The 57,671-nt window shown below is 58.6% G+C and carries 46 protein-coding genes (2 of these 46 running past the window's edge); 19 read left to right on the top strand and 27 right to left on the bottom strand.

Translation table 11 applies throughout. The features are described 5' to 3' along the window. The 6 genes from RBR41_RS05485 to RBR41_RS05460 all read left to right on the top strand — a co-directional run. Positions 1 to 53, top strand: partial view of a hypothetical protein gene (locus RBR41_RS05485; RefSeq protein ID WP_320351580.1) — the end only. It extends 253 nt beyond the left edge of the window; 53 of the gene's 306 nt are visible here — the last part of the coding sequence; the start codon falls outside the window, past its left edge; its stop codon occupies positions 51 to 53. 167 nt (positions 54 to 220) lie between these two features. Further along, a complete protein-coding gene (locus tag RBR41_RS05480; protein ID WP_320351579.1) occupies positions 221 to 895 on the top strand; it encodes a site-2 protease family protein in 675 nt (224 codons plus the stop codon). A 20-nt stretch (positions 896 to 915) separates the two neighbouring features. After that, positions 916 to 1,905 carry a tryptophan--tRNA ligase gene (trpS, locus tag RBR41_RS05475; RefSeq protein WP_320351578.1) on the top strand — a complete coding sequence of 330 codons (990 nt, stop codon included), beginning with the start codon at positions 916 to 918 and terminating at the stop codon, positions 1,903 to 1,905. Continuing rightward, positions 1,906 to 2,343 carry a Holliday junction resolvase RuvX gene (gene ruvX / locus RBR41_RS05470; RefSeq protein ID WP_320351577.1) on the top strand — a complete coding sequence of 146 codons (438 nt, stop codon included), beginning with the start codon at positions 1,906 to 1,908 and terminating at the stop codon, positions 2,341 to 2,343. Further along, positions 2,340 to 3,386: an endolytic transglycosylase MltG gene (gene mltG, locus RBR41_RS05465; protein ID WP_320351576.1), complete on the top strand. Its 1,047-nt coding sequence runs from the start codon at positions 2,340 to 2,342 to the stop codon at positions 3,384 to 3,386. Before ruvX ends, mltG begins: the two co-directional genes overlap by 4 nt. A gap of 9 nt (positions 3,387 to 3,395) precedes the next feature. Continuing rightward, complete coding sequence (locus tag RBR41_RS05460; RefSeq protein ID WP_179980360.1) at positions 3,396 to 3,632, top strand: hypothetical protein; 237 nt, start codon at positions 3,396 to 3,398, stop codon at positions 3,630 to 3,632. A gap of 95 nt (positions 3,633 to 3,727) precedes the next feature. On the opposite strand, the gene RBR41_RS05455 is transcribed toward RBR41_RS05460, so the two are convergent. Beyond that, entirely contained in the window at positions 3,728 to 3,952 is a 225-nt protein-coding gene (locus RBR41_RS05455) for a hypothetical protein (RefSeq protein ID WP_320351575.1), read from the bottom strand. Positions 3,953 to 4,059: 107 nt separating this feature from the next. On the opposite strand from RBR41_RS05455, the gene RBR41_RS05450 reads away from it, so the two are divergent. Beyond that, a complete protein-coding gene (locus tag RBR41_RS05450) occupies positions 4,060 to 5,850 on the top strand; it encodes a cobyrinate a,c-diamide synthase (RefSeq protein WP_320351574.1) in 1,791 nt (596 codons plus the stop codon). Between the two features lie 66 nt (positions 5,851 to 5,916). Further along, positions 5,917 to 6,597: a precorrin-8X methylmutase gene (locus tag RBR41_RS05445; RefSeq protein WP_320351573.1), complete on the top strand. Its 681-nt coding sequence runs from the start codon at positions 5,917 to 5,919 to the stop codon at positions 6,595 to 6,597. A gap of 1,475 nt (positions 6,598 to 8,072) precedes the next feature. On the opposite strand, the gene RBR41_RS05440 is transcribed toward RBR41_RS05445, so the two are convergent. Next, positions 8,073 to 9,107, bottom strand: a complete 1,035-nt coding sequence (locus RBR41_RS05440; protein WP_320351572.1) for a hypothetical protein — start codon at positions 9,105 to 9,107, stop codon at positions 8,073 to 8,075. 154 nt (positions 9,108 to 9,261) lie between these two features. Between RBR41_RS05440 and RBR41_RS05435 the strand changes: the two genes are divergently transcribed. The 6 genes from RBR41_RS05435 to RBR41_RS05410 all read left to right on the top strand — a co-directional run bounded on the left by RBR41_RS05435 (position 9,262) and on the right by RBR41_RS05410 (position 19,864). Further along, complete coding sequence (locus RBR41_RS05435) at positions 9,262 to 10,278, top strand: NAD-dependent epimerase (protein ID WP_320351571.1); 1,017 nt, start codon at positions 9,262 to 9,264, stop codon at positions 10,276 to 10,278. Beyond that, complete coding sequence (locus RBR41_RS05430; protein ID WP_320351570.1) at positions 10,275 to 12,533, top strand: peptidase U32 family protein; 2,259 nt, start codon at positions 10,275 to 10,277, stop codon at positions 12,531 to 12,533. Before RBR41_RS05435 ends, RBR41_RS05430 begins: the two co-directional genes overlap by 4 nt. Before the next feature lie 255 nt (positions 12,534 to 12,788). After that, on the top strand, positions 12,789 to 14,033 hold the full coding sequence (locus RBR41_RS05425) for a hypothetical protein (protein WP_320351569.1): 1,245 nt from the start codon (positions 12,789 to 12,791) through the stop codon (positions 14,031 to 14,033). Between the two features lie 13 nt (positions 14,034 to 14,046). Then, complete coding sequence (locus RBR41_RS05420) at positions 14,047 to 17,571, top strand: UvrD-helicase domain-containing protein (RefSeq protein ID WP_320351568.1); 3,525 nt, start codon at positions 14,047 to 14,049, stop codon at positions 17,569 to 17,571. A 752-nt stretch (positions 17,572 to 18,323) separates the two neighbouring features. Further along, positions 18,324 to 18,821, top strand: coding sequence for a C40 family peptidase (locus RBR41_RS05415; protein WP_320351567.1), 498 nt, complete (start codon positions 18,324 to 18,326; stop codon positions 18,819 to 18,821). Positions 18,822 to 19,276: 455 nt separating this feature from the next. Then, positions 19,277 to 19,864: a MerR family transcriptional regulator gene (locus RBR41_RS05410; protein ID WP_320351566.1), complete on the top strand. Its 588-nt coding sequence runs from the start codon at positions 19,277 to 19,279 to the stop codon at positions 19,862 to 19,864. Positions 19,865 to 20,069: 205 nt separating this feature from the next. Here RBR41_RS05410 and RBR41_RS05405 read toward each other — a convergent pair whose 3' ends face one another. The 3 genes from RBR41_RS05405 to RBR41_RS05395 form a co-directional block, all read right to left on the bottom strand. Continuing rightward, positions 20,070 to 20,543: a GNAT family N-acetyltransferase gene (locus RBR41_RS05405; protein ID WP_320351565.1), complete on the bottom strand. Its 474-nt coding sequence runs from the start codon at positions 20,541 to 20,543 to the stop codon at positions 20,070 to 20,072. A gap of 311 nt (positions 20,544 to 20,854) precedes the next feature. Continuing rightward, entirely contained in the window at positions 20,855 to 21,685 is an 831-nt protein-coding gene (locus RBR41_RS05400; RefSeq protein ID WP_320351564.1) for a DsbA family protein, read from the bottom strand. Positions 21,686 to 21,714: 29 nt separating this feature from the next. Further along, the gene (locus RBR41_RS05395) at positions 21,715 to 22,113 is read right to left on the bottom strand and encodes a sigma-54-dependent transcriptional regulator (RefSeq protein ID WP_320351563.1); all 399 of its coding nucleotides are present in this window, start codon (positions 22,111 to 22,113) and stop codon (positions 21,715 to 21,717) included. 300 nt (positions 22,114 to 22,413) lie between these two features. Between RBR41_RS05395 and RBR41_RS05390 the strand changes: the two genes are divergently transcribed. Continuing rightward, positions 22,414 to 23,199, top strand: a complete 786-nt coding sequence (locus RBR41_RS05390) for a ParA family protein (RefSeq protein ID WP_179980373.1) — start codon at positions 22,414 to 22,416, stop codon at positions 23,197 to 23,199. A 211-nt stretch (positions 23,200 to 23,410) separates the two neighbouring features. Here the strand turns inward: RBR41_RS05390 and RBR41_RS05385 are convergent, their stop codons facing one another. Beyond that, positions 23,411 to 23,815 carry a hypothetical protein gene (locus RBR41_RS05385; RefSeq protein WP_320351562.1) on the bottom strand — a complete coding sequence of 135 codons (405 nt, stop codon included), beginning with the start codon at positions 23,813 to 23,815 and terminating at the stop codon, positions 23,411 to 23,413. Between the two features lie 747 nt (positions 23,816 to 24,562). Here RBR41_RS05385 and RBR41_RS05380 point away from each other — a divergent pair. Further along, a complete protein-coding gene (locus RBR41_RS05380) occupies positions 24,563 to 25,513 on the top strand; it encodes a ParB/RepB/Spo0J family partition protein (RefSeq protein WP_320351561.1) in 951 nt (316 codons plus the stop codon). Between the two features lie 448 nt (positions 25,514 to 25,961). Here RBR41_RS05380 and RBR41_RS05375 read toward each other — a convergent pair whose 3' ends face one another. The 12 genes from RBR41_RS05375 to RBR41_RS05320 form a co-directional block, all read right to left on the bottom strand. Beyond that, positions 25,962 to 27,554, bottom strand: a complete 1,593-nt coding sequence (locus tag RBR41_RS05375) for a transcription antitermination factor NusB (RefSeq protein WP_320351560.1) — start codon at positions 27,552 to 27,554, stop codon at positions 25,962 to 25,964. A gap of 184 nt (positions 27,555 to 27,738) precedes the next feature. Further along, the gene (locus tag RBR41_RS05370; RefSeq protein ID WP_320351559.1) at positions 27,739 to 28,575 is read right to left on the bottom strand and encodes a DUF116 domain-containing protein; all 837 of its coding nucleotides are present in this window, start codon (positions 28,573 to 28,575) and stop codon (positions 27,739 to 27,741) included. Between the two features lie 347 nt (positions 28,576 to 28,922). Continuing rightward, the gene (fmt, locus tag RBR41_RS05365) at positions 28,923 to 29,936 is read right to left on the bottom strand and encodes a methionyl-tRNA formyltransferase (RefSeq protein WP_320351558.1); all 1,014 of its coding nucleotides are present in this window, start codon (positions 29,934 to 29,936) and stop codon (positions 28,923 to 28,925) included. Then, a complete protein-coding gene (def, locus tag RBR41_RS05360) occupies positions 29,909 to 30,427 on the bottom strand; it encodes a peptide deformylase (RefSeq protein WP_320351557.1) in 519 nt (172 codons plus the stop codon). Before def ends, fmt begins: the two co-directional genes overlap by 28 nt. A gap of 43 nt (positions 30,428 to 30,470) precedes the next feature. Next, a complete protein-coding gene (gene aspS, locus RBR41_RS05355) occupies positions 30,471 to 32,345 on the bottom strand; it encodes an aspartate--tRNA ligase (protein ID WP_320351716.1) in 1,875 nt (624 codons plus the stop codon). A 19-nt stretch (positions 32,346 to 32,364) separates the two neighbouring features. Further along, entirely contained in the window at positions 32,365 to 33,615 is a 1,251-nt protein-coding gene (hisS, locus tag RBR41_RS05350; RefSeq protein ID WP_320351556.1) for a histidine--tRNA ligase, read from the bottom strand. Positions 33,616 to 33,676: 61 nt separating this feature from the next. Beyond that, the gene (purF, locus tag RBR41_RS05345) at positions 33,677 to 35,080 is read right to left on the bottom strand and encodes an amidophosphoribosyltransferase (RefSeq protein WP_320351555.1); all 1,404 of its coding nucleotides are present in this window, start codon (positions 35,078 to 35,080) and stop codon (positions 33,677 to 33,679) included. Positions 35,081 to 35,085: 5 nt separating this feature from the next. After that, positions 35,086 to 35,883, bottom strand: a complete 798-nt coding sequence (locus tag RBR41_RS05340) for a hypothetical protein (protein WP_320351554.1) — start codon at positions 35,881 to 35,883, stop codon at positions 35,086 to 35,088. Between the two features lie 134 nt (positions 35,884 to 36,017). After that, positions 36,018 to 38,585 carry a DNA gyrase subunit A gene (gyrA, locus tag RBR41_RS05335; protein ID WP_320351715.1) on the bottom strand — a complete coding sequence of 856 codons (2,568 nt, stop codon included), beginning with the start codon at positions 38,583 to 38,585 and terminating at the stop codon, positions 36,018 to 36,020. Positions 38,586 to 38,822: 237 nt separating this feature from the next. Beyond that, positions 38,823 to 41,228, bottom strand: coding sequence for a DNA topoisomerase (ATP-hydrolyzing) subunit B (gene gyrB, locus RBR41_RS05330; protein ID WP_320351553.1), 2,406 nt, complete (start codon positions 41,226 to 41,228; stop codon positions 38,823 to 38,825). Beyond that, positions 41,228 to 42,382 (bottom strand): DNA polymerase III subunit beta, encoded by a 1,155-nt coding sequence (gene dnaN, locus RBR41_RS05325; protein ID WP_320351552.1) that lies wholly within the window; start codon positions 42,380 to 42,382, stop codon positions 41,228 to 41,230. Before dnaN ends, gyrB begins: the two co-directional genes overlap by 1 nt. Positions 42,383 to 42,531: 149 nt before the next feature. Beyond that, positions 42,532 to 43,920, bottom strand: coding sequence for a DnaA ATPase domain-containing protein (locus RBR41_RS05320; protein ID WP_320351551.1), 1,389 nt, complete (start codon positions 43,918 to 43,920; stop codon positions 42,532 to 42,534). Between the two features lie 340 nt (positions 43,921 to 44,260). Here RBR41_RS05320 and RBR41_RS05315 point away from each other — a divergent pair, with 340 nt between their 5' ends. Further along, positions 44,261 to 45,988, top strand: a complete 1,728-nt coding sequence (locus RBR41_RS05315; RefSeq protein ID WP_320351550.1) for a peptidoglycan DD-metalloendopeptidase family protein — start codon at positions 44,261 to 44,263, stop codon at positions 45,986 to 45,988. 27 nt (positions 45,989 to 46,015) lie between these two features. Then, positions 46,016 to 46,240 carry a hypothetical protein gene (locus RBR41_RS05310; RefSeq protein WP_320351549.1) on the top strand — a complete coding sequence of 75 codons (225 nt, stop codon included), beginning with the start codon at positions 46,016 to 46,018 and terminating at the stop codon, positions 46,238 to 46,240. Positions 46,241 to 46,869: 629 nt separating this feature from the next. On the opposite strand, the gene larB is transcribed toward RBR41_RS05310, so the two are convergent. Next, entirely contained in the window at positions 46,870 to 47,643 is a 774-nt protein-coding gene (gene larB / locus RBR41_RS05305) for a nickel pincer cofactor biosynthesis protein LarB (protein WP_320351548.1), read from the bottom strand. Between the two features lie 420 nt (positions 47,644 to 48,063). Between larB and RBR41_RS05300 the strand changes: the two genes are divergently transcribed. Beyond that, on the top strand, positions 48,064 to 49,611 hold the full coding sequence (locus RBR41_RS05300; protein ID WP_320351547.1) for a sigma-54 dependent transcriptional regulator: 1,548 nt from the start codon (positions 48,064 to 48,066) through the stop codon (positions 49,609 to 49,611). A gap of 361 nt (positions 49,612 to 49,972) precedes the next feature. Here the strand turns inward: RBR41_RS05300 and RBR41_RS05295 are convergent, their stop codons facing one another. The 8 genes from RBR41_RS05295 to RBR41_RS05260 form a co-directional block, all read right to left on the bottom strand. Beyond that, positions 49,973 to 50,830 carry an NAD(P)-dependent oxidoreductase gene (locus tag RBR41_RS05295; RefSeq protein WP_320351546.1) on the bottom strand — a complete coding sequence of 286 codons (858 nt, stop codon included), beginning with the start codon at positions 50,828 to 50,830 and terminating at the stop codon, positions 49,973 to 49,975. Positions 50,831 to 50,912: 82 nt separating this feature from the next. Beyond that, complete coding sequence (locus tag RBR41_RS05290; protein WP_320351545.1) at positions 50,913 to 52,373, bottom strand: NAD-dependent succinate-semialdehyde dehydrogenase; 1,461 nt, start codon at positions 52,371 to 52,373, stop codon at positions 50,913 to 50,915. 485 nt (positions 52,374 to 52,858) lie between these two features. Then, positions 52,859 to 53,632 carry an ABC transporter ATP-binding protein gene (locus RBR41_RS05285; protein WP_320351544.1) on the bottom strand — a complete coding sequence of 258 codons (774 nt, stop codon included), beginning with the start codon at positions 53,630 to 53,632 and terminating at the stop codon, positions 52,859 to 52,861. Positions 53,633 to 53,641: 9 nt separating this feature from the next. Further along, positions 53,642 to 54,412: an ABC transporter ATP-binding protein gene (locus RBR41_RS05280; RefSeq protein ID WP_320351543.1), complete on the bottom strand. Its 771-nt coding sequence runs from the start codon at positions 54,410 to 54,412 to the stop codon at positions 53,642 to 53,644. Further along, positions 54,409 to 55,188, bottom strand: a complete 780-nt coding sequence (locus RBR41_RS05275; RefSeq protein ID WP_320351542.1) for an ABC transporter permease — start codon at positions 55,186 to 55,188, stop codon at positions 54,409 to 54,411. The genes RBR41_RS05280 and RBR41_RS05275 overlap by 4 nt, the downstream gene beginning before the upstream one ends. Further along, the gene (locus tag RBR41_RS05270) at positions 55,185 to 56,030 is read right to left on the bottom strand and encodes an ABC transporter permease (RefSeq protein WP_320351541.1); all 846 of its coding nucleotides are present in this window, start codon (positions 56,028 to 56,030) and stop codon (positions 55,185 to 55,187) included. The genes RBR41_RS05275 and RBR41_RS05270 overlap by 4 nt, the downstream gene beginning before the upstream one ends. 95 nt (positions 56,031 to 56,125) lie before the next feature. Next, positions 56,126 to 57,196, bottom strand: coding sequence for an ABC transporter substrate-binding protein (locus tag RBR41_RS05265; RefSeq protein ID WP_320351540.1), 1,071 nt, complete (start codon positions 57,194 to 57,196; stop codon positions 56,126 to 56,128). 58 nt (positions 57,197 to 57,254) lie between these two features. Beyond that, positions 57,255 to 57,671, bottom strand: partial view of an SDR family NAD(P)-dependent oxidoreductase gene (locus RBR41_RS05260; protein ID WP_320351539.1) — the 3' portion only. The gene runs 351 nt beyond the window's last position; only the last 417 of its 768 coding nucleotides appear in the window; its start codon lies beyond the right edge, outside the window; its stop codon occupies positions 57,255 to 57,257.

Here is a 57,671-nt window from a genome sequence, read left to right as displayed (position 1 = left end):
ATATCTGGCCCGGCGACGAGGTGCTTGTCCGCAAGGTGGCTTCTTCGGGATAGCCCGCTCTTGCTGCGACTGCTCACGCAGCCGCCAGAGCACAATAAGAGCACTGTAACTTTTACATTGCTCTAAACCCCGCCTGGCGCAAACTTCTGGGCAGGCCGCACTCTTACCGGCGCAGGCAAAAGCTGTTGCCCCGCCGCAGGGAAAATGGTACCCGCCAACAATGTTCAATCTAGATATATCCCAAGCCCTGAGCACGCTGTCCATCGCGGCGGTACCCGCTCTTCTGGGCATTATTCTGCACGAAGTGGCCCACGGATGGGTGGCCTCGCGCTGTGGCGACCCCACGGCCCGCATGATGGGACGCCTGACCCTCAACCCCCTTCCGCACATCGACCCCACGGGACTGCTGGTCTTCGGCCTCACGAGCCTTTCCGGCTCCTTTGTCTTTGGCTGGGCCAAACCCGTGCCCGTCAATCCGCGCTATTTTCGCAATCCCGCCAAGGACATGATGCTGGTTGCCCTGGCCGGCCCGCTGACCAACTTTATCCTGGCGGGCATATTCGGCGTTCTGCTATGGCTGACCCTGAACGTTTTTCCGCCGGTGGAGTGGCAACACAGCAGCCTCTACATCTTTGCGCTCAAGTCCATGCAGGCAGGGGTCATCATCAATTTCGGCCTGGGCTGGCTTAATCTGCTGCCCATTCCTCCGCTGGACGGCAGCAAGGTTGTGGCCTATTTTCTTCCTTTAAACGCGGCGCTGCGCTATCTGAGCATCGAGCGCTTTGGTTTTCTCATTCTTTTGGGCCTGCTGTTCACCGGCCTGCTGGGCACGGTGCTGGGCCCGCTGGTGGGCGGCAGCGCCCGTGGTCTGCTGACCCTGCTTGGCATTCTGTAATTTCATAAGGACTGTCTCACATGAGCAAAGAACTGCGCACTGTTTCCGGCATGCGGCCCACCGGCCCCCTGCACCTTGGCCACTACTTCGGCGTGTTGAAGAACTGGGTGGAACTGCAATACACTGAAGAAGCTTATTTTTTTGTGGCCGACTGGCACGCCCTCACCAGCGATTACGCCGACCCGTCCAATATCCGCACGAACATCCGCGAGATGGTCAAGGACTGGGTGGGCGCTGGCCTTGATCCCGAAAAATGCGTTATCTTCCGTCAGTCCGAAGTGAAGGAACACGCGGAGCTCTCCCTGCTGCTCTCCATGTTCACGCCGGTGTCGTGGCTTGAGCGCAACCCCACCTACAAGGAACAGCAGCAGCAGATCAGCAACAAGGACCTCGGCAACGCGGGCTTTTTGTGCTATCCTGTGCTCATGGCGGCCGACATTCTCATGTACCGCCCCCACGGCGTGCCCGTGGGCGAAGACCAGTTGCCCCATATGGAAATGACGCGCGAGATTGCCCGCCGCTTCAACTATCTCTACGGCGGCGAGCTTCTGCCCGAACCCAAGGCCATGCTGACCCCCGCTGCCAAATGCCCCGGTCTTGACGGCCGCAAGATGTCCAAAAGCTACAACAACGGCATCTTCCTGTCCGACCGCATGGCGGACATTCAGGAAAAAGTGCGCGGCATGTTCACTGACCAGGCCCGCCTGCGCAAATCCGATCCGGGCAACCCCGATGTCTGTAACCTCTTCCCCTACCATGTGCTGCTGAGCAGCCCGGAGGAACAGGCCGACATTCGCAAGGGCTGCACAGGGGCCACCCTGGGCTGTGTGGACTGCAAAAAGATTTTTCTCAAGAACCTTGAAACCTTCCTCACGCCCCTTCAGGAACGCCGCTCCGTTCTGGACGCCAACCCGGCGCGGGTGGACGAGATCCTCGCGCACGGCAATGAACGCGCCCGCGCCTTTGCAAGCCAGACCATGGCCCTTGTGCGCGAGAAAATGGGGCTGTAATTGAAGTTTGTGAGTGTGGACTACGGCCTGGCCCGCACGGGCCTGGCCGTGTCAGACCCTGACGGGCGCATGGCTTTTCCCCTGGCAACCCTGCGCCTGCAAGACTATGCCGACCGCAAGCTGTTTCTGGCCGCCCTGGCGGAAAAAATCATTGAAACCGGGGCACAAGGCGTGGTGATGGGGCTTCCCCTCACACAGGATGGGGAAGAAAGCCTGATCACCCGGCAGGTACGCAACGTAACCCAGCGCCTCAAGCGCCGCGTACCCCTGCCGTTCTTTTATATGCTTGAGGAGTTGAGCTCGGAAGAAGCCTGGGCGGATCTGCGCGAGGCTGGCCTGAAAATGCGCAAGCGCAAGGCCGTTCTCGACCAGCAGGCCGCCGTGCGTATTCTCTCGTCCTTTCTTTCCCTTGCCCCGCAAGAGCGGAGTCCCGCATGAAAACATTTCTTCGCCTGCTTGGACTGCTGTTGCTGCTGGCCCTTGCTGGCGGCGGCTGGCTTGCCTACGAGGCCCATACCTTTCTGAACACCGCCCCCCAAAGCGAAGGGCAGGAAGTGCTTTTTGACGTGACGCCCGGCGCGCATTTCGCCCAGGTGGCCACGGCCCTTGAGCAAAAGGGCGTTATTACCGATGCCCGCAAGTTCCGCCTGCTGGCCCGCTACAAGGAGTGGGACAGCCGCCTCCAGGCTGGCCGTTTTGCCCTCAATTCCGGCTGGACGCCAGAAAAGGTGCTGGACATGCTGGTCAATGGCCAGCCCGTGCTTTTTCGCATAACCGTGCCCGAGGGCCTCACCTGGTGGCAGACGGGCAAACTGCTGGAAGAAGCCGGCCTCGTGCGCTTTGACGACTTTCGCAAAGTGATCATGGACCCGGACTTTCTGCGCCACTACGGCATCCCCTTTGCCACGGCCGAGGGCTTTCTCATGCCCGACACCTATCTGCTGAAAAAAGGGGATGAGCCGGATATGGCCCAGACCCGCAGCGTGACAGGACGGCTGGTGGACAACTTCTGGCGCAAGGCCGCTCCCGTATGGCCCAACGGAACCAAGCCCCCCGTGGACCAACTGAAAACCTGGATGATCCTTGCCTCGGTGGTTGAAAAAGAAACCGCCATTGAAGCCGAGCGCCCCCGCGTGGCTGGCGTGTACAAGAACCGCCTCGCCCGTGACATGATCCTTCAGGCCGACCCCACCGTCATCTACGGCCTTGGCCCCAATTTTGACGGCAACCTGCGCCGCGCCCACCTGGATGATCCCAACAATCTGTACAATACCTACCAACGGCCCGGCCTGCCGCCGGGGCCCATCTGCTCCTTCGGCATGGCCGCCCTCAAGGCCGCCATCAAGCCGGAACAGCACGATTTTCTTTATTTTGTGGCTGTCACCGATGGCGGTGAACACGTTTTTTCAACCAACCTTGCGGACCATAACAAGGCCGTGCGCCAGTACCTGCAAAACCGGCGCAAAGGCCAGAACCGCTGAGGAGGCCTCGTGAAATACCTCATAGTTGAAGACTTTTCCGGTCAGGCCGTGCCCTTTATCTTTCCCCGGCGGGTGGACCATGTGGACATGCGCGAACAACTGCCTTACGGACAGGTGCTCTCCGCAGGATTTCTCGAACTGGGGCCGCAAGGCTTCATCTGCTCCGGCGGCCATGCCGAGCTTGGCCTCAAGGCCCGACCCCAGGAAGACGCCGCCATCATAGCCGAAGCCCTGCGACAACGCTGAAAGCTGGAAGTTAGGGGAGGAGAGGAAAGGCTTTGTGGGGGAGGGACCCTTTTGCAAAAGGGTCTCCTCCCCCACACCCCCTCCCCCTAAAACTCTTAGTGCTGGTTCAGCCGGGCATGGGTGATTTTTGCTTTTGATGGAATTTTTAATAAAATTTCGGTGTGTTGCTCCTTCGAGGGCAAATAAACGCTGAGAATTGCTTTCTCAACGACCAAAACGCGCCCGTCACGGCGCTGGCTGGCGCAAAGAGATAGCCTTTTCGCCGCCACAGCGGGCGTCTGCTCGTGCAGTCGCCGGAGATTCGCGCCTGCCCGCCTCATTGCGCCTGCTCTGCCCTTCGTGCCCTCCTTGCGACCCCTCGCAGGAGTAACGTCAACCACAGCGCCAGTGGCCGCACTCCAGATCTGGCACGCATCCCCGAGGCTTCATGCATAACGCACAGCAGCGCATACCTGGCATCGTCATTGGCGGTACGGGCAGCAATACGGGCAAGACCACAGTCACTCTGGCCCTTCTGTGCGCCCTGGCCTCTCGCGGTCTTGCCGTACGCGCCGCCAAAACCGGGCCTGATTACATAGACGCCGCCTTTCACGCCGCTATAACGGGTCAGCCCGCCGCCAATCTGGATGCCTGGATGTGCCGTCAGGCTCCCGCGACCCCCGCCGAAAAACCCTTCACAGGCGGCAAAGGTCTGCCCAAGGGCCTGCAAACCGTATTCGAGCGCATGGCGGCAAGTCCCTCCGGCACAGACCGCGCCCCTGACCTGCTGCTGGTTGAAGGCGCCATGGGTCTGTACGACGGCGGGCACGCCGGGGCTGGCAGCACAGCCCATCTGGCGGCACTGCTAGATTTGCCCATCCTTCTGGTGTGCAGCGCTGCCGGACTTGGACAGTCCGTGGCCGCCCTGGTGGAAGGCTATCTGCGTCATAAACCCCAATGGCTCAACGCCAAAAGCACGCCACCGCGCTTTCTGGGCATTGTCTGCACCCATATAGGCAGCCAGCGCCATGCCCAAATCATTGCCGACGCCCTGAAACCGCTGGAAAAATCAGACAACGTCCCGCTGTTGGGCCTGCTGCCCCGCCAAGGCGCGCCCGAACTGCAATCACGACACCTCGGCCTTGTGGAGGCCCGCGAAGCCCTGCCCGCACTGGACAGGGCAGCGCTGACCAACTGGCTTGAAGACCATTGCCGCCTGGACGCCCTGCTCAAACGGGCCGGAGTTGCTGGCGCTCCATCCCGAGGGACGGCGAGTGGCACAACGCCCTCCACGGCAAGCCGGGCCATTGCAGCCCCCCTCGCGGACACGCCTGAGGCCGCCCTGACAAGCCGGTTTTTTCCGCCGTGCCAGCCGGGCGCAGCGACTATCCGCAACTCCGCAATACAGGCAGACGATCAAGAACTTCACCAGGATGCGGCAAGCCTGTTCGCCCCTGGCCTTGCCACGATTGCGGCCACAAAAGCGCGAACGACGCGGGGCGCGCCCCGTCCCCTCATCGGTATGGCCTGGGACGCTGCCTTCAGCTTCTGCTACGCCGATCTGCCTGCCCTGCTGACGGAACTTGGCGCGGACGTTGTGCCCTTTTCTCCCCTGCGCGATGCCGCGCCGCCGCAGGGATGCACCGGACTCTATTTTCCCGGCGGCTATCCTGAACTGCACGCCGAAGAGCTTGGGGCCAATCTGCCCATGCTGCGGCGCTTGCGGGCGCTGGCGCAGAAAAACCTGCCCATCTACGGCGAATGCGGCGGCTATATCTACCTCATGCGCTCTCTGCGTCTGGAGGGCCAGCCAGAACTGCGGGAATACGCCATGGCCGGGCTTTTGCCCCTGCACTGCGTTCTTGGCAAAACCAGATCGGCTCTGGGCTATCGTGCCGCCTTGGCCCTGCCCGGCTGGCCCGAACGCGCTGAACGCCTGAAAACACCTGTCGCAGGCCAGACCCGCTCCAAACCTGGCTCCAAACCTGGCTCCAAACCCGGCTCCAAACCCCTTTGGGTGCGCGGGCACGAATTCCACTATGCCCGTGAGAATGACGGGCCGCTGCCCCCGCGCTGCGCGCCCCTCTGGCAGCTGCACGACAGCAAGGGAGTTTTGTTGCGCCAGGAGGGTTGCCGCTACGGCTCAGTTGCCGGAACCTGGCTGCATTGCTACCCTGAGGGTTCACGCACCTTCTGGCGGGCCTGGCTTAAAACGGCCACGCCCCCACGCAGTTCCTGAGCAAGTTCAAAATGAAAATGCTCCAACTACGCGGCCGGATTTACTCCCGGCCTGCCAAGGCTCAACATGACGCACACTACTTCAGTGGAACTGGATTCCGCCTGCACCCCGCAGGATATTGAAAGCCGTTCCTTTGCCATCATCGATCAGGAACTGCCGCCGCCGCGCCCTTTTGAAGGCCCGCTCTGGCAGGTGGCCCGCCGCTGCATCCACACCCTTGGCGATACGGATATCCTGGGCGACCTCAGATTGAGCGCCGCAGGCCTTGAGGCTGGCGTGACTGCCCTTTTGCGCGGCTGCACGGTATACACCGACACGCGCATGGCCGCCGCCGGACTGCCCATGCGCCGCCTGACGCCTCTGGGTGTCACGGTCACGCCCATCATGGCCCTGCCGGGGCTGGACGAACTTGCCCGCGCCAAAAACACCACGCGCTCCCGCGCCGGGTTGGAATCCCTGGCCGGACAGATGAGCGGGCATATCATGGTTATCGGCAACGCCCCCACGGCCCTGCTGGGGCTGCTGGACGTGCTTGATAGGGGCGCGCCGCCCCCGGCCCTCATCGTGGGCATGCCCGTGGGTTTTGTGAACGCGGCGCAGTCCAAGGAACTGCTGCGCCGCAGCCCTTGGCCGCACTTTACCCTGCTGGGGCGCAAGGGCGGATCGGCCGTGGCGGCGGCCTGCGTGAACGCCTTGGCGGATCTGGCTCTGGAACAGCGCGGATTGGGAGACGTGGCGAAGCTGTAAATAGTGCCATCAAGGGATGACACGCCCTTAGGGGAGGGTTCTTCGCTTGGGTCGTCTGCGCGGCGGGGACTCTATGAGCATAGAAATCCGGCCTGTCCTTTGAGAGTGGGCATATGTGCCCTGCGGACACGGGGGCTTTTCAGTTATTTAGTTTGGGCCGCCTGCGCGGCGGGCGGCAGATGGGCTTTCGCAGTAGGCACTTCAGTAAGAATAAAGCAGGCTTGTCCTTTGAGAGGAGTTCTCTGTGTCCTGCGGACACGGGGGCTTTTCTTTATTTTAGTTTGGGCCAGCCTGCGCGGCGGGCGCTTCAAGAGAGTAAAGCCGGGCCTGTCCTTTGAGAGGGTGGCATTGTGCCCTGCGCACGGAGCTTTTCAGTTATTTAGTTTGGGCCGCCTGCGCGGCGGGCGGCAGATGGGGGCCTGTTAGGGGCTGCCGCCCCTCCGAGGCCCCCTCTGCACTCCCCCCGGACGACCCCGCTGGGTTTGTCGCATCTCTCCACTCCCACGGGTGAGCCTTCAAAGGCCTTCCATATCACACCATTCCGCGAGAGCTGCGCGCCCTCTGCTCCGGGAGCTTCCTCGCTTCGCTCGGTGATCTCCCTCCGCGCCGCGCAATGCCAGCGTGCAGGTTCGCGTTGAATGAGCGTTTTGGAGGCGTTGCATTGGCTGTGGAAAGTCTTTGGAGTGACGGCTGGTTGTTAAGGAAAGGCTCGTTGTAACAAGTGGGCTGAACTTTGGGCATGGGCAATGAAGCTGGGCTTGTCCGTTGAGAGGAGTTCTCTGTGTCCTGCGGACACGTGGGCTTTTCTTTATTTTAGTTTGGGCCAGCCTGCGCGGCGGGCGCTTCAAGAGAGTAAAGCCGGGCCTGTCCTTTGAGAGGGCGGCATTGTGCCCTGCGGGCACGGGAGCTTTCCTTTTTCTTTTGTTTGGGCCGCCTACGCGGCGAGCGGCAGATGGGGGCCTGTTAGGGGCTGCCGCCCCTCCGAGGCCCCCTCTGCACTCCCCCCGGACGACCCCGCTGGGTTTGTCGCATCTCTCCACTCCCACGGGTGAGCCTTCAAAGGCCTTCCATATCACACCATTCCGCGAGAGCTGCGCGCCCTCTGCTCCGGGAGCTTCCTCGCTTCGCTCGGTGATCTCCCTCCGCGCCGCGCAATGCCAGCGTGCAGGTTCGCGTTGAATGAGAGGACAGGAGACGCCTGGTTAGCTGAAGAACTGCCAAATGATTCGGGCTTGGGCATGATCTTTTTCTTGCGTTAAAAAACAGCAGATTAAGCATGCCTCCCCAGAATTCTGCCACGCAAACAAAGCACATAACCTGTAAGGACAAACCCTGCTTTGCTTTCTTCAGAGCACCAGCCCCCACGAAACACAAAAACAAACCTCAAATTGAAAATCAAAAAAACCGGGTAAAGCCTACGTTCAAAACGTCGCTTTACCCGGTTTCCCGAATGTATACAAAAATTTATGCGCCAGTCAGTTCTTTCCTGCCACCGCGCCGTCATCAGACCTGCTTGCAGGCTTTTCAGGCGTAATAATTACAGCGTCTGTTATTTCTTCATCAGCAATAATGCCGCCGGATGCGCCAGGTTCTGACACATTTGACCCGTTCGTGTTCCCCCCGTTCGCGTCAGTTCCCGATGCGTTCGGGCCCGATGCGTTCGGGCCTGATGGCGGCGCTGCCTGCGCATCCGCGTCAATCACGGGGGGCAGTGCCGCCTGCGCGTCCACCACGCGCGCCTCACCCAGGGCAAGGCGCTGCTCCTCGCTTTGCGGCAGGGGAATACAGTTCTTGTCCACCAGCACAATACCCGTGCGCTCCAGCACCTCGCGGCGGTAGGCGAACTCCTGCTGCATGCGATGATGGCGATACACAAAAAGGCGGTGCACAAGGTAGCACACGGCGATCATGGCCGCCAGGCTGCCCGCAATCCAGGGGATATAGGGCGTAAGCAACTGGCCCAGCCCCACGAGCGCCGTAAAAGCACCGTCCACAAAAAAGAGCGCCGCGCCGAGCAGCAGAATGCCCAACAGTACGACCACCGTGGGCGCGTTGCGGATAATGGCGTAAAAGCGTTGCAGACGTTCGGGCACCTGATCCGCGTCGCTGGAAGCGCCAGCGGGGCCTCCGCCATCCGCGCCACCCAGATCGCGGGCCTCACGCCCAAGAAAACGCGAAACCCAGGTTCCGGCAAGATGCACTATGAGTATGAGCCCCACAGGAGCGAGAACAGCGGCCAGCGCCCAGCCAAGCCAGGGAAAGCGCGCCAGCGGCGGGCCGCCCGGCACGTCGGGGGCGGCATGCATGACGCCATAAAAAAAGGCTACGCCGCCGACCACCAGTTCCACAAAGAAAATGGCGATCATAAGGTATATAAGGGCGTCTTTGTACTGCCCCGCATACCACGGCTGTCCGGACACGGGGCGCTTCCTGGCGGAACCGCTTTCCGCCTTGCCGCCCGATCCGCTGAAAACTGTTGACTGGCGCTCTTTTTTTTCGTCTGTCTGCATGCTTACCTCTGGTTGCGCAGCATACTTTGCCGCAGCCCATCCCGCAAGTCCATACCCGGCATTGCGCGCGCAAAAGCGTCTGTCCGCGCGTCCGCTGCTTGCTCACAAGCGGCATCTGTCTTACTTTGTCCGCAGACAACTTCAGGAGTGGTGTATGCACGTTCTGGTTACTGGCGCGGCAGGATTCATCGGATATCATCTGACCGCGCGCCTGCTGGCCCACGGGCACAGCGTTGTGGGCATTGACAACTGCAATGATTACTATGACGTGCAGCTGAAAAAAGACCGTCTGACCCAACTGGCCGCCTTGCCACAGGCCGGGAACTTTCGTTTTGAGCTTCTCGATATGGCCGACGGGCCCAAGATGGCCGCGCTTTTTGCCCGCGAGGGCTTCAGCCATGTGGTAAACCTGGCCGCACAGGCGGGCGTGCGCTACAGTCTGATCAATCCTGAATCCTACCTGAGCGCCAACCTTGTGGGCTTTGGGCACATTCTCGAAGGCTGCCGTCAGAACAAGGTCGGGCACCTGCTCTTTGCCTCGTCATCCTCGGTCTACGGCCTCAACACGGCCCAGCCCTATTCCGTGCGGCACAATGTGGACCACCCCGTCAGCCTCTATGCCGCTACCAAGAAAAGCAACGAACTCATGGCGCATGCCTACAGCCATTTGTACGGCATCCCCTGCACCGGTCTGCGGTTTTTCACCGTCTACGGCCCCTGGGGGCGGCCCGACATGGCCCTGCACCTTTTTACCACAGCCATTGTGCGCGGTGAACCCATCAAGGTCTTCAACCAGGGACACATGCGGCGCGACTTCACCTATATTGACGACATAGTGGAAGGCGTTGTACGCCTGCTGCCTCTTGCCCCCGGCCCTGACCCGACCTTTGACCCCGCCGCCCCCGATGCGGCGACCAGTTCCGCGCCCTGGCGCATATACAACATCGGCAACAATCACACTGTGGAACTCAATGATTTCATCGCCACCCTTGAAGACGCCCTGGGCATGAAGGCGCGCAAGGAGATGCTGCCCATGCAGCCCGGCGACGTACAGGCCACCTGGGCCGACATAAACGACCTCTCCGCCCTGACCGGTTTTTCGCCCGCAACGCCCTTGCGTGAAGGCATAGCCCGTTTTGTGGAATGGTATAAAGAGTATTACAACGTATGAACGACACTCCCATCATGACTGACGCCCCCACTCCGGCCCGGCCCGAAATTCTCGCGCCCGCGGGCGACACTCCTTCCTTTTTGGCGGCCCTTGCCGCAGGGGCGGACGCCATCTATCTGGGCCTCAAGCATTTCTCGGCCAGAATGCAGGCTGAAAACTTCGGCCTGACCGAACTTTCGCGCCTCACGGACCTGGCCCATGCGGAAAGCGCACGCGTGTATGTGGCCATGAACACCCTGGTCAAGCCTGACGAGCCTGCCGCCGCCTACCGCCTTATCTCGCGCCTGACCACCCAGGCCCGCGTGGACGGGCTCATCGTGCAGGATCTCGCCATGATTGATCTGGCGCGTCAGGCTGGTTTTTCGGGCGAGCTGGCCCTTTCCACCCTGGCCAACGTCACGCATCCCGGCGCCCTTGTGGAAGCCAAAAAACTCGGGGCCAACCGCGTCATTCTGCCGCGCGAGCTTTCCATTGATGAAATCCGCCTCATGGGCGAGGCCTGCCCCGAGGGGCTTGACCTTGAACTCTTCATCCACGGCGCGCTGTGCTACTGCGTTTCCGGGCGCTGCTACTGGTCCAGTTATATGGGCGGCAAAAGCGGCCTGCGCGGGCGCTGCGTGCAGCCCTGCCGCAGGGTCTACCGCCAGGGCGGCCCCGCTGCCCAGGCGCTTGTCCGCAATGCGGAACGAGAGGAGATGGACCGCGCCCGTCAGGAACAGTCGCGCATGGATATTGCCCGCAAAGACCGCAGGGGCGGCTCCGGCCGTGACAGTCGCGATGGGCGTGACGGCCGTGACGGGCGCGACAGCCAGTTCCGCAGCCGCAACGAAGCCACAGCCTTTGCCCAGGGCCGCCGCTCCGGCAGGCAGGCATCGCTGCGCTCGCCGGGCCGCAAGGAACACAGTGGCCGCTGGTTCTCCTGTCTTGATCTTTCGCTGGACGTGCTGGCCAAAACCCTGCTGGACATCCCCCATCTTGTCTCCTGGAAAATTGAGGGCCGTAAAAAAGGCCCGCACTATGTCTATCATGTGGTGACGGCCTACCGCATGCTGCGTGACAATCCCGGCGACCCCAAGGCGCGCAAGACCGCCGAGGAAATTTTGCAGATGGCTCTGGGCCGCCCCGCCACGCGCGCGCGCTTTTTGCCGCAGAAGGACAATATCCCCACCTCTCCTGAAGGTCAGACCAGTTCCGGCCTTATGGCGGGCAAAATCCGCATTGAGCAGGACGGCAGCGTGGTGCTGAAACCGCACCTTGAACTGCTGCCGCAGGATTATTTGCGCGTGGGGGTTGAAGACGAACGCTGGCATGCCACCTTGCCCGTTACGCGGCGCATTCCCAAGGGCGGCAGCCTCATCATCCGTCTGCCCAAGCACAAAACGCCCAAGGCGGGTACGTCGGTATTTCTTATCGACAGGCGCGAGCCTGAACTGATGCGTATTCTCAAAGGCTGGCAGGCACGTCTTGACCAGCTTCCGGGCCGCCAGAGCAAGGCTGTGGAATCCAGCCCGCGCATGCCCGCGCCCGTGAAGGCAAGGCCCCGGCCAGACATGTTCGTTCGCTCCACCATTCCGCAGGGCAAGGAGATGCGCGGCGGCAAAAACCAGTTGCAGGCGCTCTGGTTGTCGCCCCGCAGCGCGGACATATCGCGCACAATGGTTTCGCGCATCTGCTGGTGGCTGCCGCCCGTGGTGTGGCCCGGCGATGAGGAAGCCTTGAGCCGCAGCGTCAGCCGCCTCTGGCGTGACGGCGCGCGGCACTTTGTCTGCAATGAGCCGTGGCAGCGCGGCATGTTTCCCGACGCTCTGGACGAGGACGCTGACCTGCTTGTTGGCCCCTTCTGCAATGCGGCCAATGCCGCTGCGCTGGGCGTATTGGCCCGTATGGGCTTTACCGGAGCCTTTGTCAGCCCGGAACTGCCCCGCGAGGAAATGCTCGCCCTGCCCAAGCAGAGTCCCCTGCCCCTTGGCGCGGTGATTTCCGGCTTCTGGCCCGTGGGCATCAGCCGCTTCGGCCTTCTGGGCGTCAAGCCCAATGAACCCTTTTTGAGCCCCATGGGCGAGCCTTTCTGGGCACGGCAGTATGGCGGCAATATCTGGATATATCCGGGCTGGCCCATGGACCTTACCGCCAAACGCCAGGAAATGGCTGCAGCCGGATACGGCTTCTTTGCCCATATGCTGGAGAATCCGCCAGCCAGCCTGCCCGAAATGAAGCGTGAAAGTCTCTTTAACTGGGACGGTTCGCTGCTGTAGCGGCGTGGGGCGTTTGCGCTGCCGTTCATACAGGGCGAGACACGCGCACAGTGATATTGCGGGGCATGGTGTACAGACGATCTGTGCGCCATGCCTTTGCGCTGGGTTTTCAGGCGCGCTACAGTAGGCCGTACCGCTGGGCTTTGTGTTTTGCCCTGAACAGAGCGGCGGCGGATACAAACATTCCCGCAACCCGCACGTTTCCTCAGCCGTGAGTCCGCGCGAGGAATCGGGCTTGCGGATGTGTGATAGACCATGCAGAAAACCCTGTCTCAGCATATTATTGAAGCGCGGAGGCGCTTTCCGCGAGGGCTGGAGCAGCCTGAGGGCAGCCTGCGCTTTGGCGCGGACGCCCTTTTGCTGGCCGCTTTTGCCGCGCGCCACCTGCCGCCGGAAAAGAGTGGGCCAGGCAAATGCGGGCCAGACGAATGCGGACCGGGCAAATGCGGGCCAGACGAATGCGGAGCGGACAATCGCGGGCCGGACAACCACCCGGAAAGGCTCTGGGCTGGCGCGGCAAACCCTGGTCCCACCCTTGTGGCCGAGCTTGGCTGCGGCTGCGGGGCCGCCCTGCTGGGGCTCGCCATGCTGCGCCCGCATATTTGCGGCCTGGGGCTTGAACGTGAGCTACCGCTGGTTAAGGCTGCAAAAGGTAATGCCGCGCGGCTTGGGCTCTCGGACCAACTGCGCTTCCTTGCCTTTGACCTTGAGGATAAAAAGGCTCTCGCAACCTTGCGCGCCCCTGTCCGGGTGTCGGGGCTTTTGCCCACAGCAGACGCGCCATTACCGCCTGACAATGGAAACAAAGAGCGCCAGCCATACGCTGTGCAGCTTGACATGGCACAGCCTGCCGGCAACAGGCTGGACGCGGTTCTGGCCAATCCCCCCTACGACAGGGGGGGCCGCCCCTCCCCAAGGCATATGCGGGAACGCGCCCTGCGCACGACTCCAGGTGCTGACAGCCACACATCGGCCCTCGATACCTTTTGCAGGGCTGCGGCCACGCTGTTGCGCCATCAGGGCCGTTTTTTCTGCATCTATGACGCGCAGGCCCTGCCACGTCTGTGTGTGGCCCTGAATGCCGTCAAGCTTGGCGTCAGGCGCATCCTGCCCGTGCAGAGTCACAGGGATGAACCAGCCCGGCGCGTACTTGTGGAAGCCCGCAAAAACGCCGCCCATGACACTGTGCTGGAGACGCCGCTGATCCTGCACGATGCGCCCGGCAGCGACGAGTCTGCCATCAACGCGCCCAAAACCAGCGCGCCCGGAACCAAGGCTTCTGAAGGCAACGCGTCTGAAACCAACGCGCCATGCAGCACAGAGCCGCACAACACCGCACTTTGCGACACTGAACCCTGTGGCAGCAGATCTTGCGCCGCAGAGCCTCACTGGTCTGCGCGGGCTCTGGCCTTCTGCCCCTGGCTTGACGGCGCAGACGCGTCCCACACTGCCGCCGCAGATGTCCTCCGCACTGCCGACAATGCTTTTACCGCACCATGACAAAGAGCCGCGTATGAACTTCATAGCCGACCTGCATATCCACTCCCGTTTTTCCCGCGCTACCAGCAAGGCGCTCAACGCCCGCCATCTGGCCGCATGGGCGCGCTGCAAGGGCATAAACGTCCTGGGCACGGGCGACTTTACCCATCCGCAGTGGCGCGCCGAACTTGGCGCGCAGCTTGAGCTTGATGAAGCCAGCGGGCTTTACCGCCTCAAGGGCGACCCGGAGCAGCTTGACGTCATGGCCGGGGGCGCCATGCAGGACGGCGACGCGCAAGGCCCGCTCTTTATGCTCCAGGCAGAGATCAGCTCCATTTACAAGCGCCACGGCAAGGTGCGCAAGGTGCACAATCTCATCTTCATGCGCACCCTGGAGGACGCGGCAAAGCTCTCGCAGCGGCTTGAGCAGATCGGCAACCTGCATTCCGACGGGCGGCCCATCCTTGGCCTCGATTCGCGCGATTTGCTCGAAATCATGCTGGAATGCTCTGACGACGCCGTCATGATTCCGGCCCATGTGTGGACGCCCTGGTTCGCGCTTTTCGGCTCCAAATCCGGCTTTGACCGCCTGACAGACTGCTACGGCGACCTTTCGGAGCACATTTTTGCCCTTGAGACCGGTCTTTCCTCTGATCCTGACATGAACCGCCTGGTGAGCCAGCTTGACGGCTACGCGCTTGTCTCCAACTCCGACGCCCATTCGGGGGCCAACCTTGGCCGTGAAGCCAATCTTTTTGACGGGCGGCCCTCCTATGCGGGCATGTTCGCGGCCCTTCGGGCGGCAGCGCGCCGCCAGCCGCAGGACAATCTCGACTGCCGCTTTCTCGGCACCATGGAATTCTACCCCGACGAAGGCAAGTACCACCTGGACGGCCATCGCGCCTGCAATGTGGTACTGGAACCGCGCGAGTCACGCGCGCTTGGCAATATCTGCCCTGTCTGCGGCAAGCCCCTCACAGTGGGTGTGCTGCACCGCGTGTGGGAACTGGCCGACAGGGAGGAACCCGCACGGCTCGCGCTGGAACCCGAAGCGCGCCCGCTCATTCCTCTTGCCGAGGTGGTGGGCGAAATTGTGGGCGCGGGCGTCACGTCGCGCAAGGTGCAGGAACGGTACGGCAGACTGCTGCGCGAGCTTGGGCCGGAACTGGATATCCTCTGCCGCATGCCCGAGTCAGAAGTACGCGCCCATTGGGAGCCTTTGGGCGAAGCTGTGGCCCGCATGCGGCGCGGTCAGGTTTTCCGTCAGGGCGGCTATGACGGCGAGTACGGCGTTGTGCGCGTGTTTACGCCTGAAGAACTGGCCGACATTCGCGGTACCGGGCGCGGTGCGGGCCGTGGTTCCCTGCCGGGACTCAAACCGGGCAGACCGCGCAAGATTCCTGCTGTTGGCGCTGCCGCTGACGCTGCCGTTGACGCTGGCACTGGCGTCGCCGCGAGCACGGCGGCTGACATCAAGCTGCGCCAGAAAAAGGCGTCTTCTGTGTCCATGCTGGATCTCATGAAAGAGCGGCCCTCGCAGCATGCAGCTAAACTGGATGAAAAGCAGACCCCGCAGCAGGCTTCAGTCAGCTTCAGTGATGAGCAACAGGCTGCCCTCATGGCTGGCCCCGGCCCGGTGCTTGTGCAGGCTGGCCCCGGCGCTGGCAAAACGCGCGTGCTCATTGGCCGTTTGCAACATTTGCTGGATCAGGGCGTCCCGCCCCACAAGCTGCTTGCGGTAACATTTACACGCCGCGCGGCCAATGAAATGCGGCAGCGCCTGGCAGCCGCCCTGCCCCATATGCGCGATCTGCCCTGCTGCGACACTATGCACGGCATTGCCTGGGGCCGCATGCGCGCGGTCATGCAATCACAGGGGCGTGAATGCATGTTGCTCGGCGACGACGCGGCGCAGCAGCTGTTCAAGGCGGCAAATCCCCAGCTTGCCGCCCGTCAGGCGTCAGAACTCTGGCGTCAATTGGCCCTGGCGCGCGAATGCCAGCGCCCCCTGGACGACCCGGTCGTCGCACAGGCCGCTGCCCTTTATGCCCAACGCAAATCTGAGCGCCCCGGCCTGCTCTATGTTGACTATGCCGACCTTCTTGACTGGTGGCTGGAACATGTGGCTGCCATGCCCCCGGATCTACTGCCGCAGCATGTTCTTGTGGACGAAGTGCAGGACCTTTCGCCTGTGCAGCTGGCTATTCTCCGGCGCTTGCTGCCCAGTGACGGCAAGGGATTTTTCGGCATTGGCGACCCTGATCAGGCCATTTACGGCTTTCGGGGCGTATCCGGTCAAAGTGAAAGCAGCCTGCGAGCCGTCTGGCCAGAATTGTCGGTCTTTTGTCTTGGCCGCAGCTTCCGCTCCAGCCAGGACGTTCTGAACATGGCGCGCAGTCTGCTACACCACAAGGGACAGTGCGGACCGCTCACGGCGGCGCGGCAACTCAGCGCTCAGTTGCGCCTTTTTTCGGCTCCGGACCAGCAGGCCGAGCTTCGCTGGATAACGCGCCGCGTACAGGCCCTGCTCGGCGCGACGGCGCACACCCTGCTTGACCAACATTTGAGCAGCGCAGAAGCGCACGAACTGGACGGCACACTGGCCCCTGGCGACATTGCCGTGCTGGTACGCCTGCGGGCGCAGATCGCGCCCTTGCGGGCAGCGCTCGAGCAGGCGGGTATTCCCTGCGCCGCCCCGGCCGAAGACGCCTTTTGGCAGGACGCGGCCTGCGCAAAACTGCTGGCCATGGCCGCGACCCACTGTGGATTCGGCCCACTGGCGCAAAGCCTTGCGCCCGCGACCGGACAGCAGGAAGTGCCCGCCCCTGCAACGGCAGGCGCGGCGGATGCTGTTACTTCCAACGTCGCGGCTGGCCTGGCCGAAACTGCTGCTGCAGCTGCGGCGGTTTCTGCATCGGGCGCTGCTGGCATAACCGGGTCATCTCTGCTGCCCGCAACGCCTTTTGTTGCCGGTGCTTCACTGCCTGCGCCCGAAGCTCTGGAACCCTGGCTCAAACAGCAGTCCTGGGCTGGCGAACCCCTTGTGGCAGGCCGTGCCTGGCGTGAACTCCGGCGTGTCTGGAAGACGCATGGCAACTGGCCGGATTTTCTGGCTCATCTTGGCTGGCTTCAGGAAGCGGAAATGGTGCGCGGCAAGGCCGAACATGTGCAGATCATGACCATGCACGCCTCCAAGGGTCTTGAATTTCAGGCTGTGTTCCTGCCTGGCCTTGAAGACGGCCTTTTGCCCTTGCGTAAAGACCTTCTTTTTGGCGCAGGGAGCGACGGCAGCGCGGCATCCGGCGAACAGACGCCTTCTGCGCCGCAATCGGATGAAGATGAAGAACGCCGCCTGCTGTATGTCGCCCTCACACGGGCCGCGCGTGCGCTTTTTGTGAGCCACAGCGCCCGGCGCACGCTGTACGGCAAAAGCCTTGCCCTGCTGCCTTCGCCTTTTCTGGAACAAATTCGCCAGTTCTGCCGTCAAAGCGCCCTTGCGGTTCACAAAGAGACGCAGGCGCGCCCCCTTTCCCTGCTGCCAGAGCCAGAGGGGAAATAATGGCATAGCGATGCGGGGAGTATGGCGCGCGACACTTTGCGGCTTGAGCAATGTTCTTTTGCAACGCCTTGTGAAGTCTTGTGAAGTCTTGTGGTGGAGGGCCCCTTTTGCAAAAGGCTCCCTCCCCCACGCCCCTTCCCCCTAAAACCTTTACTGCCCTGTTGTGCAGGGCAGTATTTTTTATGGCTAGGCAGTGGGCCGCAAAGCTCATACCATACCATTATATTTGCAGAAACACTGCCAGTTCACTTGCGTAGCCCCACCTTTCGGCCTATGCCACCTCAGTCAGCTATCTTGATACACTGCCAAGAGAAACATCCAGGTTGCCCGGCAGGCTTTCTTTAGAGCATTTACACTTTGAAAAAGTGTAAATGCTCTGACGCTGCACGAGAGTGCAGCGCGCCACAGCGTGGCGTGGATTCAGCCGAAAATCGAATTTTTCGGATGAATGAAAACTTTGGAATGCAAAGCATTTCAAAGTTAATCTGCTCTAACCGGGCAAGAAAATCATGCCCAATGAGTTAGCGTCGAAATTCAGACGGTTTCGCTGGTTCAGCTGCGACGGTGTCTTTTTTGTTTTTCTAAAGAATTTCTAACACCTGTTTTTTTAATATTTTTTAATAATTTTAGTTAATTGGCATACATTATGCTAGATTCTGGACAGAATTGAAAAGTTTACCCCAGTTGACGGAATATTCGGATACACAAAAATTTGCCTGAACTGTCAGCAAATTGCGTGTAAGAGGCTTGTCATGGAACGTACATCGCCCCCATCACTACGCATCAGCCCCTGGGCCTTGCTGGCTCTGGCCAGTCTTTTGCTGCTGGCTGGCTGCGGACTCTCGCGTCCGGTGGATGACGGCCCCATGTCAGAGGACGCGCACAAGGTGGTACGCACCGCCTATGCTCAGATGGGCAAGAAGTACCGCTCTGGCGGTGCTTCACCGCAAAAGGGTTTTGACTGCTCTGGCCTTATCTGGTGGGTGTACAAACAGAACGGTTACAAGGTTCCACGCATTACCGTGGATCAGGCCAGCGCAGGGTATTCCGTGCCCAAAAACCAGGCCCGACCCGGCGATATAGTGGTGTTTCGCACAGGCTCAAGCCCGCGCGGTCTGCATACCGGCATTTATGCAGGTGGCAACAGCTTTATTCACAGCCCGCGCAGAGGCGAAAAGGTGCGAATGGAAAACATGTCCATACCCTACTGGAGCAACAAACTTGTTGCTGTACGCCGTGTCGTGCGCTGATTCGTAGTACATTGCCAGGCAGATGCTCCGCGTGAGGCTGCCTTTTTTCTCTGAACCAGCCGCGCTGCCATGATGGCAATGCGGTTTTTTGTTACAAATATCAGTAAATTTATTATGAAGTGTAGCATGTTACTGAAGCCGCATTTGGTTGCCGACAGCGCCTTAAGATGCAACAGCAAGCAAGGGTTTCGCTGCGTAATCGGCTCTGTCAGGTGAACCATAAGCCGGGCAATGTAATGGTGTTGCGAATAACGCCCTAGGGGCTTGGAAAATTTTGTTTCTTGCTTGCCATTATTGTTGTTTTAACGTACTCGTGTGAAAATGCGCAGCGTAACTTCCTTGTTGCGGATTTAACCTGCCCTTCCCTGGCATTACTGCCACCCATTTATTCTGACCGCGCACGCCAGGCAATAACGCAACAAGATCTCATCGGCACGCTGCCGCCGGGAGGACACATGGCGCGCAAAACAGCCATTGGCGAAAGCTTGTTAAGCATTGCGGACATATCCCGTCATTTTTCCCTGCCCGAATCTACCACCCGTTATTACTGCAAGCGCTTTGCCCCCTTTATTCCCAGTGTTGGTGATGGCAGGCGGCGGCGCTACCGCCGTGAAACCCTGGACATTATCGCAGCCATTCTTGAGCAGATGCAGAAATCGCGCACTGCCGCCGCTGTTGAGGATGCCCTGCTGGCGCGCTTTCCCCGCAATGCGCTGACCTTTGCCGACCACCAGCCACTGCAGGCCGTGCAGGCTCCTACACAGGACTTTTTTCCTTCAGCGGCATTGCAGTTGATGGAACGGCAAACCGCTGCCCTGGAAGGGATTGCGCAATTGCTGCATCTGGTTGTGGAGCGGCTGCCTGCAGGCGCGTCTCAACCCGCCATTGAAACCCAACATGCCGAGCTGCGTCAGGATATTGATACCTTGCGTCTTTTGCTGCAATCGTCTGAAAAAACGCAACAGGCTGATCTTGAGCAGTTGCGGCAATGGATGGGACGCATGATCCGCAGTAAAAGCACAGCCGCGGGTTCCGAAGGCTGAGCCAGACGCATCACCCTCCTTCCATAGCCCCAGCTTGTCTGTTCAACGCAAATAGTGCCTGTTTGCGCCGTTGCGCTGCAATATTCGCCTCCACCCTGGCTATCTCTGCATAACACCCTGGCTATATACGCCGCATTCACCACCGGAATATCCGCAATGGCTGGGTACTCCAGTGATCGCAGCGGCAACAACGCAAATTCCTTTTTTAATCACAGCTTTTTTTGAAGCCGATGCTCTTTTGCAACCAGACAAGACGCACGCCGGGCATGAACTCCGCTTCCTTAAAAGCGCAATATCCAGCTTTTTCATACAAAGCCACATTGCGACGGCTTTTTGCGCTGGTGAATAGTTCGTAGCGGTTTTGCGCACACACTTTTTCGATGGCAGCAAGCAAGCGTGTGCCAATGCCCTGCCCCTGAAGCTCTGGCTTGACCATCAGCCGACCGATATGGGCGGTGGTGTTTTCAATTTTAGCCCGCACTGATCCCACAATCTCGCCATCGTCCATTACTGCCTTGAGCATGACGCGTGTAGCAAACTCCTGCTCAAGGTCAGCGAGCGTTTGCGTCATGGGCGGTATCTCATAACTGCCCACAAGCCGGGCCTCACTTTCAAAGGCTTGTTTCTGCAACGCCAGAATGGCTGGCAAATCCTCTGCTTTGACGGCAAAAATTTTCATGCTTTTTCTCTTCTCATACGCTTTTTCATTTTGCTCATGGCAGAACAAGGTACACACGTGTCACGTTGGGCTTTATGTCTGCTCTTTGCCTTACCTTTTATGGTGTGGGCAAAGCCCCTTGCGGGCGCGGTCCCGACAACCCGGTAGATACCGTTACCCTGGCTGCAGTCCTGGCTACAACAAAGGCTCCACACCGTAGGATGTGGAGCCTTTGACAATTTGGCAATCGCCATTTTTTGCTGGCTGCAATCAATAGTGGGCGCTCATGATACTGCCCGCTTTTGCTGCTGGTCGCTCCTGCTGCGGGCCGCCTATTTGGGTGAAGTACCCTCAGCCTTGGCCTTGGCCATATCGATGGCCTTCTTGAAGAGATCCGGCGGCAACGCGCCGCGCACCACAAGATCATTGACGAGAAAATACGGCGTGCCTTCCACGCCGAGCTTTTGCGCGTCCTGCTGATCTTCGGCCATGATGTCCGACACTTTTTTGCTGTGCACGTCCTTGGCAAGGCGCTTCATGTCCACGCCAAGATCCTGGGCCGTGGTTTTCAAAAAAGCCTCGCCATCTGTCACAAGCTTGTCGCGACCGGCAAACAGGGCGTCATGGAACTTCCAGGCTTTTTCTTCACTCTGCTGCGCAATGGCGAGAAAATACTTGGATGCGATACTGGCCGGGCCTTTGTCATCCAAAGGCAGGTTTTTGAACACCAGGCTCACGTCCTTGCCGTATTCCTTCAAAATGGCGCTCACCGTTCCTGATGCCTGCTGGCAAAAGTGGCAGGTAAAATCTGAAAAGGCCACGATGCGCACCTTGGCGTTTTTGGGGCCCAGCACAGGCCGGCCATCAAGCTTGACGGACTTGGTCGTCTTCATCTCCTGGCTCCACTGCGCCTCAAGGCTGCGCTGCCTGCGCATGTTGGAACCCTGCTGGGCGATGTCCAGTACTGCCTCGCTATTGTTGCGCAACACGTCCATCACCAGATCAGGGCGTTCCTGCAACAATTTTTCCAGCATCTGCGCCAGATTTTCATCTGTAATCTGCACGGCCGCAGCTTCTGCCCGGCAGGGCGAGCAGGCAATAAGACCACCCAAAACCACAAGCGCCGCAAGGGCAACCAAACCTGTTTTTTTCCACATGCTCATACTAAAATTCCTTACGCCCTTGGGACGAATCAGTTTACGCCGCCCTGCTCCGCTTCGAGGCGGCGCTGGGTGGCGGCATCTTCAATTTTAAAAAGCAGTTCGTCAAGGTCAACCGGCTTCATGAGGTAGCCAAAGGCCCCCTCGCTCATGGCCTGTACCGCCAGCTGCATATCGGCGTGGCCAGAAAGCAGAATAACCTGGGTTTCCGGCCAAAGCTGATGGATTTTTTGCAACGCGCTCATCCCATCCATAACAGGCATTTTCACATCCATTATAACCACGCTGTACGCTTCTTGCTGCATGGCATCCAGCGCCAACTGCCCATTGGCGGCCGAGGTGCACTCGTACCCTCTGCGCCCCAGGCGTTTAGCCAGAATGCGTGTCACTTCCTCTTCATCATCAACCAGCAGGATTTTTTTTGACCCCATACGCACTCCACCAAGTAATATCTTTCTTTACATGCCCGAATATTTTAGCGCCTAACTGGTGGCCCGAGCAATAGACATGTACGCATTTTCCTAAATTTTTTACAATTTGGTGCAATATTTTTTTACAACTTGACGCTGCCTGTACTCTCTTTTACAACCATCAAAGTGCGCACCTCAAGATTTTCATGAATGTTTCATGTGAAACGTTAAAAAATCTAAAGCTCGCCGCTCTTTCCACAAAGCTCATGAAATAGGTGAACAGCAAAATCACACCACTGCCCGTACGGGCGGGAGGCATCAATGGCTCGCATAATATCCATTGCCAACCAAAAAGGCGGCGTGGGAAAAACCACCACGGCAATCAATCTGTCAGCAGCCTTGGCCGTTATGGAAAAAAAGGTCTTGCTGGTGGACTGTGACCCCCAAGCCAACAGCACGAGCGGCATTGGCCTGCAACAGGAACAACTGCACGGCGACCTGTACAATACCTTTTATGAACCTGAGCAGGTACGCCAAAATATAGCAAAAAGCCGTTCGCCTTTTTTGGATATTTTGCCAGCAAGCACAAACCTTGTGGCTGTGGAGCTGGAACTGGTAGACAAAATGGCACGTGAGTTTTACCTCAATGAATGCCTCAAATCCATCCAAAAAGACTACGAATATATAATACTTGACTGCCCTCCTTCACTGGGCCTTTTAACGCTGAACGCCTTGTGCGCATCGCGCGAACTGCTCATTCCGCTTCAGTGCGAATTTTTTGCCCTGGAAGGTATCGTCAAGCTTTTGCAGACGTATGAACAGGTGAAAAAGAGGCTCAACCCCGAACTTTCCCTGCTGGGCGTGGTGCTTACCATGTATGACACCCGCAACAGGCTCACACGGGAAGTGAAAAACGAAGTGCGGCGCTGCTTCCCCGACCATCTTTTTGAAACGGTCATTCCCCGCAACGTGCGGTTGTCAGAAGCGCCGAGTCACGGCAAGTCCATCATTCACTATGACATCAAATCCAAGGGGGCCGAAGCCTACCTTGGGCTTGCAAAAGAAGTGGTGCTGCGCCGCCCCTCTAAAAAATCCGTACTGCAATAGCTGACGGCTAGGTTTTGAGCGTGCCGTCAACCACCAGCAACGGCGGGTGACAGTGCCATATGCCCGGCTCAAAGGACTAATAACTGGCCGGGACTTATAAAAAAAGACACAAGGCAGAGCGCTCACGCGCCTGCATGGATGCAGAGATGGCTTGGTAAGGCGCACGCCCTGATGGCTTACGCACGAGCGCGCGCCTTATAAAAACCGAACCCTAGCCTTTCGGGGTGCTGTGCTCCACCGCCACATGGTCACGAAAATGCTTTTGCCTGACAGACGTGCCGCAGCCCTTGCAAAGAAAGACAAGAAGACCACCGATATTGGCGTTGGTCAAAATAAAAGGCTGCGCGGGGTCTGTACGCCAGTCAGCAGTTTTTGCGCCGCAATAGGGGCAGTCCACAGTGGGCGAGTACGGGTACTTGAAGTCCCAGAACTGTTGCAACTGCTCAAAATTTTTCAGCGGCCCCTCGGCCTGAACCAGGGGGGCCGGAGCTTCAGTAGCTTTCAATTGCGCAGTAATTTTGGGCTCAATCAGCTGCCAAAGCTTCAGCGAAAGCTGCACAGCTTCAACATTGCCCTTGGCGTCAGTAAGATAGCGTAATTCAGGATGATCAAACATTGGCATGTCCTTTATGCCTGAGCAGCATCAGGCAGAAAATTTTAAGGTAAAAGCCTTGTGAGCCTGCGGTTTCACCAGGCGCGGCCGGAAGCCGAAGTTTGCTGTCCGGGTGCCAGCACCGTGACGCGCGGAGTCCACCTTGTCAAGGCGGTTAGGCATAAAAGACCGCAACAAAAAGACTTGGGCTACGCGGTACATGCCGCAAGCGCGCCAAATGCAGCGATGGGTGCGGTATGGTCTGGCGGCTCCCCTATGCCGCACAGGGGCAAGGCATTATAGCCAACGATTCAACGGGCAGCGCAGTGCAAGCATTGTGACATCGCCAATAGCGCAATGCCATGCGCAATGCCAACAGGCCGCAAGCAACCCTGCGTGTGCCAAGGCGGAATTGCGCAACCCCGTAATCCGCACCACGCTTGCCACATGGATGCACCTGACAACGGGAGCACAGGCGCCGTGTATCACAATGCTATACGGCGCAAACGGGGTAAACGCGGCAGCTGCAAAGCGCAAAGGGGCGCAGCGGGCGTGCGACCTGCGCTTTCTCAGGGCAACAACCGTGATGCGGCCAGCCGCGCCTGATGCCAGAAGCGCCTGGAGCCAGCAGCGCCTACAAACTGGCAAACTCAATGTTGTTTTTTTGATGGTCAAAAGTCCTGCTGCAGCAAACAGCACAGTGAACAAGGCTTTTTCTGATTGCGAGTACAGCACCCGCGAAACCGGGTACGCGAACATATGAGGTGAACTATGAGCGGCAACAAAAAGGGACTGGGTAGAGGACTGGACGCGCTTTTCAGCGGATCAGAACCGCAACAGCAGCAGCAGGAAACCGCAACATCCACCCTGCCCCTCACGGCCCTGAAGCCCAACCCCGGTCAGCCACGTAGACATTTTGACGAAGAAGCGCTGAACGAACTGGCGGCCTCCATCAAGACACAGGGGATAATCCAGCCCCTGCTTGTGCGTCCCCTGCCCGGCAGCGACACCTACCAGATCGTCGCGGGCGAGCGGCGCTGGCGGGCCGCGCAGATAGCCGGGCTTGCCCAGGTGCCCGTGTACATCCGGCAGTTGAGCGACAAAGAAGTCATGGCCGCCGCGCTGATTGAAAACCTTCAGCGCGAGGATCTCAACCCCATAGAAGAAGCCGAAGCACTGCATGCCTTGCGCGAAGCCCTCGACCTTACGCAGGAGGAGCTTGCCTCACGCCTGGGCAAAAGCCGCCCGGCCGTGGCCAATGCCCTGCGTCTACTGCAACTGAGCGCCGCCGCCAGGGATGACCTGCAGACGGGGCGTATAAGTGCAGGCCACGCCCGCTGCCTGCTGGGCATTGACGCGCAGGATGCGGCTGAAGCGTTGCGCCTGCGCATCCAGAGCCACAACATGACTGTGCGCGAAGCTGAGGAAGCTGCCGCATTCTGGCGTGGGCACTCCACCCTGCCCTGGCAGGAAGATCTGCACGAAGAAAAGCAGGGGCCCAAACAGGCAAATCAAAGAATTTCGCGCAAAAAAAGCCCAGCGTTCAAGACCTTGCAAAAAAGCCTGAGCACTGCCCTGGGCTGCCCGGCCAAAATCAGCGGTGACGAAAACGCCGGACGCATTGCCCTGAACTACAGCAGCAAGGAAGAGCTCGCCGTACTGCTTGAAAAGTTCGGCCTTGCCCTTGATACCGAACAGGCAAACGAACAGGCAGCGGAATAGACCCGCAGCCAGATCCCGTCCGGATGCAAGGCAAGCAATCCACCGCCGCGCGTTTTGAAGACGATTTTCCTGCGAAAACACAGGAATACACCTCGGCTTTCACGTGGGAATACATATGACCACTATGGGCATGAATGCTGCCGTCACGGGCAGCAAGATAAAAGCATAAATACAAGACGCCGGTTCGCAATGCGAACCGGCGTCTTGCATTAAGAATGGCCATGAGAGCAACAGCGCATTTCATTCGTACGCGGCGTAACCTGTACGAGACAGCCTGCCAAGAGGACGCTGGTCCGCCCCCATCATCAAATCAAAAAAAATTGTATCCAGCACAAAACAATAAAAGTTTTTGGGGGTGGGGGCGTGGGGGAGGAGACCCTTTTACAAAAGGGTCCCTCCCCCACTAAGCATTTCAACGAACCCCCTACGTAAGCGTCACGCGCCAAAATCATCCCTCATTACGCAACACCGCGCCGTACATGCCTTCAAGCCAGCTATGCTCGTGGCTTGTCTGCCACTGCCGCACCAAGCGCAAATTCTTGTGTGATTTCAAGATGCAGGCCACTGCCTGATCGTTTTCGGCAGGGTTAAGCGTGCATGTTATGTAGGCCAGTTCCCTGCCTGGCTGCAAATATTCCGCAAGCGCTTTTAGAATGGATCGTTGCAGGCCTTCAAGTTCAGCAAGATGTTGCGGTTCACGCCTGCGGATGTCTGGTCTGCGGGCCAGAACTCCCAGGCCGGAACAGGGCGCATCCACAAGAATATGGCCATGCCATGCGCGTACAGGCGGCCGGGCAGCATCAGCCAGGCAGCAGACAGGCTGCGGCAGGTTCAAGAGCGCGCACTGCCCTGGCAGGCCGCGAAGCCGCGCGGCGGAACGGTCAGTGCATAAGCCCACAGGCACGCCCCACTCCATCAGAGCCATGCTCTTGCCGCCGTAACCTGCGCAGGCATCCCACACAGGTTCACGCCAGTTGTCCAGGCCAAGCTCCAGCAGAGCTGTTTGCGATCCTGCGGATTGCCAGCTCATTGCCCCAAGGGCCTGCCAGTGACGCAGATCGTGACCAAGCACAGCGCGGGGCATTTGCCCAGGCGCAAAGGCCAGCCCCCATCGCCCGATTTTTACAGGAACAGACTTGCCGACAACAGCATCTGATGCACAAGGCTCGCCCAGACGAGACATAGATATATCTTTAATTTCAGCCTGTTGATGAACAGACTGTGGCCGCACCAAAGCCCTTTGCTCTTGCAAAGAACCGCCAATCGGTTCAAAGGAACCGGGCGGGACAGCACTTGACAGGGAATACCCACACGGGGGTGAAGGTACTTCCCCGGCAGCCAGCGCTGCATACAATTCCTTGGCACAAAGGTGGGCAGGATTAATCCGCAATGCGGAATACGGCCTTTCAAAGGCACGGCGCATCTGCGCCAGCGCGGTCTGTTCCCCGTAAGCGTCGCGCCACAGAGTGCCTACCCACAAGGGTATGGAATAAAAAACACATTGGCCCAAAAAACCGTCAGCATCCGCGCCGTGAGCCAGTCCATTCTTACCCTTGGGCTTTGTCACATAAAAGGCTTGTCCAAGAGGCTCCTCCCCCATGCGCTGCAGGGAGCGCAATGCGCCATTGGCGACGCGGGCCAGACCCTGGCCAAAAAGACGACGCACCTGATCCACAGCCTCATGTAGGACAGCGTGCGCGGGCACTTTGTCCTGAAACAGCAGGCCATACACGGCAAGAGCCAGGACAGTGCGCATAGCTGGCGGCAAGCCCTGCGGCTTGGACAGCACGGACGACAGGATGTAACGCAGCCTGATCTCAGTACGCAGGCAGCCGTACACAAGTTCGGTACAAAGCGCCTTGTCCTGACCAGACAAAGGCGCACCCTCATGACGAGCCGCAGGCGCGTCAAGCACGGCCGCAAGGGCCTGCTGGGCGTTCATGCCCTGATCCACCAGCAGCAAGGCGCGTAGGGCCGCGGTACGGCCGTTGAGGGGCAAACCTCGCAACTGAAGCCCACCCGGCTTTGTCTCCTTGCTCATGCCCTGCCCTCCCCGTCATTGTGTAGATTTACGGCAACCATTGTAGGAAGCACTGATTAAAGAGCTCCTGGAAACGCGCTGTTGTTTCGTTTGGCAAGGCGCGATCTTATTTTGAAGCAGGAGTGGACTCTTCCGTCCTCGACTGTTTCAAAAAAAATGAAGCAACACCGCCAAACTGAATAAATCAGCGTTTCCATAACAGCAGAGGTTGCGGGGTCAGGCTGTCACTGAGGCCAAGAAAGAGGCGAATGACATCCTCAAGGGCTTCCATGGGCACAAGGGTGTCAAGACACGGCCCCTTGGGGCGGCTGTTGAGCACGCCGAAGACAGGCAGGGGGTAGCTGTCCTGTATGCCTGAGGTAAGGTCACGTTCACAGGCCACGGCAATGATGCAGTCGGGCCGGGTCTGCACCACAATACGCCGCGCGATGGTTCCGCCTGTGGCAATGGCAAACCTGATCCCATACTTGTCGCGCAGATCGAGCAGCGCGCCGACCGGACATCCGCCGCAGCGCAGGCACAAGTCGGCATTATGAACCAGCCGATGCGGACAGGCGGAGCGCTGCACGCAATGGGGCAAAAGCAGCAGCAGCTTGTGCGGCTCGACGGTCTTACGGCGCGAAAGCACAAGTTCGTTGTTCACCTTGATGAAGCTGCGCCGCACACTGCCCCTGTCAATGCCCACAAACTTGGCCAGCAACTCCATAAGCGGAAAATACAGCCGTATGGTCACATGACGCACGCTGCCAGCGCCGGGCAGAGCCTTGCCGGTATAGATATGAAACACCAGCATGAGGCTGAGCCACATGAGGGCAGTGATGCACACCAGGGCCACCACAACACTGAGCCGCTCGAGCCAGACCACACCGCTCAGGGCGTCAGACCAGGGCAGGATAAGAAAGATGGCCAGGCCAAGACAAAGAACCACACTCGATGCCAGCATGAGCCCGATGAAGGTGCGCTTTCGCGCGCCCCCATACTGATCGGGAGGAAGAGAAAAAGGAGATTTACGCAGTTTCATGAAGCCTCATGGGGTCAGGCCAAACGTCAGGAAAGAAAAAAAAGCAAAATGCAAAGCAAAAATGGGCGTATACCAGATTTTACGCCTCAGGCGGCTTGTGCGCAACAAAAGAGCCTGTCCCATATCACGCTGCAAAAAAGAAAAAAAACAGGCCCAAAACGGCCGCCCGCAAAGCTGTCTGTACAGGTCTGTGTATGCCGACAACGGATTTTACCACCCGTGCAAACCGGGACACTTACCCCAACAGGGTGCTGTGTCCACACGTGGGTACCCCTACGGCAAAAACAAGAAAGAGGGACCTTTTAAAAAAGTATCCCTCTCCACAAAAATTTCAGGGCAAGCCTGCCCTATGCAGGCTCTTCCAGTTGCCGGGCGTGACCACAGAGCCCCTCAGGAAGATTCTTGAGGCTGCCGTTGAGCAAATCGCGCACGGGCATGTCCTTACGGCCTTCGGGCCGAACCATGCCGAACATATACCAGCGGTCGGCGCAGGCAACGCCAAGGCCCTGGCTGTCATGACGCAGGGTGCCGGCTTGTTCACCCGCCGTGGCCTCGCCCACTGTTCCAGGTGAAACAATCAGCGGCAGAATCTGGGCGGCAAAATCATCAGCCGCATCAAGATGCAGCACAGTACGCGCGCCCGGCTTGGGCGTTACGCCGCGAATCTGCGCATGCACCTGCGCCGCCGTCTGCGCCCAGTCCACAAAACCGTCACGCTTGCCAAGCTTGGCGGCGTGGGTGGCAAGGCTTTCATCCTGCTCCACAGCCACGGCCCTGCCCTCAAGCATGTCATCCAGCACCTTTATGAGAAGGTCAGCCCCCATTTCGGCCAGGGCATCGTGCAAGGTGCCGGAGGTGTGCTCGCCAATGGGCGTATCGCTCATGGCGTACACAGGCCCCGCATCAAGTCTGCTGCCAATGCGCATGATGGAGATGCCCGCGCGGGATTCCGACTGCCAGCCTTCCATAACCGCCCGCTGGATGGGCGCCGCACCGCGCAGACGGGGCAGCACGGAGGCGTGTACGTTGACCGGCGCAAGCCGGGGCATGGCAAGCACGGCGTCGGGCAGGATCAGGCCGTAGGCGGCCACGGCCAGCACATCGGGCTTGAGGGCCGCAAGTTCCGCCTGAGCCTCAGCACCCTTGAGACTGGCTGGCTGGTACACGGGAATGCCCAGCTCAAGCGCCAGTTTTTTTACAGCCGACATGGCAAGCTTGTGGCCGCGCCCTGCCGGACGGTCGGGCTGCGTATACACAGCCACTATACGGGCGCGCGGCCAGGCCGCCAGCTTTTTAAGGCTGGCGGCCGCAAAGTCCGGCGTACCCATAAAGACTATTCGGCAGTCTTTTTCTTGAGCCATTTTTTTACCTTGCTGTCATACAGACTGCGCCGCAGGCGGCTGATCCTGTCAATAAACAGGACGCCGTCCAGATGGTCATACTCGTGCTGCATGACAATGGCGGGGAACTCCTCAAGATCTTCCTCGATAGCATTGCCGTCCAGATCCCGCGCGCTCAGATGCACCTTGCTCATGCGCTTCACGTCTGCCCGGTAGTTCATGGGCACGGAAAGGCAGCCCTCCTGCTCGCTCACCACTTCCTCTCCAGAAAGGGTCAGCACGGGATTGATGAGCACCCTGGGGTTTCTCTCATCCTTCTGCGCGGTGGGGTCCATCACAAGCATGCGGATATTGCGGCCCACCTGTGGAGCGGCAAGGCCCACGCCGGGCGCTTCATACATGGTTTCGAGCATGTCTGCGGCAAACTGGCGGATTTCATCCGTCACCTCGCCCACAGGCTCGCACACCTCTTTGAGGCGCGGGTCAGGATAGGTAACAATATCAAGAATCATATATATTCCTTAAACCCCGGCGGGGGGCCGGGGCCGACGTTCGTTATTCCGCCTTTGCCTCTTGGCCGGGTTTATCGGTCTTGGGCTTGTCGCCCGGCTGTTCGCGCAGGCGCAGGCCCAGTTCACGCAGTTGCTTGGCTGCCACGGGCGCAGGCGCGTCCGTCATGAGGCAGGTGGCTTTTTGCGTTTTGGGGAAGGCGATAACGTCGCGGATGCTGCTTGCACCTGCCAACAACATGATAAGGCGGTCAAGGCCGAAGGCAAGGCCGCCGTGCGGCGGAGCGCCCTGCTCCAGAGCCTGGATGAGGAAGCCGAACTGGCTTTCGGCCTGCTCGGGCGTAAAGCCAAGGGCTTCAAACATGCGGCGCTGCACCTCGCCCGAATGTATGCGGATGGAGCCGCCGCCCACTTCACTGCCGTTGAGCACCATATCATAGGCGCGGGCGCGGGCCTTGGCCGGATCAGAGGTCATGAATTCCATATGACCGGGAGCCGGAGCCGTGAAGGGATGGTGGCAGGCAACATACCGTTTTTCTTCATCATTGTATTCAAACAGCGGAAAGTCCGTGACCCAGAGGAAGTTGAAGCTGTCCTCGGGAATGAGCTTGAGGTGCTGGGCCAGGTGCACGCGCAAATTGCCCAGCGCCGCATTGACCATGCCCGGATCCCCAGCCTGGAAGAACACGATATCGCCCACCTTGAGATCCAGAGCTTCGGCAATGCCCTTGCGCTCCTCGTCGGAAAGGAACTTGGCAATGGGCGACTGCCACTCGTCGGCCTTGATCTTGATCCAGGCCAGACCCTGAGCGCCGTAGATTTTGACAAACTCGGTAAAGGCGTCGATTTCCTTGCGGGTCATGCCTTCGCCGCCGGGAACCTTCATGCCCTTGACCAGGGGCGCGGTGGCAAAAAGCTTGAAGCCGGAACCACGCACGATGTCGGTAATGTTCACAAGTTCAAGGCCAAAGCGGGTATCGGGCTTGTCCACGCCGTAGCGGGCCATGGCTTCGTCCCAGGGCATGCGCGGGAAGGGCAGCGCAATGTCCTTGCCCATGACGTCCTTGAACACGCGGGCCATAAGGCCTTCAGCCATGCCCATGACCGTTTCCTCGTCCGCAAAGCTCATTTCGATGTCCACCTGGGTGAACTCGGGCTGGCGGTCGGCGCGCAGGTCTTCGTCACGGAAGCAGCGCACGATCTGGAAGTAACGATCCATGCCGGCCACCATGAGCAGCTGCTTGAAGAGCTGGGGCGACTGCGGCAGGGCGTAGAATTCCCCGGCATTCAGACGGCTGGGCACCAGAAAGTCACGCGCGCCTTCGGGCGTGGACTTGGTGAGGATGGGGGTTTCCACCTCAACAAAGCTGTTGTCGTCCAGATAGCGGCGCACGCACTGGGCCACCTTGTGGCGCAGGCGAAGATTGGCCTGCATGCGCGGACGGCGCAGGTCAAGATAGCGCCAGGTCAGGCGCAGGTTTTCACCGGCGTCGCAGCGGTCTTCAATGGCGAAGGGCGGGGTTTTGGAAGTGTTGAGCAGCTTCCATTCCGTGGCCACCACTTCGATCTGGCCCGTGACCATATTGGGATTGATCATGCCCTCGGGGCGCGGGCGCACCCTGCCCTTGATGGCGAGCACGTATTCCGAGCGCAGGATGTGCGCGTTTTCGTGCGCCTTGGGGGCCGCGTCAGGGCTGAACACCACCTGGGTAAGGCCCATGCGGTCACGCAGATCCACAAAGATAAGGCCGCCGTGGTCGCGCCGGTACTGTACCCAGCCCATGATGCAGACATCCTGCCCGTCATTGGCAAGGGTCAGTTCACCGCAATTGTGGGTGCGATGCCACTGGCCAAGGTCGGCGATGTACTTCTGATGCTCCTGCTGCACGTCCTGGCCCTGCGCGGGCGTCTGTTCCGCCATCTGGCTTTCTTGAGTCATGTTAGTTGGTTCCCGTTTGCAAAAAGTGTAGTGCTTCAGACTGCGGAACGGCTGTCTGCTCTCCGCTTTCCAGATTTTTTATGACCACTGTGTTCTGGGCCGCTTCATCAGGCCCCATGATAAGGCAGTAGCGCGCGCCGGACTTGCCAGCCTGACGCATGAGGCTTTTAAAGCCGCCTTCGCTGAAATTCATTTCGCCCCTGAGGCCAGCCCCACGCAGATTCTGGGCCAAGGCGTAGCCCTGCGTTCTGCTTTGAGCGTCCATGGCCACAAGATAGAAGTCCGCCGGATTTGCGCCTGCTTCGCCCATCATGAGGGCCAGGCGCTCCATGCCCGCGGCAAAGCCCACGCCCGGGGTGTCGGGGCCGCCAAGGCTCTTCACAAGGCCGTCATAACGGCCACCGCCCGCAACGGCAGCCTGCGCGCCGATGCTGCCGCTTACCACCTCAAAGGTGGTACGGCAATAGTAGTCCAGCCCGCGCACCAGCCTGTGATCAAGCTCATAGGCCAGCTTTTCCGCGCCGAGCAGATCCAGCACCGTGTCAAAATGGGCGCGGCACTCCGGGCAGTTGTAGTCCAGCAGCTTGGGGGCCGCATCCGTGATGGCGCGGCAGCCGGGCTGCTTGCAGTCCAGCACGCGCAGGGGATTGGTGTTGACCCTGCGGGCGCAGTCCGGGCAAAGAGCGGCGCTGTCCACGGTTTGCAAATAGGCCAGCAGGGCCTCCTTGAACTTGGGGCGGCACTCGGCGCAGCCAAGGGAATTGACCTTGAGTGTCAGATCCTTGAGGCCCAGGGCGTCCAGAAAGCGCAGCAGCATGCTGATAAGGTCGGCGTCGGCATAGGGGCTGTGCGAACCAAGGCATTCGCAGTTGATCTGGTGGAACTGCCGCATGCGCCCCTTCTGCGGGCGCTCATAGCGGAACATGGGCCCGGTGGTGAAAAGGCGGCTTACCGGTTCCCTGTTGGCGAGGCCGCTTTCAATATAGGCGCGCATGACGCCCGCCGTGGCCTCTGGCCGCAGGGTCAGCGACCTGCCCTTGCGGTCGGGAAAGGTATACATTTCTTTTTGCACCACATCGGTTTCTTCACCAATGGAGCGCTGAAAAAGCTCGGTAAATTCCACAATGGGCGTGCGCAGTTCCACAAAACCGTACCGGCTGAAAACATCCCGAGCGGTATTTTCCATACGGGTGAAGATGTCACTGTCCGGCGGAAACATGTCCGCGAAACCCTTGATGCGTGCAATGCTCATGTCTTCCTCAAATGTGCCCTGTATCGGGCGCTTTTTCGGCCTCCTGGCCGGGGGCCAGAAATTAGCGTGAACCGCAGGAGCCTTCAAGCTTAAACTTGCCGCCGCAGTCCTCACAGGGCACGGGATAGTTCCCCGTGAAACAGGCCATGCAGTAATTTTGCGGCTGCGCCACGGAACCAAGCAGGCCCTCAATACTGAGATAGTGCAGCGAATCCACGTCCAGCTTGCGCGTTATTTCCGCCAGATTGTGCTGGGCCGCGATAAGTTCGCCGCGCGAAGAAAAATCAATGCCGTAATAACAGGGCGAGATGACCGGCGGGGACGAAATGCGTATGTGCACTTCTCTGGCCCCAAGCTCGCGCAGCTTTTTGACGCGGGTCATCATGGTGGTGCCGCGCACGATGCTGTCGTCAATGATGCAGATGCGCTTGCCGTCAATCATCTCGCGCACGGGATTGATCTTCACCCGCACGCCAAAGCTGCGCATGCTCTGCGACGGCTGGATAAAGGTACGCCCCACATAGTGGTTGCGTATCATGGCATGCTCATAGGGCAGGCCCGAACACTGGGCAAAGCCCAGGGCGGGATAGATGCCGGAATCGGGAAAGGGCATGACGAAATCCACGTCCGGCGTGGATTCATTGGCCAGGTTGCAGCCCATTTTTTTACGGCAGAGGTAGACCTGCTCGTCAAAAACATAGGAGTCGGGCCTGGCAAAATACACCAGCTCGAAAATGCACTGGGCGGGCTTTTTGGGCATGGGCTGAATAAGGCTCTCACTGCGCATGCTGTTGCCCTCAACCACCACCACTTCACCCGGCGCCACCGAGCGGACGAACTCCGCCTCCAGCAGGTCAAAGGCGCAGGTTTCGGACGCAAAGACGTGGCTTCCGTCCATGCGGCCCAGGGCCAGGGGATGAAAGCCGTGGGGGTCGCGCACGGCCACGAGGATGCCGTCCATCATGACCAGCAGGCAGTACGCGCCGCGCACCCTGTAACAGGCCTCCTTGACGGCTCCCGGCAAATCGTTGTGGCGCAGGGCGCGCACCAGCAGATGCATGAACACTTCCGTGTCGTTGCTGGTGGAAAAAATGGCCCCTTCGTTTTCAAGGTCTTCGCGCAACTGTCCGGCATTGACGAGGTTGCCGTTATGGGCCAGCGCAATGGCCCTGCCCTTGTAGGTGGTCAGAAAGGGCTGGGCATTACCGGCAGAAGAACTGCCCGTGGTGGAATAGCGCACATGCCCCACAGCGTTGCGGCCCGTGAGCATTTTCAGGCTGGCTTCGGTAAAAACGTCGGGCACAAGGCCCATGCCCTTGTGCTCGTGCACGCCGTCCTTATCAAAAGTGACTATACCCGCACTTTCCTGCCCCCGGTGCTGCTGGGCGTAAAGTCCGAAGTAGGCCAGACGGGCAGCCTCGTCGTGGTCATAAATGCCGAAAACACCGCATTCGTGCTTAATCATAAGCCTTACTTCTTCAGTTTTTTGCGCAGATGCGCAATGCGATTGTCGATGACCGACGGATTGGGGTATGCGTCGCGCGCCAGTTCAAATTGTTTCAATGCTTCGCCATTCTTGCCCAGTTGCTCAAGGGCGTCCGCCAGCAGATACCCGGCAAGCCCGCGCACGTTCTGGTCAGGATCGCTGTCCAGAATCTGTTGCGACAGGCCGGACACTTCCTGCCAGCGTTCCCGTGCCATGTTCTGATCAGCCAGATCATACATGCACATGATCTTGTCGTGGTCCGGCAGGGGCAGGGCCAGACATTGCTGCAGGGTGTCCTCGCCAGCGTCAAACCGCCGCAGACTGAACTGCATGGCCGCCAGACGCCTGTGCCCTTCAAGCACCTGCTGCGGACTCAGCCCGCCAAGACCTATATAGGCGCTCCACATGTCCACGGCGCGCCCATAGCGGTGCAGACCCTCATACACTTCAGCCATGCGCTTCAGGATGACGGCGCTGCGGGCGTCGTCGTCCAGATACTCTTCCTGCATGGTTTCAAGATATTCAAGGCTCGCGCGCGGCTCCTGCCCTGCGGCGTTGACCACCACAAGCAGCTGCTGCCATGCCTCCCACCTGCTGTCGGCGTCCTGACTGTCCTGCGATTCACGCAGATACCGCTCAAGCAGCCTTTCGGCAAGTGACCACTGCCGTTGCGAAACAGCTTCCCGCGCCTGGGAAAGGTCGTCGCCTTTCAGGGCCGGGCCGTCACAGCCCACAAGAGAAAAACACAGGCACCAGAGCAGGCACAGTGCCAAACCCCGCAAGCGGAGCCGCCATGCACCCTCCTGCCCTGCAAATGCCGCAAGCCGCCCCCAAGCGCCCTGCGGCGACCGGGGGGGCGCAACGGCCCCCCCGAACCCCTTTTTATCAACAGTGAAAAACATGCCGCAAGGCCTTATCAGGCGTCATCTTCCGGCTCGTCCCGCTGGCTCGCCGCTTCGTCCCCGGCTGTGTCGGCGGCGTCCCCTGCCGGGGCCTGCGCGCCTTCCACCGCCAAAACGGGCGTTGCATCGTCCAGTTCCTCATCAAGGTCGCGTCCGGTCTGTCCGCCTTCGTCCACACGGTCAAAGCCCACCACATGGCCGCCTTCGTCCAGACGCACCAGCATGACGCCCATGGTGGCGCGGCCCTTGGTGCGGACTTCGTCCACGCTGATGCGCACGATCTTGTTGGCCGAGGTCAGCAGGATCAGGCCGTCATTGTCGCGCACGGGCATGGCCCCAACCACAGGCCCGGTCTTGCCCGTAACCTTGAAGTTGATGATGCCCTTGCCGCCGCGCGACTGCAGGCGGTAAAGCTCCACGCTGGTGCGCTTGCCGTAGCCGTTGGCGGAAATGGACATGATCTCTGTGGTCTGATCCGTTTCCTTCACGATAACGCCGGCAACCACAAAATCCTGCCTGCGCAGGGCTATGCCCTTGACGCCGGTGGCCACGCGGCCCATGGGCCGCACGTCCCTGCACGAGAAGCGGATGGCGATGCCGTCGGCCGTGGCCAGCACAATATGGCTGTCTTCACGGATGGGACGCACCACCACCAGTTCGTCGTCCTCGCGCAGGCCCACGGCCATGAGGCCGGTCTTGCGGCACCGGGCGTACAGTGAGGCCGAGGAGCGCTTGACCATGCCGCGCTTGGTCACAAAGAAGAAGTACTTGTCTTCCGCGAATTCGCGCAGGGCCAGTACCGTGGTGACCCACTCGTTTTCCTCAAGCGGCAGCAGGTTGTTGATATGCACGCCCTTGGCCGTACGACTGCCTTCGGGCACCTGGTGCACCTTGAGCTGGTGCATGCGGCCCTTGTTGGTAAAGAGGCAGAGATACTGGTGGTTGGTGGTGCTCAAAAATTCCTGCACATAGTCGTCATCAGAGGTGTGCAGGGCGGCAATACCCTTGCCGCCGCGCTTCTGCTGCTGATAGTTTTCAAGCCCGGTGCGCTTCATGTAGCCGCGACGCGACAGGGTGATGACCACTTCCTCATCAGGAATGAGGTCTTCGATATCAATGTCCGTCAGGGCCTCACGCAGCACTTCGGTGCGGCGCGGGGTCACGAAGGTTTCGCGAATTTCGCGGACTTCGCGCCTGAGCTCGTTGCGCAGCACTTCGGAATTTTCAAGAATGGAGCGGTAGAACTCAATCTTCTGCAAAAGATCCTTGTATTCGGCCATCAGTTCATCGCGCTGCAGGCCCGTGAGGCGTTGCAGGCGCATTTCAAGAATGGCCTTGGCCTGAACCTCGGAAAACTCGAAGCGCTTCATGAGGGCGGCGCGGGCTTCCTCAGGATTGGCGGACGCGCGGATAAGGGCCACCACCTCGTCGATATTGTCGATGGCGACGCGCAGACCTTCAAGAATATGGGCGCGGGCCTCGGCTTTTTCAAGATCATAGCGGGTGCGGCGGATGACCACCTCGCGCCGATGATCAATAAAGCAGGTAAGCGCTGTCTTGAGATTAAGCAGTTGCGGGCGATTGTCCACCACCGCCAGCATATTGATGCCAAAGCTGGTTTCCAGCGGCGTGAACTTGTACAGGCCGTTGATGACAATGTCCGGAATGGTGCCGCGCTTGAGGTCGATGACCACGCGGATGCCCTTGCGGTCGGATTCGTCGCGCAGGTCGGTGATGCCGTCTATCTTGCGGTCATTGACCAGGGCCGCGATCTTTTCCACCAGGGTGGACTTGTTGAGCCCGTAAGGAATCTCTCTGATAACAATGGATTGAAAACCCTTCTTGCGGTCTTCAATTTCCATGCGGCCACGCACCTTAACGGTGCCGCGCCCGGTGTGATAGGCGTCGTACAGGCCCTTGCCCGCGTAGACAAAACCGCTGGTGGGAAAGTCCGGCCCTTTCACATGCTCCATCAAATCGTCAATGCTGCACTGGGGATCATCAAGCAGCAACTGCAGGGCGTCGCACAGCTCCCCAAGGTTATGGGGCGGAATGTTGGTGGCCATGCCAACGGCAATACCCGAACTGCCGTTGAGCAGCAGGTTGGGAACCTTGCTCGGCATAACCGTAGGTTCCTGCAGGGTATTATCGTAGTTGGGGCGAAAATCCACCGTGTTCTTGTCAAGGTCGGACAGAAATTCCTGGGCCAGCTTTGACATGCGCACTTCAGTATAACGCATGGCCGCCGGGGCGTCGCCGTCAATGGAACCGAAGTTGCCCTGCCCGTCCACCAGCGGATCGCGCATGGAAAATTCCTGCGCCATACGCACCAGAGCATCATACACGGCCGAGTCGCCGTGGGGGTGATACTTACCGATAACGTCACCGACGACGCGGGCGGACTTTTTGTGCGGACGGTTATAGTTGTTGGCAAGCTCGTACTGGGCGAACATGATGCGCCTGTGTACGGGCTTGAGACCGTCGCGCGCGTCCGGGATGGCACGCCCGATGATGACCGAAAGGGAATACTCCAGATACGATTTGCGGAGTTCTTTTTCTATGCTTATCTGCGGCTGCTGCATTTCTGCCACTGCGGGCCTCGCTGCGTTTTTTGAGGGGCAAGGGAGCCGCCGTTACCGGCGGCCGGGGGCTACCCCCCCTGAAACCCCTTTTCAAGTGGTATAGCGCGAAAAAAAGCCGACTGCCGGTCAATATTCTCGCGCCATAACAAAAATAAAAATCTACCGGAAGAAACCATGGGGAGGCCCAGGCCTGACCATGGCCTCCCTGAAACACATTCTTCCAACAGTATCAGTTCATTAAATATCTAGGTCCTGAACAGCCAGGGCATTACGCTCGATAAACTCGCGGCGTGGCTCTACCCTGTCGCCCATAAGTTCCACAAAGGCGTCCGAGGCCTCGTTGGCATCTTCCACAGAAACCTGCAGAAGAATGCGGTTTTCAGGATTCATGGTGGTAACCCAGAGCTGTTCGGGGTTCATTTCACCAAGACCCTTGTACCGCTGAATGTTGAGGCCCCTGCGGGCTTCGTCCAGCACCATGCGCACAAGCTCGGCAAGGCTTTCTGCGGGCACGTCGCCGTCTTTACGGCGCAGGCTGAAGTCAAGACCGCCGCACTCCTCGCGCAGATCGGCAAAAAGCTGCCAGGTTATGCGGTACAGGCGTGAAGAAAAGAATTCCATGCCGCGCCGGGTCTGGTGACCACCGGTATTCTCAAATATGGCGAACAGGCGCTCTTCTTCATCCTCGTTCTTTTCGTGCTCAAGGGTCAGCATATAGCCACGCTCGTTCAGCCAGTCCGTGAAGCCGGTATCCTGCCGTTCCAGCATGGCCGGGTCAATCTGCGCAGGATAGGTGGTCATGGCCAGAAAGAGATCGCGCGGGGTGCCGCTCATTTCAGCGTCGCTCAAGCGCGCCTCGATGTTCTCAAGGCGCTCCACAAAGGTCGTGAGGTCGCTGCCCGTATATTCACGGCCATTGCTCGCCACGATGGTGACGTCTTCGCTCACGCGGGAAAGCAGAAAGGCGTTGAGCTCGGCATCGTCCTTGATGAATTTTTCCATGCGCGAGTTGTGCGCGCGGTACAGCGGAGGCTGGGCGATGTAGACAAAGCCGCGCTCCACCATTTCCTGATACTGACGGAAAAAGAAGGTCAGCAGCAGGGTGCGGATGTGCGCTCCGTCCACGTCGGCGTCTGTCATGATGATAATCTTGTGGTAGCGCAGCTTGTCGAGGTCGGTGTCTTCCTCGCCGATGCCAGCGCCCATGGCCGTGATAAGGGCTTTGACTTCCTTGTTGGCCAGCATTTTGTCAAAGCGGGTGCGCTCGGTGTTCAGAATCTTGCCGCGCAATGGCAGGATGGCCTGATTCTTGGGATTTCTCCCCTGCTTGGCCGAACCGCCTGCCGAATCACCTTCCACGATAAAGAGTTCGGATTCCGCCGGGTCCTTGCTCTGGCAGTCAGCCAGCTTGCCGGGCAGGGCGTTGTCCGAAAGCGCACCCTTGCGACGCACAAGCTCCTTGGCGCGGCGGGCGGCGTCGCGGGCGCGGGCGGCGTCCACGGCCTTGTCGATGATAAGGCGGATATCCTTGGGATTTTCCTCAAAAAACACATTGAGGCGGTCATAGATGACGCCAGCCACAAGCCCGGCTATTTCGCTGTTGCCGAGCTTTGTCTTGGTCTGTCCTTCAAACTGCGGCTGAGGCAGCTTGACACTGATGACGGCCGTAAGACCTTCACGCACGTCGTCGCCGGACAGGGTGGTGTTTTTCATCTTTTTGACAAGATCCGCCTGTCCCTTGATGTAGCCGTTGATGGCGCGGGTAAGGGCCGTGCGGAAGCCCACAAGGTGGGTGCCGCCTTCCTTGGTGCGGATATTGTTGGCAAAGGTAAGGATGTTTTCCTTGTAGCCAGCGTTGTACTGCAGGGCGAAATCCACGGTGACGTTGTCCACAAGGCCTTCACCGAAAATAATGGGATGAATGCCCTGCTCGCCGGAGTTGAGGTCGGCCACAAACTGCCGGATGCCGCCCTCGGCGTGAAAAACGTGCGTTTCGCCAATGCGCTCGTCAATGCACTCGATGGTCAGGCCCTGGTTGAGATAGGCCAGCTCTTCAAAGCGCTTTTTGAGCGTGTCATAGGAATATTCGAAAACCTCAAAAATTTCCTCATCTGGCTTGAAGCGCACGGTGGTGCCGTGGCCGTCCACGCCCTCGCTGATGACCGTCAGTTCGTCCAGGGGAATGCCGCGCGAGTAATGCTGGCGATAGCGTTTGCCGTCACGGCGCACGGTCACGGTGAGTTCTTCGGAAAGCGCGTTGACGCAGGACACGCCCACGCCGTGCAGACCGCCGGACACCTTGTAGCTGGAGTTGTCAAACTTGCCGCCGGCATGCAGCTTTGTCATGACCACCTGAACAGCGGACACGCCTTCCTTGGGATGGATGTCCACAGGAATGCCGCGGCCGTCGTCGCGCACGGTCACGCTGTTGTCAGCGTGCAGAATGACGGTAACGCGCGTGCAGTAGCCGGCCATGGCTTCGTCAATGGCGTTGTCGACCACTTCGTAAACCAGATGATGCAGGCCGCGCGCGTCCGTGGAACCAATATACATGGCCGGGCGCTTGCGCACGGCAGAGAGCCCTTCCAGAATGGTAATGGAAGAGGCGTTGTAGCCGCCGTTACCGGGGGTTTGGGGAGCCATTAAACGTCTTCCTCGCTATAGTAGGTCGTTTCGGAAACCTTCATGGGCATGATGATGACCGTGTACTCGGGGTCGTCAGCGCCACGCACGCCGCAGGGGCCTTCAGCCCCGGTGAGCATCATGTCTATCTTGGCAGAAACAAAGTGTCCGAGCACATCCATGAGGCTGCGCGTGGGAAAGGCGATACGCTTGATATCGCCGCCATAGGTAACTTCAAGGCTTTCACTGGCCGAACCCACGTCCTGCCCCTGGGCGGAAAGCAGGGCTTCGCTGGCGGAAAGATCCATATAGGTGCAGCGGTCGCTTTCGGTATTGAAGATGAGTATGCGCCCCAGAGCTTCCATGGCTTCCTTGCGCTCAAGGGTCATGGGATGCATGTCGCCGCTGGCCAGCTTGCTCATGAAGATGTTGTAGTCGGGGTACTGGTGCGCCGCACGCGGCAGACTCAGGGTCTCGGCCTTGCCGAGGCTGCGCAGGTACAGGCGTTTTTCGGTGATGTTCAGTTCAATCTCGTCAACGCCCAGCCATTTCTTGATATCCTGAAGGTACTTCTTCTGGATGAGTATGCCCTCTTCGGGCAGGCGCTCGGCAAGCTCGTCATGGGTAAAGGACACAAGGGCGAACTGGTGGCCGTTAAGGCCGCACACGTCGATGCGTCCATTGCCCTTGGGCTTCATGCACAGGCAGGCTATGGCGTCCATGGCGTCGTCCTCGCTGATGCAGAACGTCACCTTGTCCAGCACGTCCTGAAGAAAGTCGCCTGACCAGGTCACGGTGTTTTCTTCAGGAAAGGTGGAAAAATTCTGAAACCATTCAGCGCCGCTTACCGGCAGCTTGTAGGAGCGGCGGCCCTGTTCAATGAGCAGATTGCCCGACGCCTCGTCAAGGGAAAGATGCAGCACGCCCGAAGGCAGCTGACGCACCAGATCCACAAAGGCTCTGCCCTGCACGCCAATGAGGCCAGGCTCGGCCACTTCTGCCTGATAGCAGCCCGTGAACTCGATGTTGGCGTCCGTGGACATGACCGAAAGCCCGCCGTTATCCGCCTTGAGCCAGATGGAGCGCAGATACTGCGCCCCTGCCTTGGCGGGAATAATGGCAACGGCCTTCAGCAGACCTTCGATGATCTGTTCTTTATTCACAGTTAGTTTCATAAATTCTTTCCTTAACTATTATTAGCGCTGTTTCTATGTGCGTAATTTATAAAACGCTTTGTAATAACTGAACTTTTCAGGGAACACTCCAGGTCGCGCTCAGGGAACGCCGGGAACAAGCACCTGGGATATCCAGCAGCAGCAAGGGGTCAGGGTGTTTTTAATTCAAGTTCTGTCACTAACGCCTGGACTCTTTTGTCACTAACTAGAAGTTTGTTAATCTTTTTAATGGAATGGATGACAGTACTATGGTCACGTCCGCCAAAAGCCCTGCCCAGTTCCGGGTAGGAAAGGCCCAGTTTTTTACGGCAGACGTACATGGCAATCTGCCGGGCCAGCACCAGATCAGGCCGACGCTTGCCGCCAAGAACGTCTTCAGTCTTGAGATTGAGACTCTTGGCCACATCGGACAGAATTTCGCGGCAGCCCGGCATTTTTTCAGCCACGCCCGTGCGCACGATATTTTCCAGGTCTAGCTGGGTCAGATTGCGGCCTTTGACCGCGCAATACGCGCCGACCTTGAGCATGAGCCCCTGTAGAAGACGGAACTGCGAACAGCGCTGCGCAAGAAAAAGCAGCTGTTCGCGGGTAAGGGACAGGCGGCGCTCCTTGCACATGAGCTGCAGGTAACGCAGCCGCACATCAAGATCAGGTTCCATCAATTCCACCACAAGGCCGCTCTCAAGCCGGGAACGCAGGCGTTCGTCCAGCGTCTTGAGCGTTTGCGGATGGCCGGAACAGGCAAATATCATGCGGGCGGCGGCTCTGCCCCTTCCTTCTTTACGCGCAGGCGTATCACAAGTGAAGGCGCCGCTCTGCTGGTGGACAGGGGAAGCGCCGTTTTCCTGTCTGCCGGGGCAGGCGTCCATACAGGCCACAAGGTTGCCCTGCCAGCCGCTGTGACCGGCCATGTCCTGTATGTCGTCCAGAATGAGGACGTCATAGCGCTGCCAGAAAAGTTCGGGCCTTTTGGCCCACACCGTGTCTTCAGTGCAAAAACGGGCCGCATTGGCGCAGACCATGCGCGCCGCGTCTGTGGAGCGCCCCAGCGTGGCTGCAATGGCTTGCAGGAGATGGCTTTTGCCCGTGCCGCTGCGCCCGCAGACCAGAAAAGGATTATAGGCCGTGGATTCGGTGTTTTCGGCAATTTCTCTGGCCGTGGCCAAAGGAAAGGTGTTTTTGTTGTTAAAAATGAATCCGGCAAAAGGGTCTTCACGCGCGGCTTCGCTCGCGGCGCTGTCAGAGCCGGAATCCGCGCTGCCGGGCATGGGGGTTTCCACAACCTGCGCCAGGGGGGCGGCGCGTTCATATACTATTTGCGGAGCCGGGCTTGCGCTCAGTTCTTCAAAGTGGTGGTTGAGGGCCTCTTCAAAGGCGGCGCGTTTGTGGCGGCTGAACCATGCCGCGAAATACATGTGCGGAAAAACCACCCGCAGAGTGTTTTCTTCCTGGCGTAGGGTAAGGCTGTTCAGCCAGGAGGTTTCCCCCGCGATGGCCTGATGTTCCGCCAGTATGTCCCGCAACTCGTTTTTCAGCATAGCTCTATGTTCAGTGGCCGCACAGGGCATACCCTGTGGATAAAGGCTTGATCCGCAGGGGTGTTCCCGGCCCCGTTTTTTTCGGCTTCCGCCATACAGGAACAAGGGATGTTCATAACACAAAAGATGAACGCAAACAAGTGGCGCGTCCTGACCCGTATGACGGGCAGCTTGTGGACAACTGTGGAAAACCGCAGGCTTTTTGCCGGGTCTGCCAGTGGCCGTACATCCTGCCAGCATCTTTTTGACGCGGCGGGGATACCTGTATTGCGGCCTGCGCAAATCTCCAGAACTGGACAAGGCTTGTCCCCATGGGTATAAGCTCTCAATGGGGTTTACGATGAAAAGACTATGGTTAATCGGGGTCCTGCTGCTGGTGCTGCTGGGAGTTGTTCTGGCGCGCCATGCCGGGGTGCCCTCTTTTATATCCGGCACAGGCGCTGCGCCGCAACAGGAACAGACCACAACGGCGGACAGCGGATCTGCCGGTGAAAACGCCCCCGCTCCGGATGGGGCCCGGGCTTCCGGGACTGAAACAGACGCCGCATCCCACCAAGATTCCGCTGCTCACGATTCTTCTTCTCCCGAAAAAACAGACGGCGCCAGTACAGCTGACCCTGCAACCGGCCCTGCAACTGGCCCTATAACTGGCCCTATAACTGGGCAGGCAACCGGAAAAGCAGCCGAAGGCGCAACCGGCGCTGACGTTGCTGCCGAGGCAGCCGCCAAAGCCGCTGGCCCTACTGCCGCCAATGGCACAGAAGCCGCCAATGGTGCCGCTGCCGCAGATTCCGCTGATGCCGCAGATTCCGCGGACGCCGCAGATTCCGCAGACGCTGCGGACGCTGCGGACACAGGGGCCGCGCCCGGCGAGGCGGTAATCAGGGGAACTTTTGAAAAAGGCGATACTGTCAGCAAGGTTCTGGAAAGCGCCGGGGGTCAGGGTGTGCAGCAGTATGTCAGCGCCGCCCGCCAGGTTTTTTCCATGCGTTCTTTCCGCGAAGGCCAGCCCTATCTTGTTGTGACCGACAAGGAATCCGGGCAGGTCAAACGCTTTGAATACGAGATAGACAGCCGCCGCCGCCTCGTGGTGGAAGGAAGGGAAAATCCCGCCGCGCGGGTGGAGCCCATCGAGTATGTGGTTCTGCTGAGCGCTGTTGAAGGCAGCATCAACGACAACCTGTTTCAGGCCGTGGCCGACCTTGGCGAAAGCCCGCAGATGGCTCTCAAGCTGGCTGATCTTTTCGGCTCTGAAATCAACTTTATCCGTGATCTGCAATCGGGCGACTCTTTTTCCGTTCTGGTGGAAAAGCGCTACCGTGACAGCGAATACAAGGGCTATGGGCGTATTCTTGCCGCCCACTTCACCAACAAGGGCAAGACCTTTGAAGCCTACCTCTTTCGTGACGGCAATCAGCGGGCCGAATATTATAACCGCAAGGGCGAAAACCTGCGCAAAACCTTGCTTCAGGCTCCTCTGGCCTTCACGCGCATAAGCTCCCGCTTTACAAACAGCCGTTTGCACCCCATATTGAATTATACGCGGGCGCACCACGGCGTGGACTACGCCGCGCCCACGGGAACGCCCGTCAAGGCCGTCGGTGAGGGCGTGGTGACACAGCGCGGCTGGGCCGGAGGCTATGGCAACCAGATCATCGTCAAGCACTCTGCCAGTCTTGAGTCCATGTACGCCCACCTTTCGGGCTATGCGCGGGGATTGGCCACGGGCCAGCGGGTGCGTCAGGGACAGGTCATAGGATTTGTGGGCAGTACGGGCCTGGCCACCGGGCCGCATCTGGATTTCCGGCTTCGTCAGAGCGGCAAGTTCATTGACCCCACCAAGGCCATCAACCCGCGTGGCGAGCCGGTACCCAAAAGGGCCATGGCGGAATTTGAAAAGACGGTGGCCCTGGAACTGGCCTATCTCAAGGGAGAAAAAAATCTCTCGGAATACGCCGTGGACAGTGTGGTGCCAGATGCGTCAGTTGCGCCAGTAGCGCCCGTTGCCGCGCCAGAAAAGCCCGTGAAAAAAGAAAAGAGTAAACCCGTCAAAAAGAGTCGGCGCTGATGCCGTCGCCCCCGCAAGGAGGCAGCCATGATGTACTTTGAACCCATGTCCGGTATTGCCGTGGTGGTGCAGAACACCCCGCCCGACACAACGGATGTCATCTCCTATGTGCCTTCCGTCATCAATGACGGCACGGCCGCGGCAGACCAGCTTTTGTCCGCAGAAAGCGCGCAGTCGTTCATGCAGATGCAGTTCAGGATGGCCGCCGCAAACATCCTTGGCCTGGGAGCCGTCACCAGCGGCTGGGCCTGATTTTTTGCAAATCTGTCAGTGTAGAGCGACCCGCCGCACTTTTCGCCTGAAAACAGGGTGAAAAGCGCGGCGGGTTTTTTATAACACAAGTATAACGAAAAATAATTTTATTATATATTTTAGTTAGTTATGTTGCTGCCTGGCGCTGCCCGTGGCTGCCTGGCGCTGCCCGTGGCTGCCTGTAGCTGTCCGTAGCTGCCTGTGGCGGACTGGTTGCTGGCCAACTACTGGCTGAAATGACAGCGCGGTGTGCACACATTGCGCGGCCAGCGCGTCGTAATGGGGCTGGCGGATATCATTGGGTCTGGCAGAGGCTGTTAATTTTGTGAATAACTAATATAACAATCTGAAATAATTAGTTATATAGTATGTATATTCTGAAGGCGAAGAGCGCCGTTCAAGCGAGCGCCCAAGCCGAGCGCCCAAGCCGAGAACCCAAGACGAGCGACCAAGCCGAGAATTCAAGCCGAGAATTCAAGCCGAGAATTCAAGCCGAGCGCCCAAGCCGAGAAGCCAAAATGAGAACAGAGACCCCTTGAAATGCAAAGCATTTCAAGGGGTCTCTGCCGAATGAAGAAATTTTTGCTGCATCCTCGCGCTGTTGCGGCGTGCCAAACTCTCGCGCCCTGCTATTTCTTGTTCAGCAGCTTTGCGGCAAAGGCCGCCGCGCCAAAGCCGTTATCAATGTTGAGGGTGGCCACGCCGGGTACGCATGTGCTGAGCATGGTTGAAAGGGCGGCAAACCCCCCTGCTCCGATGCCGTAGCCCACAGCTGTGGGCACTGCCAGAACCGGGCAGCAAACAAGGCCAGCCAGCACTCCTGGCAACGCGCCTTCCATACCGGCAACGGCAATGATGATTTTTGCCTTGCGTAGGGCTTCCACATGGGGTGTGAGCCTGTCAAGACCGGCCACGCCCACGTCTGTGACCAGACCGCAGTTTTTGTCCCAGAAAGCGAGGCAGCAGTAGGCCTCAAGGGCCACAGGAATATCCGCCGCTCCTGCGGTCACAATCATGACTTCGCCCTCTTGAGGCCAGGGGGGCTGTACGGCCCTGGCAAATGCCAGGGAACCGCCAAGGGAAAAAAGTCGGGCGTCGGGCCAGTAACAGCCCACGGAAAAGCGATCTTCAAGCAGCGCTGCCTGACCTGGATTCACGCGGCTGACCAGCACCGGGCCGTGATGCGACAGCCCTTCCACAGCCGCCAGCAAGGCAGCGTCGCTTTTTCCCTGGGCCAGAACCACTTCGGAAAGGCTGGTGCGCAAGGCGCGCTGTGGGTCAAGGGTAAGCCCGTGCAGGGTATCCCGCACAGCCTGCGTACCCAGATGTTCCAGAGCGTGTTCAGGCTTGAGGGTGCCTGCGGCCACCTGTTCCAGAATTTTGAGTAATTGGGGTTTGGACATGCCCTCTTGTATACGGCAGGCTTTGGCTCTTGTCAGCAGTGTTGTTAGGGCAGCGGTTGTTAGGGCAGTGGTTGTTCGGGCAGCGGCCGCGCGGCGCGGCAGTTCCGCGCCCGTGCCGCACGGCGTCGCCGGGCAGGGGCTGAGCCGCAAAAAACTTTATCGTCGCCGGGCAGGGGCTGAGCCGCAAAAAATTACCTTTGAGAATATATATTCTCAAAAGCTGAGGCACGTTCACTACGGCATTTACCCGCGCAGATGAACCTCCGTAGCGAACGTCTGTTAACGCAGCCGCCAGAGCACGATACGTGCAGTTTGAAAGATAAATTGCTCTCTGCGTGTGGCGGCGCATTAATGTAAAGTTTTACTGTCTTTTGACATCCCTTGGTTGCATTGTATCGCACGACACGGTAAGAAAAATTCATGTTGACGCGCCGTTTACTCTTTCTTACCCCCGCCCAAGCCGTAACAACGGTCTTTCCTCCATTGCGCGACGCCGGATATGAACTTGGTATTGCTGAAAATCTCAAGGGAGCTTCAGTATTTATCCGCAAATCCGGCCCGGGGATCATTTTTGCGCGTCCTTCCCTGCCCGGCTTCAGGGTGGAAGACCTCCTGGCCGTGGGTGCTGAAGACCCCAATTTTCCTCCTGTCATCGTCATTACGGACAGGGGCACTGCCGAGGAGGCCGAACGCCTCATGAGTCTTGGAGCCAGGGACTACTGGCTTGAGCCTCTTGACGTGGAGCGCATTGTGGCCGTGGCACGAACAGTGGGCAACGGGGCGGCCCGCAAGGCGGCTTTGCCCTCCTCCACCCTTGGCGGCCGCAAACCCCATTACGTGGGCGCCGCTGGCCCGCGCATCGTGGGCAGACACCCGGCCATGACCAGGGTTCTGCAACTGGCGCGTCAGGTGGCCGGTTCGCGCGCAACGGTGCTCATTACCGGCGAATCGGGCACAGGCAAGGAAATGTTCGCCCGTTACCTGCACGCCATGAGCAAGCGCGCCGACAAGGCCTTTGTGGCCGTCAACTGCGCCGCCCTGCCGGAGCATCTGCTGGAAAGCGAGCTTTTCGGGCATGAAAAGGGTGCATTTACCGGGGCCATCGCGCGCAAGCCCGGCAAATTCGAGCTTGCCGACGGCGGCACCCTGCTGCTGGACGAAATTTCTGAAATGGACATGGCCCTTCAGGCCAAGCTTTTACGTGTGCTTCAGGAGGGCGAGATCGACCGCGTCGGCGGTACGGAAACCCTCAAGGTGGACGTGCGCGTGCTCGCCACCACCAACCGCGATCTGGAAGACTGGGTCAAACAGGGCAAATTCCGCCAGGATCTGTATTTCAGGTTGAACGTCATTCCCCTGCGCCTGCCTTCACTGCGGGAGCGCAGCGAGGACGTGCTGGAACTGGCCCACTTTTTCATGAACATGTACGTGCGCGAATATGCGTTGCCGCAGACTGTCCTGTCCCAGAGCGCCATGGACTGGCTGCGCGACTACGACTTTCCCGGCAATGTGCGCGAACTGCAAAATCTCATGGAGCGCGCCGTGCTTCTGGCCAACGGCCGCCCGGTGGAACCGCGCCATTTTCTGCTTGAAAATGACGACTGGCCGCTGTTCGAGGAAGACGAGCCCCAATATGCCCCTGACGAAAATAGCAGCGAGCACAGCCCTGACGCCGCCTGGGCGGGTCAGGACAGTGCGCACGAGGCAGATGGTCAGGCAGCCCCGTTTGAGGGCTCCAGCGGCAGCCAGGACGCGCTGAGGAGCCTGAATCAAAGCTCGGGCGACAGTGCCCTGGTGTCAGGCGGCGCGGTCATCCCCCTGCACGAGATGGAGCGCATCATGATTCTCAAGGGGCTGGAGGCCACATCGGGCAACAGGACGCAGGCCGCAGACCTTTTGGGCATTTCGGTGCGTACCTTGCGCAACAAGCTTAACGAATACCGCGCCGCAGGACATCCCATCGACTGATTATGGCTGTGTAAACCTGCAAACGCGGGTTACTGCCGGCTTTTCCCCTATTTTATTGAATAGAGCAGATTACCTTTGAAATGTTACACGTTTCAAAGGTAATCTGCTCTAGAAGTTTCGCCCACAGGCTCTGCTGCCAATGTTTGCGGTTGGGCGCGGTGCGAGATCGGGAAGTGCTGCGCCTGCAATTTTCCGTGCTGGACACAGCGCCAGCCGGAAAATCTCCCAGCCAGGCGTGACCCCCAGTTTTACATTGGCAGCGGCCTGTGCAGGGTTGCCGGAAAGGTTGTGGCCTCCAGGCGCTGGCAAATACCAGGCACCTGGAGGCCACGACCGTAAAAGAAGCCTGTTTAGCTATACGCTACTTGATAACCTTGAACACAGCATTGCAGTCTTCCTGACCATATCCTGACGCGCTGGCCTCTTTGTAAACAGCCAGGGCCGATTCTATACCCGTCAGGTCAAGACCCCAGGCCCGCGCCATTTCGCAGCCAAGACGCACGTCTTTAAGAGCCAGATCAAGGCCAAAACGGTTGGCAAAGTCGCCCTGAGCGATCCAGGGGCCACGCACGTCCATCTGGAAGCTGCGCGCGCCGGTGTCGCTGAGCAGGGTGAGCAGCTGGTTCAGGTCCATACCGGACTTTTCGCCCAGGCGAAGACCTTCGGCCAGGATCACAAGGTTGCTCATGCCAATCATGTTGCTGATAAGTTTAACGGCGCAGGCCGCATCGGCAGTGCCCACATAGTTGGGAATGCCGATGATTTTGAACACGTCTTCCAGTTTCTTTATGGCTTCCTGATTGCCGCCAATGAACATGGGTTCTTCGCCCTTTTCGCACTGCGCGGGTGTTTTGCCCAGGGTGCACTGGATGTAGGCCACGCCGGACTGCGCGCCTTCTTCAGCCAGGGTAGCGGCTGTTGTGGGGTCAATGGTGGAAAGCTCCACATGAATGGCCCCTTTTTTCATGATCTTGTATAGTCCCTTGTTGCCGCACATGGTGCCCATGACATGCTGCGGCAGCGGTAGAGACGTGAACAGCACATCGCAGGAAGCCAGGTCTTCCAGGGCTGCAGCGGCCTTGCCCGTGGTCCCGACTGCCAGGGTACGTTCAACGGCATCTTTGGAAAGGTCATATACCAAAACTGACTTGCCGCCACGAATAAGATTGCGGCACACAGGGCCACCCATGAGGCCCACGCCGATGAATCCAAACTGCATATGAAACTCCTTTGGAAGTATGGACAGAATAATGACTTTGGATGTCTGCGCGCGCAGTTCATCCTCAGAAAAAATCAATCAATTACGCGACAATGCCACCCATAAGAACATAACGGGTTTCCATAAAGTCCAGCAGGCCTTCGCGGCCGCCTTCGCGTCCGGTTCCGCTTTCCTTCACACCGCCAAAGGGCGCTTCCGCCAGAGCCAGAGCGGCATCGTTCACGCCGCAGAGGCCGTATTCCAAAGCTTCGGGTATGCGCCAGGCACGACTCAGATTCTGGGTAAACACGTAAGAGGCCAAACCAAAAGGCGTATCGTTGGCCAGTTCAACGGCTTCGGCCTCTGAGGCAAAGGTCATGATGGGAGCGATGGGGCCAAAGATTTCTTCGTGGAAAATGCGCATTTCCCGCGTCATGCCAGTGAGCACGGTGGGCTCGAAGAAGTTGCCGCCCAAAGCATGGCGTTTGCCGCCCAGCAGAATTTTCGCGCCCTTGCTCACGGCGTCCGCCAGCAGTGCTTCGCAGTGTTCCACAGCGCTCTGGTTGATCAGGGGGCCGACCTCGACGTTGTCTTCAAAGCCATCGCCCACCTTGAGGGTTTTGAACCGCTCCACAAGACCCGTCACAAAGCTCTGAGCAATGCCTTCCTGCACAAGGATACGGTTGGTGCTGATGCAGGTCTGCCCTGCGTTACGAACTTTGCTGCCGTAAGCGCAGTTGAGGGTAAGGGCCAGGTCGGCATCGTCAAAAACCACAAAGGGAGCGTTGCCGCCCAGTTCCATTGAAACGCGCTTCATGGTCTGCGCGGTCTGGGCAGTCAATTTTTTGCCCACTTCAGTGGAACCGGTAAATGTAACCTTGCGCACCTTTACGTTGGAGGCCATTTCTGCCGCCATGACGCTGGCAGAACCGGTGAGCACGTTGAACACACCAGCCGGGAAACCGGCCCTGTGCGCCAGTTCCGCCATAGCCAGCGCCGAATACGGAGTGGCCGAAGCGGGCTTGACAAGAACGGGGCAACCGGCGGCCAGCGCCGGGGCGGTCTTGCGGGCAATCATGGACATGGGGAAGTTCCAGGGCGTAATGGCGAAAACCACGCCCACGGGCTGGTGGTGGGTGATGGGGCGTATGCCTTTGCGCGGCGCAGGGATCACGTCGCCATAGGTACGGCGGCATTCTTCGGCGTACCAGGGGATGTAGGACGAACCCAGAGCGATTTCGCCCAGGGATTCAGCCACGGGCTTGCCCTGCTCGTACGAAAGAATACGGGCCAGATCCTGCTTGTTTTCCTGGATGAGGTCGTGCCATTTTATCAGGCAAGCTCCGCGTTCTTTTGGCGTGAGAGCGCGCCAGCCGGCCCATGCAGCTTCGGCGGCGTCAATGGCGCGACGGGTTTCAGCAGCGCCGAACTTCGGCACAGAGCCGATGATTTCACCCTTGGACGGATTATCTACCTTGATGACGGACTTGTCGTCTGCATCAATCCACTGGCCGTTCACATAGCATTGTTCACGAAACAAGGAAGGATCATTAAGCGTCAACATTAAAACTCTCCTGATTTTGTCGCATGGGAGTTATTTCCCGATGCATAGTGGGTAACGACTTGTTAGAGAAGGCGACACCTAAATATAACCTGTTTAAATTTTGCAGACGCCAGATCCAGCGTCATGTTGTGTTCATCGTAGATTTATCCATTGTCTCTGCTGCAGATGAACCTGCGTATGCAGTTTAAAGTTAACACGGTCAGTTTCTGCGGCTTTTTCATGAAAGGCGTCTTTACGTCTTAAAGAAAAAAATGGAGTGACATGGGTCAGCACAGCCAATCATCACAGGTGTTTTCAAATTAAACCCTATATGTTTGGCACTTTCGTAGTGGTAGTGCCAAACACCGTGGCAGGGTCGCCCGCAAGGAGCGCTGTGATCAAGGGTGCCAGAATCATGTTTGAGCGCCTGCATCATGAACCGCATTCCTGTCACCCGCTGGAGGCCTGGCGGGTTACGCGCGCCTATGGCGCGCGCCATTACCGCACTACCACCATTTGATGCTTTCTGTGACGTAATCCCGCAAAGCCACAAACTTCGGGTCATCGAACTGCCGGGGATGCGGCAGGTCAACAATGACTTCTTCCTTGATGGTTGAAGGCTTTGGAGAAAGTATGAGTATCCTTTCTGCCAGATACACGGCTTCTTCAATATTATGCGTAATAAAGGCCACCGTGCTGCCAAGTTCCTTCCAGATGCGCATGAGTTCGTCTTCAAGGTAGTAGCGCAGTTTCACGTCCAGCTGTCCGTAGGGTTCATCCATGAGCAGCAGGTCGGGATTGATGGCGAAATTTCGTGCGATAACTACGCGTTGCTCCATACTGGCGGAAAGCTGCTGGGGATAGTAGGTGCGGTACTTGGTAAGGCCCACGATATCCAGCATGCGCTCGACGCGCTTTTCAATCTCGTCTTCCGGCAGGCGTTTGATGCGTAATCCGAAACGGATATTGTCTTCCACGGTGAGCCAGGGAATGGCGGAAACCTCCTGAAACACAAAGGCGATATTATGAATGTGCGGGTCGGCGGGCACCCCGTCCACGTCGATGGTCCCCTCGGTTATGGGGATGAATCGCGACAGACAGTTGAGAAAGGTGGTTTTGCCGCAGCCCGTTGGGCCCACAATACAAAGGAGCTCGCCCTTGTAGATGTCAAAGTTGATATTATCGAGGACCAGCAGGTCTCCGTATTTCTTTGTCAGGTTTTTCACCGACACCTTGACTTCTCGTTTAGCTTTGTACGCTGACTTGTTATCCGCGGTCATATGTAACTCCTAGAGGACAAGGTCGGTGTCTTCGGAAATTTGCTTGCGCAGTGTCAAAAAATCTGGATGCGTATAGGCCCTGGGCACGGGAATGGTAATGTTGTGCTCTGTCTTGATTCTGCCAGGCAGGGCGGACATGATGACCACGCGGTCCCCCAGATAAATGGCTTCTTCAATATTGTTGGTCACAAAACAGACCGTGCGTTTTTCTTTTTCCCATATAAGGCGCAGTTCTTTTTCCATGGCATACCGTGTCTGCGCATCCAGCGCCCCGAAGGGCTCGTCCATAAGCAGGATGTCCGGGTCACTGGCATAGGCGCGGGCAATGCCGACGCGTTGCTTCATGCCGCCGGAAAGCTCGGCCGGATAGGATTTTTCAAAGCCATTCAGGCCCACGAGGTCGATGTAGTGCTGTGCCACTTCCATGCGCTCTTTTAATGGAACCCCACGTATGGTCAGGCCGAAGGCAACGTTTTGCACCACGGTTTTCCAGGGAAAAAGCGCGTAGCGCTGAAATACCATGCCCCTGTCCGGCCCTGGCCCGGTAATGGGCTTGTTGTTGATAAGAATGGAGCCCTGCGTTGGTTCTATGAGTCCGGCAATACAGTTGAGCAGTACTGTTTTGCCACTCTGTCCCGGCCCGAGGATTACCAGAAACTCGTTCTTGTACACTTCAAGAGAAACGGAGTTCAGTACATGAAGCAGCTTTTTCTGTCCGGGCACGTGAAAGGTTTTTGAAATACCTTTACATGCAATTTTAACTTCTCTGTCTTCACTCATACCATTTCACTCCTCCAGGGACAGAGCGCCCGCTCGGCCCCGCGCAATAAGGCGGCAAGCAGCGATCCCACAATGCCGATAAGGATCATCCCTACGAGAATCATTGAGGATTTGTTCAGATCCATCCCCTGGATGATGATAAAGCCAACACCTTCGCGCGCTCCGACCATTTCAGCCGCCAGAACGCACATCCAGGCCATGGAGAGCGCGTTTTGCACACCGGCAAAAATGGAGGGCAGGCAGGCGGGAACTGCAACGTTGAAAAACTGCTGGCGGGGGTTGGCCCCAAAAGACCTGGCAGCATCAATGAGCAGCGGATCAACATAGCGCATGCCCGTGTAGGAATTGAGCACCATGATGACGAACGCGCCCACAAAACAGATAAATATCTTCGAGCCTTCGGCCACGCCCAGCCAGAGAATGGCAATGGGTATCCATGCGATGGGGGGGATGGGACGCAGCAGTTCGAAAATGGGCGAAACGATTTTGTCGCATACGCGGTTCCAGCCCATAAGCAGGCCCAGGGGCAAACCAAAAGCCACGGCCAGGATAAATGCGATCATGACCCGGCGCAGGCTGTAACCCACATGGCCAAGCAGCGATGTGCCGCCGACAGGTGTTTGTGAAAGGCGCACAAGCTCATCCCACACCATAAGGGGAGAGGGCAGAAAATCCGCGCTTACATTGAGAGAGGCCACCTGCCACAGCAGCAAAAAGGCCGCAAAAGAACCAATCGGCGCAAGCCATTTGGAATATTTTTTTATAAAAGTGCTCATGACAGCCTCCGTGACGAGGCGAAGCGGGCCTCAACCTGCGTGAGAATCCAGGACATGAGAGCTCCAAGAAAGCCGATGGCAAGCATGCCTACAATAATGACGTCAGGACGGGCCAGGCGGCGGCCCTGCTGGATCATGAAACCCAGACCTTCAGAGGCGGCCAGCAGTTCGGCGGCCACCAGGGTTGTCCAGGCCGCGTTCAGAGAAAGCTTCATTCCTGTAAAAACCATCGGGATGGCGGAAGGAACGCCGATCTTGCGGAAGGTTTCAAAATTGGACGCGCCGTAGATTTCCGCCACGCGGATAAGCACGGGGTTGGTCAGCCTGATGCCTGTGTATGAGTTGATTACACATGGCACAAAGGCTGCCAGAAAGATGATGAAGGCCTTGGCAACCATGCCTATGCCCAGCCAGAGAATGGCGATGGGTATCCAGGCAATGGGGGGAATGGGGCGGATGGCATCGAAAAGAGGGCGAACCATCAGGTTGACCTTGGGATACCAGCCCATGAAGAGTCCAAGGGGCACACCTATTACTACAGCAGCCACAAAGCCCGTAAGGGCCAAGGCAAGGCTGGCCACGGCATGGTGCTGCAGAAGGGCGCCGTCAGGATTGACGTCTCTCAGTTTTTCAAAAAAACCAACAATGACTTCAGAAGGTGGAACCAACTGGTATGGGCCGATGATTTCAAAATAGCAGATCAGTTCCCATGCCAGCAGGAACATGAGAAAGCTGACGAAAGAAATCCAGTTTTCTTTGGCTGCTGTAGCAAAATAATTGGCCTTTTCTATTTCAAGGCTCAAGGTCATATTGCCTTGCTCTTTGTTGAGGGGCGGTTGCATCTTTACTCCTTTTCCCCCGGAGGTCGCCCCTTGCGGGCAACCTCCGGGCCGGTGACTCCGGCGGTGTATATCAGGGTGTCGCGCTCGAGATCCGGTTACTTCGCAGCGCGCTCCTGAGCGACCTTCTTCATGAATGAAGCGTCAATGAAGAAATTCTGCTTCACGTAGCCGTCAAATTCCTTCTGACGGATGCGGCCCTGGCTCAGCATAAATTCGGCCACGCCCCGTAAAGAAGCCGGAAGCATGGAAGGCGTTTCCATCTCGCGAACCTGTTCAGACACGGTGTAGAGGGGGCGATATTTGAACTCAAGCTTCACCATGTCTTCAGTGAGCTCCAGGCCACAGTAATTGTTAAAGTAGTCGAGAAGGGGCTTTATGTACTTGTCGGGGTTGGCTTTCATGTCTTCAAGAATGCCCATGTAGATATTGAGCCACGCAATGGTCAGGTCGGGGTGTTTTTCGGCAAAATCTTTGCGCACGCCAATGCCGCCGGCAATGCTCACCTTGGCCGCAGCGCCGGAGGAAACGCGAACCCATTTTTTGGCTTCGGCCACGTAGCTCAGGGGCGCCCAAAGCTGCAGAATGTCGCCTTCACCCGCGTTAAAGGCCGTCATGGCCTGGCCCTGCTCCATGTGAACGATATTGACATCGCTGTCCTTGAGGCCCATGGCCTTCAGGGTACTTGTAAGAGCGTAGTGGCCGGTGGACACAGTGGTGGCCAATATTTTTTTGCCTTTCCACAAGTCGGCATTGCCATAAATATCAGGATAGTTGGGCACTGCGCCCGCTGCTTTGGCCAAGGGGGAGTCAGGGCGTACCCAGATGTCATTGGTGGCGGCTTCTTCGTTGGAAATGCCAATCAGCTTGTACCCATAGCGCATGCTTGCCATCATGGTGGGCACCGTGCCCATGGTGCCGATGTCCCACTGGTCTGCGGCCAGGGCTTCTGTCTGGGGCGCTCCGGAGGCAAAGAGCATAAATTTCATGGTAAAGGGGGCATCTTTCAACATGCCGGACTGTTCTGCATACCACATGGGAAAGCCGTGCAGGCACGGTTGCGCGCTTGTGCGCAATTCAATTTTCTGCGCGAAAGGCTGGCTGGGCGCCAGAAGCAGAAGAGAAAATAAAAACAGGCAGAAAAGTGAGCAAATAGAGATTTTTTTCATGTTGGTCTCCTTGCAGGGGGATGGTTATATACGTTGTCAATCCTATTGATCCGCCCGTTCAGCAGGCTGTGAACCCTCCATCTATCATGATTGTTTGGCCGGTGACGTAGCTGGAAGCGTTGCTTGCCAGAAAAACAGCGCATCCATAGAGATCCTCGAGCTTGCCGTTGCGTTGCGCACAGGTCTGCATGGCGCGGCGGGCTGCAAGCTCTGGATTGGCAAAAATGGTATTGGTAAGATTGGTGGGGAAAAAACCGGGGCCCATGGCATTGCATGTCACGCCAGAAGCCGACCATGCCTGGGCCGTGGCACGGGTCAGCTGCACGATGCCGCCCTTGCTGGCGCCATAGGGGGCACTGTTTTCAAAAGCCCGAAACGATTGCAGAGATGCCAGATTGATGATGCGACCCCATTTACGTTTGGCCATATGAGGGGCCAGGCCCTGCGTCATGAAGAACGGCGCGGCCAGAAGCAG

The sequence above is a fragment of the Desulfovibrio sp. genome, assembly GCF_034006445.1.
Lineage (GTDB): Bacteria > Desulfobacterota > Desulfovibrionia > Desulfovibrionales > Desulfovibrionaceae > Desulfovibrio.
This window is presented reverse-complemented; position numbering and strand designations above follow the sequence as displayed.

Bases quoted from the DNA above. Each gene is read 5' to 3' on its own strand.
- RBR41_RS05385 (WP_320351562.1), bottom strand. From the start codon at position 23,815: ATGTTTGATCATCCTGAATTACGCTATCTTACTGACGCCAAGGGCAAT.
- RBR41_RS05315 (WP_320351550.1), top strand. From the start codon at position 44,261: ATGAAAAGACTATGGTTAATCGGGGTCCTGCTGCTGGTGCTGCTGGGA.
- RBR41_RS05390 (WP_179980373.1), top strand. From the start codon at position 22,414: ATGGCTCGCATAATATCCATTGCCAACCAAAAAGGCGGCGTGGGAAAA.
- RBR41_RS05415 (WP_320351567.1), top strand. From the start codon at position 18,324: ATGGAACGTACATCGCCCCCATCACTACGCATCAGCCCCTGGGCCTTG.
- RBR41_RS05480 (WP_320351579.1), top strand. From the start codon at position 221: ATGTTCAATCTAGATATATCCCAAGCCCTGAGCACGCTGTCCATCGCG.
- RBR41_RS05320 (WP_320351551.1), bottom strand. From the start codon at position 43,920: ATGCTGAAAAACGAGTTGCGGGACATACTGGCGGAACATCAGGCCATC.
- RBR41_RS05275 (WP_320351542.1), bottom strand. From the start codon at position 55,188: ATGAGCACTTTTATAAAAAAATATTCCAAATGGCTTGCGCCGATTGGT.
- RBR41_RS05400 (WP_320351564.1), bottom strand. From the start codon at position 21,685: ATGAGCATGTGGAAAAAAACAGGTTTGGTTGCCCTTGCGGCGCTTGTG.
- RBR41_RS05290 (WP_320351545.1), bottom strand. From the start codon at position 52,373: ATGTTGACGCTTAATGATCCTTCCTTGTTTCGTGAACAATGCTATGTG.
- RBR41_RS05435 (WP_320351571.1), top strand. From the start codon at position 9,262: ATGCACGTTCTGGTTACTGGCGCGGCAGGATTCATCGGATATCATCTG.
- RBR41_RS05440 (WP_320351572.1), bottom strand. From the start codon at position 9,107: ATGCAGACAGACGAAAAAAAAGAGCGCCAGTCAACAGTTTTCAGCGGA.
- RBR41_RS05300 (WP_320351547.1), top strand. From the start codon at position 48,064: ATGTTGACGCGCCGTTTACTCTTTCTTACCCCCGCCCAAGCCGTAACA.
- hisS (WP_320351556.1), bottom strand. From the start codon at position 33,615: ATGAGCATTGCACGCATCAAGGGTTTCGCGGACATGTTTCCGCCGGAC.
- RBR41_RS05375 (WP_320351560.1), bottom strand. From the start codon at position 27,554: ATGAGCAAGGAGACAAAGCCGGGTGGGCTTCAGTTGCGAGGTTTGCCC.
- RBR41_RS05285 (WP_320351544.1), bottom strand. From the start codon at position 53,632: ATGACCGCGGATAACAAGTCAGCGTACAAAGCTAAACGAGAAGTCAAG.
- RBR41_RS05430 (WP_320351570.1), top strand. From the start codon at position 10,275: ATGAACGACACTCCCATCATGACTGACGCCCCCACTCCGGCCCGGCCC.
- RBR41_RS05455 (WP_320351575.1), bottom strand. From the start codon at position 3,952: ATGAGGCGGGCAGGCGCGAATCTCCGGCGACTGCACGAGCAGACGCCC.
- mltG (WP_320351576.1), top strand. From the start codon at position 2,340: ATGAAAACATTTCTTCGCCTGCTTGGACTGCTGTTGCTGCTGGCCCTT.
- fmt (WP_320351558.1), bottom strand. From the start codon at position 29,936: ATGGCTCAAGAAAAAGACTGCCGAATAGTCTTTATGGGTACGCCGGAC.
- RBR41_RS05425 (WP_320351569.1), top strand. From the start codon at position 12,789: ATGCAGAAAACCCTGTCTCAGCATATTATTGAAGCGCGGAGGCGCTTT.
- RBR41_RS05405 (WP_320351565.1), bottom strand. From the start codon at position 20,543: ATGAAAATTTTTGCCGTCAAAGCAGAGGATTTGCCAGCCATTCTGGCG.
- gyrA (WP_320351715.1), bottom strand. From the start codon at position 38,585: ATGCAGCAGCCGCAGATAAGCATAGAAAAAGAACTCCGCAAATCGTAT.
- RBR41_RS05395 (WP_320351563.1), bottom strand. From the start codon at position 22,113: ATGGGGTCAAAAAAAATCCTGCTGGTTGATGATGAAGAGGAAGTGACA.
- larB (WP_320351548.1), bottom strand. From the start codon at position 47,643: ATGTCCAAACCCCAATTACTCAAAATTCTGGAACAGGTGGCCGCAGGC.
- RBR41_RS05410 (WP_320351566.1), top strand. From the start codon at position 19,277: ATGGCGCGCAAAACAGCCATTGGCGAAAGCTTGTTAAGCATTGCGGAC.
- RBR41_RS05270 (WP_320351541.1), bottom strand. From the start codon at position 56,030: ATGCAACCGCCCCTCAACAAAGAGCAAGGCAATATGACCTTGAGCCTT.
- dnaN (WP_320351552.1), bottom strand. From the start codon at position 42,382: ATGAAACTAACTGTGAATAAAGAACAGATCATCGAAGGTCTGCTGAAG.
- RBR41_RS05420 (WP_320351568.1), top strand. From the start codon at position 14,047: ATGAACTTCATAGCCGACCTGCATATCCACTCCCGTTTTTCCCGCGCT.
- RBR41_RS05450 (WP_320351574.1), top strand. From the start codon at position 4,060: ATGCATAACGCACAGCAGCGCATACCTGGCATCGTCATTGGCGGTACG.
- def (WP_320351557.1), bottom strand. From the start codon at position 30,427: ATGATTCTTGATATTGTTACCTATCCTGACCCGCGCCTCAAAGAGGTG.
- RBR41_RS05280 (WP_320351543.1), bottom strand. From the start codon at position 54,412: ATGAGTGAAGACAGAGAAGTTAAAATTGCATGTAAAGGTATTTCAAAA.
- RBR41_RS05445 (WP_320351573.1), top strand. From the start codon at position 5,917: ATGACGCACACTACTTCAGTGGAACTGGATTCCGCCTGCACCCCGCAG.
- trpS (WP_320351578.1), top strand. From the start codon at position 916: ATGAGCAAAGAACTGCGCACTGTTTCCGGCATGCGGCCCACCGGCCCC.
- purF (WP_320351555.1), bottom strand. From the start codon at position 35,080: ATGATTAAGCACGAATGCGGTGTTTTCGGCATTTATGACCACGACGAG.
- aspS (WP_320351716.1), bottom strand. From the start codon at position 32,345: ATGGCGGAACAGACGCCCGCGCAGGGCCAGGACGTGCAGCAGGAGCAT.
- RBR41_RS05310 (WP_320351549.1), top strand. From the start codon at position 46,016: ATGATGTACTTTGAACCCATGTCCGGTATTGCCGTGGTGGTGCAGAAC.
- RBR41_RS05265 (WP_320351540.1), bottom strand. From the start codon at position 57,196: ATGAAAAAAATCTCTATTTGCTCACTTTTCTGCCTGTTTTTATTTTCT.
- RBR41_RS05295 (WP_320351546.1), bottom strand. From the start codon at position 50,830: ATGCAGTTTGGATTCATCGGCGTGGGCCTCATGGGTGGCCCTGTGTGC.
- gyrB (WP_320351553.1), bottom strand. From the start codon at position 41,228: ATGGCTCCCCAAACCCCCGGTAACGGCGGCTACAACGCCTCTTCCATT.
- RBR41_RS05370 (WP_320351559.1), bottom strand. From the start codon at position 28,575: ATGAAACTGCGTAAATCTCCTTTTTCTCTTCCTCCCGATCAGTATGGG.
- RBR41_RS05380 (WP_320351561.1), top strand. From the start codon at position 24,563: ATGAGCGGCAACAAAAAGGGACTGGGTAGAGGACTGGACGCGCTTTTC.